The following is a 57,671-nucleotide window of genomic DNA, read 5'->3' as shown; positions in this document are numbered from 1 at the left end:
TATCCTCGGGAACCTCATCCAAGACTATCGAAAATGAGAAGGATATGGTAAAGGTAGGTTATGGCGCTATGGTTCTGGAAAGCCTTCTGGCAGTCCTGGCCCTCTGCGTGGCAGGCGCTGCAGCCTCCGCTGACGGAACCGCCGCAGTGGGTACCCCGTTCCAGATTTTCTCCAACGGCGTAGCCGGATTCCTGGAAATGTTCGGCCTGCCGGTCTATGTGGCTCAGTGCTTCATGACCATGTGCGTATCCGCCCTGGCTCTGACCAGTCTGGATGCTGTAGCCCGTATTGGACGTATGTCCTTCCAGGAGCTGTTCAGTGTAGACGACATGGAGCATGCGGAGGGCTGGAGAAAGCTGCTCTGCAATAAATATTTCTCCACCGTCGTGACCCTGCTGATTGGCTACGTCCTGACCCAGATCGGTTACGCGAATATCTGGCCGCTGTTCGGCAGCGCGAACCAGCTCTTAAGCGCCCTGGTACTGATTACCCTCTGTGTATTCCTGAAGGTAACAGGCCGGGAAAACCGGACCCTGTTTCCGCCCCTTATCGTGATGCTCTGTGTAACCTTCACGGCGCTGGTACAGAGAGCTGTCGCTATGGTTAAGGCATTTTCCGCCGGAACCGGCGTGTTCATGGTGGAGGGACTGCAGCTTGTGCTGGCGATTCTTCTGATGCTGCTGGGCGTGATTATTGTATACACTTCGGGCAAGGAGCTTTTTAAGAAGAAGAAAGGTACCGAGGCAGCTTAAAATAAAAAACTTCTATAATAGAAGTGACAGATGGAATCCTGCGGACGAATGAGATGATCAGTCCGCAGGATTTTTCTGTTATAAAGTGTCTGCAAGGAATTGCCGATGGAGAGTTTTACAGTAAAAAGAGTGATAAAGTTTCGGAGAAAGCCTTTCGCCGATCCAAAATTATTTTCAAAAATAGGATCTTTCCGCTTGTAATCGAGCCAAGCCTGTGTTATAATCTAGAAGCTGTTGTATGTATAGAAATATGTGCGCTCAGCTCAACTGCAGGGACTTGCAGGGATAGCCCGGGATATCTTGCTGCGGAATCAGCGGAACAGCATTGGCCGGGAAACAGCAACCAGAAGTTCACAAAATAAATTTGAAGAGGTGAAAATCATGAAGGAAGGAATCCATCCGGAGTATTATCAGGCAACCGTAACCTGCAACTGCGGCAACACATTCGTAACAGGTTCTACAAAGAAGGACATCCACGTAGAAATCTGCTCCAAGTGCCACTCATTCTACACAGGTCAGCAGAAGGCTGCTGCAGCTCGTGGACGTATTGATAAATTCAATCGTAAGTACGGTATTACAAAATAATATTATGATGTGTAAGCACGGGGTGAGGTTGGAAAATCTCATCCCGTTTTGCATACAGCAGGAAATTCCGATATATATATGGAGGAAAAAGTACGCATGAGTACAACAAGATATTCAGGAATTGGCGGACAGGCGGTTCTGGAGGGCATCATGATGAAAAATCAGGATGTCTATTCCGTGGGCGTGCGAAAGCCGGACGGAGAGATCGAAGTACACTTAAGCACCTACGAGGGCATCGGCAATAAAAAGCTGAAACGGCTTCCCATCGTGCGCGGCGTCATCAGTTTTGTGGATTCCCTGGTGCTGGGTATGAAATGCCTGACCTTTTCTGCAAGCTTTTACGACGAGGAGGAGGCCCAGCCGTCCAAGGCCGACATCATGGTGGATAAGCTGTTCGGCGAGAAGGCGGAGAAAGTCGTGATGGGCCTGACGGTGGCATTTTCCATCGTGATGGCGGTGGCGATCTTCATGATTCTGCCCTATTTCGCGGCGGCGCTGCTCCGAAAGGTCATTGTGTCCGACACGATTCTGGCGCTGATCGAGGGAGCCATTCGTTTGCTGCTCTTCATCGGCTACATTCTGCTGATTTCCCGGATGAAGGATATTCAGCGGGTGTTCCAGTACCACGGCGCGGAGCACAAGTGCATCAACTGTGTGGAGCACGGTCTGGAGCTCAATGTGGAAAATGTGCGGAACAGCTCCAGGGAGCACAAGCGTTGCGGAACCAGCTTTATGCTGATTGTCATGGTAGTCAGCATTATCTTCTTTATCTTTATCCGCGTGGAATCCCCGATTCTCCGTGTGGTATTCCGTATCGCGCTGGTACCGGTGATTGCGGGCGTCTCCTATGAGTTCATCCGCCTGGCCGGAAGAAGCGAGAATAAGCTGGTGCTGGCATTGAGCCGTCCCGGTATGTGGATGCAGGGTCTGACCACCAGGGAGCCGGACGACGGCATGATCGAGGTGGCCATCGCCGCCGTGGAGGCTGTCTTTGACTGGCGCGCATGGCAGGGCAGAGAGCCCCTGGAGACTGAGACCGAGGTCGTAGACGAGGCTGAGGAGGCACAGCTTAATGCCGGAGATCTGGAAGAGATTCTGGAGGAGGACGCAGAAGAAGCTTCTGATGAGTCTACAGAGCCCGCGGCTGAGGAGCCGAAAGACGTGGGAGATATTCTGGAGGGAAAAGAATGACGCTCCGGGAAGCATGGAAGCTTGGTAAGGACAGACTAACCGAGGCACAGGTACCCGACGCGGATCTGGACGCCTGGTACCTGCTGGAGTGGTGTACGGGCGTGAACCGCAGCCACTACCTGGCCTGGCCGGAAGAAGCTATTTCCCCGGAACAGGAAGAACAGTACCGACAGACGCTTAATCAAAGGGAACGGCGGATTCCGCTGCAGCAGATCACCGGCGAACAGGAATTTATGGGACTTTCCTTCTATGTCAATGAGCACGTACTGATCCCGAGACAGGACACCGAAGTGCTGGTGGAGGAGACCGCGAAATTTCTGAAAGACGGAATGAGTTTTTTGGATCTGTGTACCGGCTCTGGCTGTATTCTTTTAAGCCTCCTGCACCTGAGAGCGGGCGCAGAGGGCACAGGCGCGGATTTATCTCCGGAAGCCTTAAAGGTGGCGGCTCAGAACCGGGAGCGGCTTGGCGTGAAAGCGGAGCTGATCGAAAGCGATTTGTTTGATAAGATAGAGGGCGCTTTCGATGTGATCGTGTCCAATCCTCCTTATATTAAGCGGGAGGAAATCGAGACCCTGATGGACGAGGTGCGGCTCCATGAGCCCTATATGGCGCTGGACGGCCACGAGGACGGGCTGTATTTTTACCGGAAGATTGCCGAAGAAGCGCCGAAGCATCTGCGCGCAGGCGGCGGCCTTTTCCTGGAAATCGGCTGGGATCAGGGAGAGAGCGTGTCGGAGCTTCTGCGGGAGCAGGGCTTCTCAGATGTAAAGGTAGTGAAGGACCTGGCGGGACTTGACCGGGTCGTAGAAGGATATTACAGATAAAGAGTTTTAATGGAGGAACAAGCATGTTTGACAAGTTGGACGACCTGCTTCTGCGTTACGAGGATATCATGAACGAGCTGAACGAGCCGAACGTGGTCAGTGACCAGGAGCGTTTCCGGAAGCTGATGAAGGAGCAGAGCGATCTGCAGCCCATCGTCGATGCTTACAAGGAATACAAAAAATGCAAAGAAACCGTGGAAGAGAGTCTCATGATGCTCGAGGAAGAGAACGATGAGGAAATGCGCGAGATGCTCAAAGAAGAGCTGAACGACGCAAAGGCCCGCATCGAGGAGCTGGAGCACACACTGAAGATTCTGCTTCTGCCGAAAGACCCCAACGATGACAAGAACGTTATCGTAGAGATCCGCGCGGGCGCAGGCGGAGACGAGGCTGCCCTGTTCGCGGCTGAGATCTACCGGATGTATGTGCATTACGCGGAGAGCCGCCGCTGGAAGGTGGAGCTGATGGAGGCCGACGAGATCGGCATCGGCGGTATGAAGAGCGTGACCTTTATGATCAACGGCCAGGGCGCGTACTCCGTGATGAAATATGAGTCCGGCGTACATCGTGTACAGCGTGTGCCTGAGACCGAGTCCGGCGGAAGAATTCACACCTCCACCATTACCGTAGCAGTCATGCCGGAGGCAGAGGAAGTGGACGTACAGATCGACGAGAAGGATATCCGTATCGATGTCATGCGTGCGTCCGGTAACGGTGGACAGTGTGTCAATACCACCGACTCCGCGGTGCGTCTGACTCATTACCCCACCGGAATCGTGGTGTACAGCCAGACCGAGAAGTCTCAGCTGCAGAACAAGGCGAAGGCATTCGCATTGCTGCGTGCCAAGCTGTACGATATCGAGTGCCAGAAGGCCCACGACGCCGAGGCCGAGGCCCGAAGAAGCCAGATCGGTACGGGAGACCGTTCCGAGAAGATTCGTACCTATAATTTTCCCCAGGGCCGCGTGACCGACCACCGCATCGGCCTGACCCTGTACAAGCTGGATAAGATCATGAACGGAGATATCCAGGAGATTATCGACGCCTGCATCGCAGCCGACCAGGCAGCAAAGCTGGCAAAGATGAACGAGGAATAGTAACTGTTCAGGTACTGGACAGTTACGAGGAATATAACTATATGAGTCAGAAATCCCGCAGTCTTACCATAGACGCCATCAAGGGCGCCGCCATCCTGCTGGTGATGGCGGGGCACGTCCTGGTGTGGAACCATATGGAAGACGGAATTATCTACGATGTAATAAAAGTCATTCAAATGCCGCTGTTCATTCTGGTCAGCGGCTATTTGTGCGGAATGGGACGGAAAATTTCAACCCTTTCCGAGTACGGCGCGAAGGTGAAAAAACGGGCGCTCAGCTACCTGACGCCGTTCCTTTTCTGGATTATCCTGCAGCATCCCCTACATCCGGTGTCGAATATTGTCGAGACTTTATTCGGGCTGGATAAGGGGCTCTGGTTTTTGATGACGCTGTTTATTTTGACCCTGATGGTCTACACGGCGGAGCTGGCGGGCGCGGCAGCAGGACGCCGATTTGGTGCTTTGTGTGGGAAAATGATGTTCTGGGCAGTTTATCTGGGAATGACGGCGGTGGTCGTGTTGGAGACTCTGCTGGGCGTGGAATTCTTAAGCCCGGGACTGACCCGGCTCTATCTGCCTTTCTATCTGGTGGGCTATCTGGCCGGAGAACAGAAGGAACGTCTGAGAAACTTGCCGGAAATGATGAAAAACGCTGGCGGCGCGCTGGCACTCATCGGACTTCTTGCCATGGCGGTTCTGCTGGATCTGCAGGATGTAAGCACTCTGATACTGCTGGGACGGCAGATTCTTGCGTCGTTCCTGGGCTGCGCGGCAGTCTGCTGGCTGCTGACGAGGTGTGGCCCGAACCGGTTTAAGAAGTTTCTGGCCTGGGTGGGAGGCTATACCCTGGAGATTTATGTGGTGCATTTCCACTTCGCCACGGTGCTGAACCGGGGAGAGGTGTACGCGCAGTATTCCGCGGGCTGGTTCCTGTTCGTGACAGCGTCCTTTATCGCCATGAGCGCCATCACCGCGGCGATTATCGCAGTCACGAAGCGGATTCGTCTGCTGGACTTCCTGCTCTATGGAAAATGGCCTGCGGACGGCCGGTTTTTCGGAAAAGCGAAGGAATAAACGGCGCTTAGAGCAGAATGAACCTGTAATATCAACGGAGGGTACTATGGGATTTACTTCACTGGCCTTTCTGGGCTTCTTTCCAATCGTATGGCTTGTATATCTGCTGCTTCCCGGACGGCTCCGGGCGGTGTGGCTGCTTGTGGCCAGCTATGGATTTTTAGGCACCTTTGGGATAAAGTATCTGGCGGTGCTGATTGGATCCACAGGGGTGACCTGGGCGGCAGGAATGACGCTGGAAAATAATGGGAATATAAAGCGCCTGGATTCAAAACAGGTTTCTGAAACGGGATTAAAAACGAGTGCAGGAGCGAAAAGTCACGGTCCGGCAGCCGCTGTTTTTGTAGCTGTCATCATATTGCATGTGGCGGCCCTCTGCTTCTTCAAATACAACCGAAGCAATATCGCCCTGCCTGTCGGCCTGTCGTTCTATACCTTTCAGGCCATCGGGTATTTAGCTGATGTCTATTGCGGAACCATACAGGCCGAGCACAATCTCCTGAATTTCGCCCTGTTCCAGGCCTTCTTTCCCAAGCTGGTGCAGGGTCCCATTGAGCGCAGCGGCAATCTGCTCCGGCAGATCCAGAACATTGAGACACTTTCGGCGCGGGATCCCGAGCGTATCCGGCGAAGCGCCCTGTTACTGCTCTGGGGCTTATGTGAGAAGCTGTTAATTGCGGACCGCATCGCGATTCCGGTCAATGCGGTGTACAGCCAGTTCGGAGCCTTTGGCGGTGTGGAGATCATTCTGGTGACCGTGCTTTACGCTTTCCAGATCTACTGCGATTTCGCAGGCTACACAGATATGGCCCGGGGTATTGCAGGGATGCTGGGCTTCGACCTGCTGGCGAACTTTAAGCGGCCCTATCAGGCGGATTCGGTGCAGGACTTCTGGCGTAGATGGCATCTTTCTTTAAGCAGCTGGCTTCGGGATTACGTTTACATTCCGCTGGGCGGCAGCCGGAAAGGACGTTTCCGGAGAGCAGTGAATATCCTGATTACTTTCGGAGTCAGCGGTATCTGGCATGGAACCGGCGTTCATTTCCTGCTGTGGGGACTGCTCCATGGCGTGGGACAGATTTTCGATATCAGGAACTGGAAGCTGCCACGGTGGATAAAGCGACTTCTGATGTTTCTGTTCATAGACGCCACCTGGATGGTGTTCCGGGTGAATTCCCTGGGCGATTTAAAGGGAATGCTGCTGGTGATTCTCACGAATTTCCGTTTACAGGATTTTGCAGGCATGCAGCTTGGCAGCTTTGAGTGGATCCTGCTGGTGCTGGGCATTCTGGTAGTGAGCGCGAAGGATGTGCTGAACGAAAAGGGTTTTGCGTTCCGGGGCTGGATTCTGGAACGGAATGCGGTAGTAAGATGTCTGATTTATACGGCATTGATAGGCGCGGTGTTGATTTTCGGAGTCTATGGCGCAGCTTATGACACCAGTGGATTTTTGTATACACAGTTTTAGGCAACAGTTCGGCCATGCTTCTGTGTGGCAGGATTTTATGCTTGCATAAGAATCCTGCTATACAGAAGCATGAGATGAGCGCCGGGTAATGAGCAAAAATGAGCTGCGAAGCAGCGGAGAGCTCCGTAGGAGCGGTTTTGCGAATGGCGCGGCCGAACTCCGTATTTGAACAGTTCAGTTACACAGGGCCATGCGAATTGGCGCGGCTGAATGTCTGTATTGATTATCTGCTCAGAAAGGAGGCTTCAGAGCCCATGAAAACAAAAAAATATTTCCTGCTTAGATGGCTCTTAATGGCAGCAGCAGTTATGTTTCTGCTCCTGGGCCTGGTGAAGCTCTGCAACTACCTCCTGACAGACGACAGCCAGAGTTACACGAGACTCACCATGCACGAACTCTACGAGCGCGCCGACGCAGGCGAAGAGGTGGACACCTTATTTCTGGGCAGTTCCCATTGTTACCGGGCCTATGATCCGGCCCTCTACGAAGAACTGACCGGAGAGACTGCGTATAACCTGGGATCTTCCTCTCAAAACTACGACACCTCCTACTATCTGCTGCGGGAGGCGGCCCGACTGTACGACCTGAAGACGGTCTACCTGGACATGCACTATAAATTCCTGTTCATGGATTCTGAAGACCGGGATTTGGTGCAGGCCAACATCATTTCCGATTATATGCGGCCTTCCCGGAATAAGCTGTCTTTCCTGCTGACCACCACGGAGGCGAAAAATTACACGAACCGCTTCTTTCCCTTCCGGCGCAACTGGCAGCAGCTTGGCGATCTGGCTTATCTGAAGGAAAATCTGGAGAAAAAGCAGACAGAAGGCTACCGCAGCTACGCGCCGGTGACGGTGGAAGCGGATCGGTACGCAGGCCGGGGCTTCGTGTGGTCGGATGCCAAGCTGGATGCGGAGGCCATTACCTGGTGGGACAATTTCGGAAAAGTGGCCGATGACATGAAGCTGGATACGGCGTATCCTGTCTCTTATATAGAAAAAATCGTGGATTTCTGCAGAAAGAAAGGAATCCGTCTGGTGTTTGTGACGGCGCCCAGTCTGGATCAGTATCTGGAGGCCATCGGCCCCTACGATCCGGCCCATGTGTACGTGCAGGAGCTGGCGGATCGGTACGGCGTGGAATATCTGGATTTCAACCTGACAAAAAGGAAATATCTAGATCTGACCGCGGAGAACTACATTGACGTGGATCACCTGAACGGCAGCGGCGCGGAGCAGCTGACCAGACTGCTGGTGAAAGCAGAGGGAAAGCCGATTGACGAATATTTCTCTGCGTGTTATGATGATAAATACGAGTAATGTGTTTTAAATGGAGAACTCTGCAGAAGATAGAAAGTGAGGCGGCTGTAACATGAAGATTATGGCAAACCGTATGGATAGAGGTTTCTTCCGCCATCAGGAAGAATATGAGTCAAAGGCTCTGGAGGTGCTTCGCTCCGGCTGGTATGTGCTGGGCAATGAAGTAAAGAGCTTTGAGGAGGAGTACGCAGCCTACACTGGCGGCAACTACTGCGTGGGTCTGGCCAGCGGCCTGGACGCCCTGTGGATCGCCTTCCGCCTGCTTGGCATCGGCAAGGGCGACGAGGTCATCGTCCAGGGCAATACCTACATTGCCAGCGTCATGGGTATCACCATGAACGGCGCGACTCCGATTTTCGTAGAGCCGAACAAGTATTATAATATCGACGTATCCAGGATCGAGGAGAAGATTACCGAACGCACCAAGGCAATTCTGGTGGTACACCTCTATGGTCAGGCATCCAATATGGCCGAGATTAAGAAGCTGACGGAGAAATACAACCTGAAGCTGGTGGAGGACTGCGCCCAGTCCCATGGAGCCTGCTTCGACGGCCAGATGACAGGAACCTTCGGAGATGTGGGCTGTTTTTCCTTTTATCCCTCCAAGAACATCGGCGCCTTCGGCGACGGCGGCGGAGTGGTCGTAAAAGATGAGGCTTTGGCACAGGATTTCCGCGTATTCCGCAATTACGGAAGTGAGAAGCGCTATTATAATAAAGTAGTCGGAGCAAACTCCCGTCTGGACGAGCTTCAGGCAGGACTCCTGCGTGTGCGTTTGCGCCATGTGGAGGAATGCGAGGAGGAGCGCTGTCAGATCGCAGCCCGGTATCTGAGTGAGATTCAGAACGACAAGCTGATTCTTCCGGAGGTACAGGAGGGAGCCACCGCCGTATGGCATCAGTTCGTAGTCCGCAGCGAGCAGCGGGACGAGCTGAAGAAGTATCTGGAGGAGAAGGAGATCGGAACGATTATCCATTACCCGATTCCGCCCCACCTGTCCGAGGCTTATCAGTATCTGGGTCATAAGAAGGGCGATTTCCCCATCACCGAGCAGTATGCGGCACAGGTACTTTCCCTGCCCATGTACAACGGCATGACCGAGGAAGAGCAGTCTTACGTCATCGACGCAATCAATGCATTTTAAATAGAAATATCTGGGAGAAATAATATGAATATCAAAGATCAGTATAAAATTCTGGAGTTCGGTGATCTGGGCGATGAGCGCGGAAAGCTGGTGGTCGTAGAGGGAGCGCAGGATATTCCCTTTGAAATCAAGCGTGTCTTCTACATCTACGGTTCCGACAGCCAGGTGGTCCGGGGGCAGCACGCCAACCGCAATTCCGAGTTCGTGCTTATCAATGTGAGCGGTTCCAGCAAGGTGCGCGTGGACAATGGTTTCGAGGAGGAGATCATTGAGCTGAACCGTCCCCGTATGGGTCTGTATCTGCCCACCATGGTCTGGAAGGATATGTATGATTTCAGCGAGGATTCCGTGCTGCTGGTACTGGCGAATACCCATTATGACGGCCACGAGTATATCCGTGATTACGATGAATTTATCAAAGAAGTGGGAGGAACCCGCAGACGATGAGCAAACTTTCCATTATAGTTCCGGTATACTGGAACTCCGACACCCTGATGCTCCTCTACGAGGACATGAAAGAGAAAATTCTGCACAAGCTGGAGGACTACGAGATCGTATTCGTGGACGATGGATCCGGAGATAATTCCTGGGAAATCATGAATCAGATCCGCGACATGGACAGCAAGGTGCGTCTGGTGAAGCTGTCCCGGAATTTCGGCGAGCATTCTGCCATTCTGGCAGGACTTTCCGTCTGTACCGGCGACTGCGCCGTGACCAAGCAGGCCGATCTGCAGGAGGATTCCGAGCTGATCCTGGATCTGTATGAGAAATGGAAAGAGGGCAACAAGGTGGTTCTGGCCGTGCGTGCCGACCGGGACGAGGGAGCCATCCAGAAGTTCTTCGCGAACCTGTATTATACCATCACCCGCAAGCTGATTATGAAAAATATGCCGAAGGGCGGTTTCGACTGCTACCTTCTGGATCGCCAGGTCATCGAAGTGTTGCTGATGCTGGATGAGAAGAATTCCGCACTGACCCTGCAGGTGCTCTGGGTGGGCTTTAAGACCGAGAAGGTCTATTTCCACCGGAAGGCCCGGGAGATCGGCGAGTCCCGGTGGACTCTGTCGAAGAAAATCAAGCTGGTTGTGGATTCCATGATGAGCTTCTCTTATTTCCCGGTGCGCTTTATGACGGGACTGGGCGGCGTCTATGCAGTGGGAGCTGTGATTTGGGCCATTTTCCTGATGGTACAACGGCTGACCGGCGTGGAGGACGTGCCCGGCTGGACTTCTATGATGGTGCTGATGCTGTTTTCCTTCGGTGTGACCATGGTGATGCTGGGAATTCTGGGCGAATATATCTGGAGAGCCTTTGACGCGGCGCGGAACCGTCCGCCCTTCCTGATTGACCGGATTCGCGGTTTTGATGACGAGGAGAAAGAAAAAGAGAACTAGCTATGGACAAGATTTCAATTATTGTTCCCTGCTACAACGAGCAGGAAGCGATTCCCATCTTTTATGACGCAATTATGAAGACTGCAGCGGAAATGCCGGAGGCGCGGCTGGAAGTTCTGTTTGTCAATGACGGTTCGAAGGACGCAAGCCTGTCGGAAATGAAGCGGCTGGCGGAACTGGATGATCACGTCAAATATGTGAGCTTTTCCCGGAACTTCGGAAAAGAGGCGGCCATGTACGCAGGCCTGTCCTATGCGGACGGCGATTATGTGGCCATCATGGATGTGGATCTGCAGGATCCGCCGGGTCTTCTGCCGGAAATGTACCGGATTATTACCACAGAGGATTATGACAGCGTGGCGACCCGCCGGGTGACGAGAAAGGGCGAGCCGCCCATCCGTTCCTTCTTTGCGAGACGCTTTTACGCATTGATGCACCGGCTGTCCAAGACTGATATCGTGGATGGAGCCCGGGATTATCGGTTGATGACCAGGCAGTTTGTGGATGAGTTGCTGCGGTTAGGAGAGTATAACCGATTTTCCAAGGGTTTGTTCGGCTGGGTAGGTTTTAATACCAAGTGGTTAGAGTATGAAAATGTGGAGCGGAGCGCCGGGGAGACCAAGTGGTCCTTCTGGAAGCTTCTGATCTACAGCATCGAGGGAATCGTGGGCTTTACGACGGCGCCCCTGGTGATGGCTGCCTTTCTGGGCGTCTTCTTCTGCGTGGTGGCATTCCTGGCCCTGTGCTTTATCATTGTCCGGACTGTCATGTACGGGGATCCCGTATCCGGCTGGCCCTCCATGACTTGTATCATCATCTTCCTGGGAGGAATTCAGCTGTTCTGCATCGGAATTCTAGGCGAGTATCTGGCCAAGACCTATATGGAGACCAAGCACAGACCGATCTTTATCTGTAAGGAGACAAATGTTGAGCGGTATGAAAGGTAAGAAAAAGCTGTTGTTCCTGATTCCGGCAGTTCTGGTTCTGGGACTGCTGATCTGGAATATCGTGCTTCAGGTGGAACTGAAAAAATATAAACCACAGATCGAGGCCTATCTGCCGGAGGACGTGTACGTGGCCGTGGGCAGTACCGTCGAGCTGTACAACGATGAGGTGGTATGGTCGGGCTTAAGGTCTGGCTATGCCTGCAACTGGGACTGCCAGGTGGGCGAAAATCTGGAGGATCGGTTTTCAATCACCGGAAAAGAGGAGCAGGTGGGTGATTATTCCCTGACCCTGACAGTATTTGACTATAATGTAAATGAACTGATGACCCTGAAGAGTACGCTTCATGTAGTGGAGCGTCTGGAGGGCGAATACTCGATTATGAATATGGGAGACAGCCTTTCGGACGGGCGGGAGTGGTATCGCACCATCTACCATCTGTCCGGAGAGCAGATCACATTTACGGGAACAAGAGGCTGGACACGGTACAGTCACGAAGGACGAAGCGGATTCTCGGCCCAGGATTATCTGGAGCCTACGGAATATTCCTCCGATGGCGTGAGCGAGGGCGTTCAGCCTTTTTATGATCCGGTGCAGGAAATGTTCGACTGGAAGTATTATAAGCTGTATACAGGCAAGGATCCGGACGTGATTCAGATTTTCCTGGGAACCAACGGGCTGAAGGACGACCCTTCCGACACGGTGAACGCCATTGCCCAGATGGTGGACAATATCCGCCGCCATGACAAGGAGATTCCCATCTATCTGGTCAATACCATCTACTGGGGCGATCAGGAGACTATCGGAAAAATGGTGAAGCAGGATGGAACTGCGTTTTTGCCCGGCGAATTCAAGAACCGTTCGGACAGGCGTATCATGGATCTGATGAAGGCTATGGCGAAGAAGTTCGGTCACATGAAAGGCGTGACGCTGATCCCGCTGGGACTGATGCACAACAGCGACGCCAATTTCGATCAGGGGGACGCGCTTCACCCGGATGACGCGGGCTATGAGCAGTTTGCCGAGGTCATGTACAGCGTATACTGCGGAACTCTGCCGCAGCAGCTTCCCAGATAGGACGTGACAGGAGGATACTATGGCGATTGCGGGAAAGATCTACAGGGCTTTGCTCCGCTTTTTTGAAAAATATTACGGGTTCTTTTTTGCGGTAGGCGTGCTGGTGCTGGCTTTCTACTGCTTCCGCTGTCTGGATGTGAAATACGTGGATTCCTGGGACGAAGCACGTCACGGGGTCAATGCCTATGAAATGATCCAGAACGGAGATTATATCCGGCACACTTACAATTACCAGGTGGACGACTGGAACCTGAAGCCCTCCATCAGCTACTGGGCCATCGTGCTGGGCTTTCGGCTCTTCGGCTACAGTGTGTGGGGACTGCGGTTCTTCTCGGCGCTGGCCTATCTGCTGGCCGGCGTGCTCTGCGCCCTGTTCGCGAAGCGGTGGAGCAGGGAGGCGTCCCTGCTGGTACTGGGCTTCTTCTGCGCCAATGAGCGGCCCCTGTCGGCACATCTGGCCCGGGCCGGGGATGCGGATAGCTTGTATCTTCTATTCTTTACAGTGGCGGTTCTGGCCATGTTTCTGGTAAAAAAGAATCATAAATACGTCTATGGCTGCGGTCTGGCCTTCTCCCTGGCATTTCTGACCAAGAGCTGGCATGCGGGTATGATCATGGCCGTGGGCGGCATCTATCTTCTGGGTACCGGAGAGCTTCGCAGATTCCGAAAGAAGGAGTGGGCCGGGTTCCTGCTCTCCGTGTTTGCGCCACTGATGCTGTGGTTTGGCTGGCGCTTTACCAGGGACGGCTTTTTCTTCCTGAAGAGTATGATAGAGACTGATTTGCTGGCCCGGACCGGAAGCTCGAATTTTGAGGGACATCAGTTTCCGTTTTCCTTCTACTATGACACGGTATTTGGAGACGGCGGCTTTATCTATCACTGGCAGCTGCTGATCTGCACAGTCGGAATCCTGGGCGGTCTGTTGTGGATGTGGAAGAAAAAGGCGTGGAACCGGGAAGTGCTGGAGCAGGGAGGCGGTCTGCTCCTGTGGTTTCTGCTTCCGTTCCTGGCGTTTTCGGCCATCGGAACGAAGCTTATCTGGTACTGCTATCCCTGCACGGTGCCGCTGGCGCTGGGAACCGCGTGGCTTCTGGGGGGACTGATGCGGCTGCCCCTGACAGGGGAAGAGACGACACAGGAAGTGGATAAAGCAGCGGCGATAGGTGGAAAAAAGAAGAATTTTACCACAGTGGTGGGGATAACTGCCGCAGCGGTCAGCGTCCTGCTTGTGGGCTTCTATATGAAAAACGCGTATTTCCATGTGATCCGTGGGGCCCATGGAGATCCTTTCCTGATGTTCATCGAAGAGAGTGCAGACCGTGATTCTGCCTGGGCCGGAGGGAAAGCCTACATCTATGTCTCGGGCGAAGATCCGGCAGACATCGGCACCTGGGATCAGAATATGCTGTTCGAGGCTGAGATCAGCGGAGATTTCCACTGCGAGGAGGGAGGAATCGAGGCGTTCCTGAGTGAGAATGGCAGAGCGGTTCTTTATGTGGACCGACTGGATTATGAGCAGAATATGGAAAAATTGCAGGATGTGGAAATTTTGCACGAAAATGCAGGATATTTATTGTTAGGTAAGTGAGGCCGGACGGTCGAAAAAGGAGCTTTCCATAGGAAAGTTCCTTTTTTGATCGTCCGTTTTAGACGCCCTTTTTCCAACTAAGCAATGTGATCCCGATAGCCATCGCCATCATCCCGGCGCATAGCACCAGATACTGCTTCAAACTGAAATAAGTCGTCACCCTGTATTCGTACACTGCAAATGCCAGATCCCCCTTGGGCTGCTCCTCACCGGCCACGGTCAGAGTGCCGCCCGGATAGAGGTCGCAGTTGCCGGTATTATAGGAGAGAAACTCCAGACTGTTTTCCCCTTCGATATAGCCGGGCCAGATTTCAAAGGTGTAGGTGGTCGGTCCGTCCGGCAGGATTTCTCCCAGCTGGAACTCATAGAGGGCGCTTCGAGTCACCAGACCGGACAGAAAGCGGTCATTTTCATAAACCACCTGTCCCTGGTCGTCAGTGAGACGCACACAGAAGGCCGACTGGTTGTAGTCACCCACCGTGTTGACAGCCCGGATGGAGATCCGGTTAAAGGGCTTGTCGGTGGTAAAAGTCTGTGTATAAGTCTGGTCGTAGGAAATCACGCAGCCGTCATAGCCGCCCGCGTACTGATACTGGTCGATGGCATAGTCGGAAGCCTCAATGGGCGTATCCACCAGCTCTTTTTTGGCCAGGACCAGAAGCAGCGCCAGCAGAACCGTACCTGCGGCCGGAGCCAGCCAGAGACGGCCGGACAGCGTATACTCAGGAAGCGCTTTCGCAAATTCCGTCAGGCCGTCCGCCAGCAGCATCAGACATAGATACGTAAAGCCGATGCTGTACAGCGGGTTCGTCTCCCAGAGGAGGTGGAAGGCCATACCGCCCAGCAGCGTGAGCTGCACAAGAAAAAGTCCGGGCATCTTTTCACGGCGTCGGAGCTTCCGCCATGCGCTGAAGGAAGCCAGACCGATGACCAGCAGCTGCAGGGCCCGGAAGGCCTGGGCGTAGATGGTCAGGAATCCGCTCTTATAGCCCAGCAGATAATCGTAGAGCTTTCCATAGCGGGCATAGCTGTTCTCGGCCTGGTAGGTGTCAGTGCCGTCCACCCAGGTGTTGAGAAGCTTCCGACCGGCCAGGGTCACGAGGCCGAGAGGGCCGGCTTCCCGGACGCGCTGTTTCAGAACCGCCAGATCGGCGGCTTCCTTTTCCTCTTTCGTCTCGAAGCTTACGGTATAATTTTCATCATTCTGGTCAAAAGCCCCGTCCCAGCGGGCGCTCATCATGATCCAGTGAATCGCCGGGAATCCGGTATTTTTGTAATCAAAGTTTACATAAGTTTTAACTGCTGTGGAGAAGAAGCCGAGGGACAGGGCGGCTGTCAGTGCAAAAGTGAGGCAGGGAATGGCCAGCGTGCGCAAGGCTTCGCCTAGGAGTCCCGCCATCCCCTCCTTCCGTCTGCGCCAGAGCAGCAGTGCGCCGTCGATCAGGGCGGCAATCAGGGCGATGGCCGCGGTAGCCCGGAGCTTAAAGCCAAAGACCGTCACGAAGCCCAGAAGCCCGGCGGGTTCAGGCGCAGTCAGCTTTTTCCGGATTCGGATCCAGAGATACAGGATGCCCATCAGGAAAGGCATAGAGCAGTTGGCGGTGTAGAAATATCCGGCCCACACGTAGGAGAGGGGGCAGAGGGCACAGACGCCAAGGAAAAAGACGGCGTTTTGCCTTCCGCGCAGCTCCTTCATCAGCAGATATCCGATCCACACGGACGCCAGGATGCAGAGAATATTGACCAGCTGAACTGCAGTCATAAAGGCCGTCTCCGGGACGCCCAGTCCGGACAGGATCCGGAGAAACCAGTAGGTCAGGATAGTCAGGGGATAGTTATTGGTATACCGGGCGAAGTAGCCGGTCTCATAAGTGCCGGAGATGGTATGGGTCCGCAGCATTTCCACAGCCATATCGAAGATTTTCAGGGGGTCATAGCGCAGCACCGGCCGGATAGCGGCGAGAAACAGAAGCTGTCCCAGCCCCAGAATCAGGAAAAGAAGGAGTGCAGCCCGCTTCAGATTCCGTTCGGAGAGCCGGTTGAGGAGCCGCCGCAGCAGCAACAGGGCCGCAGCCAGAAGCACCGCGAAGGCCAGAATAAACAGGGCCTGTACCGGCGCGTGATTCATATTTCGCAGGAAAGAAGCGTCCCAGCGGAAAAATGCGAAGACGCCGATATAGAGGCTGAACAGAGTCAGCAGCAATAAGGAAAGTGTATACATAAAAACCTCCGGTTCGAAATCATTTTCATACAATAGGAAATACCTTTTTTCTTTTTTAAAACCATACTTATTTAAATAGAATAGCGCAAAAGCGGAGGCGGGTCAACTGGTTTGGGGGAGTTGGAAAGCGTGCAGAGTAAAAGAAAGGTACAACAGAAGAAATGTTATCAGGTTCACAAAGGTATGTGCATATGGTATGATGTGTAAAGATATGAAAAACGGAACAGACGGCAGCGCCTTCTGATTTCGGAATGAATACGAAAGAACAGGAGTACACGCCATGCCGACACCCCACATCTACCTGGCCCCCATGGAGGGCGTCACCACCTTCCTCTACCGCCGCGCCCATGCCGCTGTCTACGGCCCGCTGGATAAATATTTCACCCCGTTTCTGGAGCCCCGCGAAAAGCGCAGCATGAAAACCAAGGAGCGCAACGAAGTGCTGCCGGAGCACAATGAGAGTCTTAACGTGGTGCCGCAGATCCTGACCAATCACGCAGCAGGCTTCCTGGAGCTGGCCGGGACTCTATGGGAAATGGGCTATCGGGAGATCAACCTGAATCTGGGCTGCCCCTCCAAAACTGTCGTGACCCGGGGCAAGGGCTCCGGCTTCTTGGCTGCCCCGGAGGAGCTGGACCGCTTTTTCGACGCGGTATACAAGGGCCTCCCCGGGGAAATGAAGCTGTCGGTAAAGACCCGTATCGGCGTGGAAGCGGACGAAGAATTCGAACGGCTGCTGGCCATCTATAATCAGTATCCGATATCCGAGCTTATCATCCACCCCAGACTACAGCAGGATTATTACAAAAATCACCCACGAAAAGAGGCGTACCGGTACGCGCTGGAAGAAAGCAAAGTACCTTTATGCTACAACGGCGACTTATTTACGGAAGGGCAGATCCGGGAGTTCGAGGCCGAATTTCCGAAGGAAGATCGCCTGATGCTGGGTCGCGGCATTATCCTGAATCCGGGGCTGCCCTCTGTGCTGCGGGGCGAGGCGGACTGCCGGGATGAAAAAGTACAGAGAAGGAAATTTCTGGAATTCCACCGGCGCGTGGTGGACGGCTACCGCGCCCTGGACATCGGCGACCGGAATGTCCTGTTCAAGGTAAAGGAGCTCTGGTTCTACCAGATCCATCTTTTTGAGCACGCAGAAAAATACGGCAAGAAAATCAAAAAAGCCCAGAATCTGGAAACCTATATGGAGTGCGTCCGGGAGCTGACTGCCTGCTGCCGGATTGCCCCGCCCGGAAGTCCGGCAAAATAAACCTTGTGTATTTCCCAGATTTTGATATAATAAGGGCAAAGCGACCGTCAGTAGGCGCGGTGCGTCCATTGCAGAGCAGGCGGCGGGTTCGTCTGCGGGACTGACAGCAAAAAAGGAGTAGAGTATGGGAAAGTATTTTGGAACCGACGGCTTTCGCGGAGAGGCCAATGTAAAACTGACCGTAGAGCACGCATTTAAAGTGGGAAGATACCTGGGATGGTATTATGGAAGAGAGCACAAGGCAAAGATCGTAATTGGTAAAGATACAAGAAGAAGCAGCTACATGTTTGAGTACGCCCTGGCAGCAGGCATCACAGCTTCCGGCGCGGACGCTTACCTGCTTCATGTGACAACCACCCCCAGCGTATCCTATGTGGTACGGACCGAGGGCTTCGACTGTGGTATTATGATTTCCGCCAGCCATAATCCGTTTTACGATAACGGCATCAAGGTCATCAATGGCCAGGGCCACAAGCTGGAGGCAGAGGTAGAAGAGAAGATCGAGGCGTACATCGACGGCAGGACCGAGGAGCGCCCACTGGCCACCAGAGAAAATATCGGAAGAACCATTGATTTCGCAGCAGGACGGAACCGTTACATCGGTTACCTGATTTCCCTGCCGACCCGTTCTTTCAAGAACATACGGGTGGGCCTGGACTGCTCCAACGGAAGTTCTTCCGCCATCGCCAAGAGCGTATTCGACGCCCTGGGAGCCAAGACCTATGTCATCAACAACGAGCCGGATGGCACGAACATCAATACCAACTGTGGTTCCACTCACATCGAGGTGCTGCAGAAATTCGTCAGGGAGCAGGGTCTGGACGTGGGCTTCGCTTACGACGGAGACGCGGATCGCTGCATCGCTGTGGATGAGAACGGCGAGGTGGTAGACGGCGACCGTATCCTCTATGTGTGCGGTAAGTACATGATGGAGCAGGGCGCGCTGAAGGACAATACCATCGTGACCACGGTTATGTCCAATCTGGGACTTTACAAGGCCTGCGATCAGGTGGGAATGCGCTACGAGAAGACCGCGGTCGGAGATAAATATGTCTATGAGAATATGTCAAAGAACGGCTACCAGCTGGGTGGCGAGCAGTCCGGACATATCATTTTCAGCAAGCATGCGACCACCGGTGACGGTATCCTGACTTCCCTGAAGGTGATGGAGGTCATGCTGGAGAAGAAGGCATCTCTGGGCACCTTGGCAGGCGAGGTGAAGATTTACCCGCAGCTGCTGCAGAACCTGCGCGTACAGGATATGGACGCGACGCTGAATCATCCGGATGTACAGAAGGCCATCAAAGAGGTAGAGGAGCGTCTCGGAACCGAGGGACGCGTTCTGGTGAGAAAGAGTGGAACCGAGCCGCTGCTCCGCGTTATGGTGGAGGCTCTGACCGACGAGCTCTGCGAAGAGAGCGTACTGCATATCATCAATGCGATGAAAAGCGTATAAATAAAGGGAAAAACATACAGGGAGGATACAAAAATGAAGAAAACAGCGCTGGTCGTTATGGCAGCCGGAATCGGAAGCCGCTTCGGCGGAGGAATCAAGCAGCTGGAGCCGGTAGGACCCAATGGAGAGATTATCATGGACTATTCCATCCATGACGCTCTGGAGGCGGGCTTCAACAAGGTCGTATTCATCATCCGTAAGGATCTGGAGAAGGACTTCAGGGAGATCATCGGCAACCGTATCGAGAAGATCACCGAGGTAGCTTATGCGTTCCAGGCTATTGACAACCTGCCGGAAGGCTTTTCCGTACCGGAAGGACGAACCAAGCCCTGGGGAACCGGTCAGGCTGTACTTAGCTGCAAGGGACTTCTGGAGGAGCCATTTGTAGTGATCAACGCAGACGATTACTATGGAAAAGAAGCCTTTGTAAAGGTACACGACTATCTGGTAGCCGATCATGAGGAGACCGGAAAATTTGATTTCTGCATGGCAGGCTTTATCCTGGGCAATACCTTAAGCGATAACGGAGCCGTTACCCGTGGTATTTGCCAGGTAAAAGACGGCTTCCTGACCGATGTAGTGGAGACCGGCGGCATCGTGAAGTATGAGGGCGGCGCAGCCGTTCCGGGCGAGGGCGACAAGCTGGTTCCGGTGGACGCGAACAGCTACGTATCCATGAATATGTGGGGCCTGACGCCGGAATTCCTGGATGTGGTAGAGAGCGGATTCACCGAGTTCCTGAAGGGTGTGAAGCCGGGCGACATCAAGGCCGAGTACCTGCTCCCGGGCATCATCGACGGCCTGCTGAAGAGCGGCAAGGCCACAGTTCGCGTGCTGGAGACTAAGGATAAATGGTTCGGCGTGACCTACAAAGAGGATAAACAGTCAGTGGTAGATTCCTTCAAGAAGCTGATTGCGGACGGCGTATACAACGAGAAATTATTTTCATAAGTAAGGTTAAGGGCGTCCATAGGGCGCCCTTAAATTAGGTAAAGTATGAGTAAGACAAATAAAAAAGTAAGTATTTTTTCCTATTACGGTCCCTATCAGGGACTTTTGGCGTTAGACTTGTTTTTCGCCACCCTGGGCGCCAGCGTGACCCTGGCCATGCCCCTGATTGTCCGGTATATTACCGGTACCGTCATTTATGAGGAGAGCGGCGCGGCCTGGCAGACTATCCTGCGGTTGAGCGCGCTGATGATTGTGCTTCTGCTGGTGGAACTGGGCTGCAATTTTTATATCACGTACTGGGGACATCTGATGGGCGCGCGTATGGAATACGGCATGCGCAATGACATCTTCGAGCATTACCAGAAGCTTTCCTTCACCTTCTACGACAACCAAAAGGTGGGGCAGCTCATGTCCCGGGTCACCAACGACCTGTTTGACATTACGGAGCTTCTGCATCACGGGCCCGAGGACATCATCATTTCCCTGATTAAAATTGTGGGAGCGCTGGTGATTCTGGGCCATATCAATGTGCGTCTGACGGTTCTCACCGCCAGCTTCCTGCCCTTTATCCTGGCCTTCGCCCTGTATCTGAACAAGCGGATGAAGCGGGTCTTCAAGCAGAACCGCGTGAAAATGGCGGATATCAACGGCCAAATCGAGGACAACCTGTCCGGCATCCGGGTAGTGAAGTCCTTTGCAAACGAGGCCATTGAGATGGAGAAATTCAAGGAAGGCAACGACCGTTTCCTGGCCACCAAGCGCCACAGTTATCTCTACATGGGCACTTATCAGTCGGTGCTGAACGCCATGCTGACAGCCGTGACCATCGTGGTGGTGCTGGTGGGCTCCAGATTGATCATCGGTGGAAATATGGCCATTCCCGATTTGATTACCTTCCTTCTGTATATTGCGAACTTTACGGAGCCGGTGAAGAAGCTGATTAACTTCACCGAGCAGTTCCAGAACGGCTATTCCGGCTATACACGTTTCCGGGAAATTATGGATATCCAGCCGGATATCGCGGACAAGGCGGACGCGAAGGAGCTTACGGATGTACTGGGGACCGTGGAGTTCCGGGACGTATCCTTCCGGTATGAGGACGCCACCGAGAAGGTGCTGGATCATGTAAGTCTGAATGTGCCTGCGGGCAGCTACGTGGCTCTGGTGGGCTCCTCGGGTGGCGGCAAAACGACCCTGTGCAGCCTGATTCCCCGGTTCTACGATGTGACCGGCGGAAGCGTCTGCATCGATGGAAATGACGTGCGCGACGTGACTCTGCAAAGTCTTCGGAACAACATCGGCATCGTGCAGCAGGACGTGTACCTCTTTGCCGGTACAGTCATGGACAACATTCTCTACGGCAGGCCGGACGCCACCCGGGAGGAAGTCATCAAGGCGGCGAAAAATGCCAACGCCCACGATTTTATTATGGAGCTGCCGGACGGTTACGACACCGACATCGGCCAGCGGGGCGTGAAGCTCTCCGGCGGCCAGAAGCAGCGGCTGTCCATCGCGAGAGTTTTCCTGAAGAACCCGCGCATCCTCATTTTTGATGAGGCTACCAGTGCCTTGGACAACGAGAGCGAGCGCATCGTGCAGGAATCCCTGGAAACTCTGGCGAAGGATCGGACCACCTTTGTCATCGCTCACCGCCTGTCCACGATTCGCAATGCGGAGCGTATACTGGTACTGACCGAGGATGGCATCGCGGAAGAAGGTACTCATGAGGAGCTGATGGCCATGCACGGGGCCTACGAGAAGCTCTACAATATGTAAAAACTGAGAAAAAGAAAAAAGCGTGGAGTTACTTGAACTTCATGCTTTTTTGCGTTAAAATAAATATTCAGGAAAAATGAGTGGAATACTGAGAGAAAAGAAAATGATATAAAAGGGAAAAATTTATGGAAGTAAAAATGAAACGTCCGGAGATGGAGGACCGGGAATTGTTGAACCGGTATCTGTCCTATGCGGATACCAGAAGCTGTGAGATGGTCTTCGGTAATATTTATCTGTGGTCTCGGTTTTATAATACGGGCTTTGCCATTGTGGAGGACAATCTGGTGCTTGGCGAGGTGGACGGCGTCTATTCTTACACCTTTCCGGTGGGACCGGGAGATAAGAAAAAGACGATTGACGTATTGATGGAGCATTGTAAGGAAAATGGAGAAATTTTTCAACTCCATAACATTACCAGAGAGGATTTCGCAAAACTGGATGAACTGTATCCGGATCGTTTTGAGATTAAGTTTGACCGGGATTATGCGGATTATGTGTACGAGACTGAGAAGCTGGCGAAGCTCTCCGGTAAGAAGTATCACAGCAAGAAGAATCATGTGAATAAATTCATGAGCCTCTACGAGGACTGGGCCTATGAGCCAATTACCAAAGACAATGTGGAAGAGTGCTTCCAGATGGTGCTGGCGTGGCGGCATGAGAACGGCTGCGACGGGGACGAGGAGAAGAACGCAGAGATCTGCGTGGCACAGAACGCCCTGCGGCTCTTCGATGAGCTGGGATTCAAGGGCGGCGCGCTTCGCGTAGGCGGCAAAATCGTGGCCTGCACCATTGGCGAGCCGGGCATCAGGAAGGACACCATGATTGTCCATATTGAGAAGGCCCTGACCGGGATACAGGGAGCTTACACAGTCATTAACCAGCAGTTTGCTCTGCATGAAGGCGCTGCGTATCAGTATCTGAATCGGGAAGAGGATCTGGGCGAGGAAGGCCTGCGCCAAGCAAAAATGTCTTACAAACCTGTATTTTTAATTGAAAAAGGGGTTGTAAGAGAGCGCGGACTACTGTAAGCTATACTATTATCATTCAAAAGAGGAGTCAGATTATGAAAGCATGGGAAGCCAATGTCCGCAAAGTTGTTCCCTATACACCGGGCGAACAGCCGAACCGGCCGGGCATGATCAAACTGAATACCAATGAAAATCCATACCCGCCTGCGCCGGGCGTGCGGAAGGCCCTGGAGGAGCTGGATATCGACCGTCTGCGTCTCTATCCGGATCCGGCAGCGTCGGAGCTTGTGAATGCGCTGGCAGAGTACTATCATAAGGATCCGTCCTGTATCTTCGTGGGCGTGGGTTCCGACGACGTCATTGCCATGGCGTTCCAGACTTTTTTTAATTCGGATAAGCCGATTTTGTTCCCGGATATCAGCTATTCCTTTTACAGCGTCTGGGCGGATCTGTTTGGCATCCGATACGAGCGCCCTGCTCTGGATGAGAACTTCCGGATTGTAAAGAAAGACTATTTTAAGGAAAACGGCGGAATCATTTTCCCGAACCCCAATGCTCCCACAGGTATCTACATGGAGCTTTCGGAGGTGGAGGAAATCATCGCGAAGAATCCGGAGAGTATTGTGATTGTGGACGAGGCCTATGTGGATTTCGCAGGTCCTTCCGCGCTGGAACTGGTGGATAAGTATGACAACCTGCTGGTGGTACAGACCTTCTCCAAGTCCCGTTCTATGGCCGGTATGCGGATCGGCTTCGCCATAGGACAGCCGGAGCTTATCAAATACCTGAATGATGTAAAATATTCCTTTAATTCCTACACCATGAATCTGCCGAGCCTGAAGCTTGGGGCGGCTGCGGTGAAGGATGAGGCTTATTTTAGAGAAACGGTTGGAAAAATTGTGGCAACGAGAGAGCGCGTGAAGAAGGAGCTTGCCGAGCTTGGCTTTACGTTCCCGGACTCCCGATCCAACTTTATTTTCGCCACACATAAAGAGTGGCCCGCAAAGGAGCTCTTTGAGGAACTAAAGAAAGAAGACATCTATGTGCGTTATTTCGCGTCTCCGCGAATCGATAATTATCTGCGGATTACCGTGGGCACAGATGAAGAAATGGATGCATTACTTGCATTCCTGCGAAAGAAAGGAAATTAATTTATTATGACAGAGACACTGGTACAATGGTTTGTGCAGAATCTGGGAGGATCTGCGGCAAAGGAACTGATTATTTTCATCATTTCGATGATCCCGATTCTGGAGCTCCGCGGCGGCCTTCTGGCAGCCGGGCCGGCCTTTCTGAACGTGCCCATGTGGCGCGCGATCCCCATCTGCATCATCGGCAATCTGATTCCGGTGCCGTTTATTCTGCTTTTTATTACGAAGATTTTTACTTGGCTGAAGGGTACGAAGCATCTGAAGCCCTTTGTGGAAAAGATGGAAAACCGGGCCATGAACAAGAAGGAACAGATCGAGAAATACGAGTTCTGGGGCCTGCTGCTGTTCGTAGGTATCCCACTTCCGGGCACCGGTGCCTGGACCGGTTCCCTGATTGCGGCGCTGCTTGGCATCAAGTTTAAGAAGGCATTTCCGGCGGTATGCTTAGGTATTCTGCTGGCGTCCTTCATTATGACGGTGCTGTCCTATACCGTCATCGGCGGTATCTTTGCTTAACATTTGTGGTGTGATTGCTTTTAATGAGGTGAGTTTTTATGCTGCATTTAGAGAAGAAACTGTTTTTTATCTATAATCCCCATGCGGGAAAAGAGAATATCAAAGGAAAGCTGTACGGTATCATCCAGGCCATGTCCGACGCTGGTTACGCGATTACCATTTACCCGACCCGGGCGCCCCAGGACGCCATCGAGCAGATCCGGAATCTGCCGGATGATTACGACCTGGTGGTCTGCAGCGGCGGCGACGGAACTCTCGATGAGGTTATGACCGGTATGATGTACAGGAAGCATAAGATTCCGGTGGGCTATATCCCGGCGGGTTCCTGTAATGATTTTGCCAGATCCTTACAGATTCCCAATAATATGGATCGAGCGGCGGAGATCGCCGTGCGGGGCGTCAATTATGCCATCGACGTGGGCTCCTTAAACGAACGCAATTTTATCTATGTGGCGGCCTTTGGTATCTTCACCGACGTATCCTATACCACCAAGCAGGAAGTGAAGAACGTGCTGGGCCACATGGCTTACGTGCTGGAGGGCATGAAGCAGCTCATGAACGTAAAGTCCTATCAGCTTAAGGTCACCAGCGACGAGGCAAGCTTCGAGGGGGATTTCCTCTTTGGCATGATTACCAATTCCAAGTCGGTGGGCGGCTTTAAGAGTATCGTCGGGAAAAATGTGATTTTCGACGACGGCGTCTTTGAAATGACGTTCATCACGCGTCCGAAGAACCCCATGGAGCTGCAGGAGATTCTGGCGGCGCTTCTGATCGAGCAGATTGATACCAAGTATATGTACTCCTTCCGGAGCTCACGGGTGGTCATCGAATCCGAGGAGCCGGTGCCCTGGACGCTGGACGGCGAGTTTGGCGGAGAGCATACCCACGTGGAGATCACGAATAACCAGAGGGCGGTGGAGATCCGCATGCCCGAGGAAGTGCGGGATACTCTGGTGGAGGAAGAGGAAGAAGGTTATTAGGATTTAAATAGTGAACTGCAAGAATAGCCTGGGTCCCCCTTGGGAACAACGCGGATTTTGCTACTCCTCGCAGGCGGCTTATACGCATCTGACCGGCAAACTCGGGCCTAAAGGCCCTCAGACAGTGCCTCCTTCAGATGCTGCCAGCCTGCTCGTCCCTACGCAAAATTCGCTAACGTTCCCAAGGGGGACCCAGGCTATTCTTGCAGGGATTTACTTCATAGAGTGATAAACGGATAGTAGCAGAAATAATAAAAAACGAGGGTATTTTATATCGACAGCAGAAAAAAATCGTGTTAAAGTAATAGGCAAAGAAATTTTTGTGAAATATAGTAACAGATGACAAAAAGAATACAGGGAGAGGACTATGGAAGGGAAGACGAATATTTCCGAGATTTTCGGCGAAAATGTGTTTAATGATACGGTGATGCAGGAGCGTCTGCCGAAGAAGATCTATAAGGAGCTGAAGCAGACTATCCGGGAGGGCAAGGAGCTGGACCTGGCTGTGGCTGATGTGGTGGCTCATGAGATGAAGGAGTGGGCTCTGGAGCAGGGCGCGACCCATTATACCCACTGGTTCCAGCCTCTGACCGGCGCGACGGCGGAGAAGCACGACGCGTTTCTGTCCGCTCCGAAGGCGGACGGCAAGGTGCTGATGGAGTTTTCCGGTAAGGAACTGGTAAAGGGCGAGCCGGATGCGTCTTCCTTCCCATCGGGAGGCTTACGCGCCACCTTCGAGGCGAGAGGCTATACGGCCTGGGACTGCACGTCTCCGGCATTTGTAAAGAAGGACGAGGATGGATCCAGAGCGATTCTGTATATTCCGACGGCATTTTGCTCTTATAAGGGCGAGGCGCTCGACCAGAAGACACCGCTCCTTCGTTCCATGGAGGCCATTAACAGGCAGTCCTTACGGCTTCTCCGGCTGTTTGGAAATACCACCTCCCATCGGGTGACACCGTCTGTCGGTGTGGAGCAGGAGTATTTCCTGGTGGATCGTGAAAAATATCTGAAACGCAAGGACCTGATTTTTACGGGCCGGACCCTCTTTGGCGCCATGCCGCCGAAGGGACAGGAGCTGGACGATCACTACTTCGGCGTGATCCGGGAGCGGATCGCGGATTTCATGGAGGATGTGAATAAGGAGCTGTGGAAGTTGGGCGTGTCGGCCAAGACCCAGCACAACGAGGTGGCTCCGGGACAGCATGAGCTGGCTCCCATTTACGCCGAGTGCAATGTGGCCGTAGATCACAACCAGTTGATTATGGAGACGCTGAAGAAGGTGGCTTATCTTCACGGCTTGCAGTGCCTGCTCCATGAGAAGCCCTTCGCCGGGGTCAATGGTTCCGGTAAGCACAATAACTGGTCCCTGACCACCGACGACGGCATCAACCTGCTGGAGCCGGGCAAGACGCCCCATGAGAACATTCAGTTCCTGCTGGTGCTGACCTGTATCCTGAAGGCTGTGGACGAGCATGCGGCCCTGCTTCGGGAGTCGGCTTCCGATGTGGGCAATGATCACCGTTTGGGCGCCAACGAGGCGCCGCCCGCGATCATTTCTGTTTATCTGGGCGACCAGCTGGAGGATGTGTTGTATCAGCTCATCAGCACCGGCGAGGCGACCCATAGCCTGAAGGGCGGCCATCTGCACACCGGTGTGCGGACCCTGCCGGATTTCGCCAAGGACGCCACCGACCGGAACCGTACATCTCCCTTCGCCTTTACCGGAAATAAATTTGAGTTCCGTATGGTGGGCTCCCGGGATTCTGTGGCAGAGCCCAACGTGGTGCTGAATACCATTGCCGCTGAAGCATTTTCTGACGCCTGCGACGTGCTGGAGAAGGCGGAAGACTTTGACCTGGCTGTTCACGACCTGATTAAGCAGTATGCTTCCGAGCATCAGCGCATCGTCTTCAATGGAAATGGTTACTCGGACGAGTGGGTAGCAGAGGCAGAGCGCCGTGGCCTTCCGAATATCAAGACCATGGTGGACTCCATTCCGGTGCTGACGGAAGAGAAGACCGTAGCGCTCTTTGAGAAGTTTGGCGTCTTCACCCGTGCGGAACTGGAATCCCGTGCGGAGATCCAGTACGAGGCTTATTCCAAGGCGATCAACATTGAAGCACGTTCCATGATTGATATTGCCAGCAAGCATATCATTCCGTCTGTGCTCCAGTACACCACCGCCCTGGCGACCTCCATCAACCAGATCCGTTCTGCCTGTGCCGAGGCCAACATCAGCGTGCAGATCGAGCTCTTAAAGGATTGCTCATCCCTGCTGGCCGCCACGAAGGCAGCCCTGAAGGCTTTAACGGAAGTGACCGAGCAGGCTGCAGCCACGGCAGAAGGCCGGGAGAGAGCTGTTTATATTCTGGAAAATGTAGTTCCCGCCATGGCAGCCCTCCGACAGCCTGTAGACAAGCTGGAGATGCTGGTAGCCAAGGATATGTGGCCGATGCCGTCTTATGGGGATCTGCTGTTTGAAGTATAGAATTATGCAATTTTACAGAAAATAATAAAATAAATTGAAAAAAACCTGTAACATTGCAAAAAAATGAAAGTTTTATGATTTTACACTTGATTTTTGAAAAAAAGCGGTGTAAGGTATTAGCATATTTGAAAGCGATGTGAACGAGGGCGTTCCGGTTATAGCCGGAACGCCCTTTTTTGATCGGATTCTATTACAAGCAGAAAGGTGGAGTCTATTATGAGTGAATTTACGAATGTAGCTGAAATCTTTGGTTCCAACGTATTCAACGACGCAGTGATGCAGGAGCGTCTGCCGAAGAAGGTGTATAAGGAGCTGAAAAAGACCATCGAGGAGGGCAAGGAGCTTGACCTGGCCACAGCCGACGTCATTGCCCATGAGATGAAGGAATGGGCCATCGAGAAGGGCGCTACCCATTACACCCACTGGTTCCAGCCGCTGACCGGCGTGACCGCTGAGAAGCATGATTCCTTTATCAGCGCTCCGGATAAGAACGGCAAGGTGCTGATGAGTTTTTCCGGCAAAGAGCTGATCAAGGGCGAGCCGGACGCATCTTCCTTCCCGTCAGGCGGACTTCGCGCAACCTTCGAGGCGAGAGGCTATACTGCATGGGACTGCACCTCTCCCGCATTTGTAAGACAGGATGCAGCAGGCGCAACCCTTTGTATTCCGACCGCGTTCTGTTCCTATACAGGCGAAGCGCTTGACCAGAAGACGCCGCTCTTACGTTCCATGGAAGCCATCAATACAGAAGCGCTGAGACTGCTGCGTCTCTTCGGAAATACCACATCCAGGAGAGTGACCCCGTCTGTAGGACCGGAGCAGGAGTACTTCCTGGTAGACAAGGCAAAATATCTGCAGAGAAAAGACCTGATTTACACTGGCCGTACCCTGTTCGGAGCCATGCCTCCCAAGGGACAGGAGCTTGATGACCATTACTTCGGAAATATCCGTCAGCGTATCGCAGCCTTCATGAAGGAGGTCAACGAGGAGCTGTGGAAGCTGGGTGTCACAGCCAAGACCCAGCACAATGAGGTAGCTCCGGCGCAGCATGAGCTGGCACCAATTTACGCCGAGTGCAATGTGGCCGTAGACCACAACCAGATCGTTATGAAGACCCTGAAAATGGTGGCCTGCCGTCACGGACTGCAGTGCCTGCTTCATGAGAAGCCCTTCGCAGGCGTGAATGGTTCCGGTAAGCATAACAACTGGTCTATCACCACAGACGACGGCATCAACCTGCTGGATCCGGGCACCACACCCCATGAGAATATTCAGTTCCTGCTGGTGCTGGCCTGCATCCTGAAAGCCGTCGATACACACGTAGACCTGCTCCGTGAGTCCGCGGCAGATGTCGGAAACGATCACCGTCTGGGCGCAAACGAGGCGCCGCCTGCTATCATCTCCGTATTCCTGGGCGAGCAGCTGGAGGACGTGGTAGAGCAGCTCATCAGCACCGGCGAGGCGACACACAGCCTGAAGGGCGGAAAGCTGGAGACCGGCGTGAAGACCCTGCCGGATCTGACCAAGGACGCCACCGACCGTAATCGTACTTCACCGTTTGCCTTCACCGGCAACAAGTTCGAGTTCCGTATGGTAGGATCCAAGGATTCCATCGCGGCTCCGAACATCGTGCTGAACACCATCGTGGCAGAGGCGTTCGCGGAAGCATCCGACGTACTGGAGAAGGCGGAAGACTTTGATCTGGCGGTTCATGACCTGATTAAGAAATATCTGACCGAGCACCAGAGAATCGTATTCAATGGAAACGGTTACTCCGACGCATGGGTAGAGGAGGCAGAGCGCCGCGGACTTCCGAACATCAAGTCTATGGTAGACGCTATCCCGGCCCTGACCACCGACAAGGCCATCGGTCTGTTTGAGAAGTTCCACGTATTCACCAAGGCTGAGCTGGAATCCCGTGCGGAGATTCAGTATGAGACCTACGCCAAGGCGATTAACATCGAGGCCAAGGCCATGATCGATATCGCAAGCAAGCAGATCATCCCGGCAGTTATCAAGTACACCAAGTCTCTGGCAGACACCGTGAACTCCGTAACTGCGGCAGGCGCGGAGGCAAGCGTACAGAGCGAGCTTCTGGCTGAGACGAGCGGCCTGCTTTCTGATACCAAGGTAGCCCTGCAGAAGCTGATGGACCTTGACAAGAAGTCCGAGGAGGTTCCGGAGGGAACCGAACTGGCACACTATTTCCACGAGGAAATCGTACCGGCTATGGCCGAGCTTCGTGCCCCGGTTGACGCTCTGGAGATGATCGTTGACAAAGAGATGTGGCCGATGCCGTCCTACGGCGACCTGATGTTTGAGGTATAAGAAGTACATAATATAGGAAAGAAAGGGAGCTTTGCCGTCCGGCGGGGCTCCTTTTTCGGGCTATTTTCGGGCTGTTTCGCACATTTCCCTTGCGTCCGTGTACGCCCTTTGCTATACTTAAAAATAGCGCACAGACGCGAATTGTATAAAGAAAGAGGTGGGAAAATGGTAGAATTAGATCAGTTTAAATATACACTGAACGGCTATCAGGGACCATTAGTAGAATTGAGGGATTCACTTTGACCTGGCTAACAAGGCAAAGCGAATCGAAGAATTAGAGAGAGAGATGGAGGCTCCCGGCTACTGGGACGATCCCGAAAAGTCCCAGGAGGGCATGAAGGAGCTGAAGAACTTAAAGGATGAGGCAGAGGATTATCACGCCTTAGAGCAGCAGTATGAGGATATCGAGACCCTGATCGAGATGGGCAATGAGGAAAATGACCCGGATCTGGTGCCGGAGGTCCAGGCGGAGCTGGAGGCTTTCGCGGCGAAGCTGGATTCCATGACCATCAAGACCCTGCTGTCCGGCGAATATGACCGCAACAACGCGATTCTGAAGCTGAACGCCGGCGCGGGTGGCACCGAGAGCTGCGATTGGGCGGGTATGCTGTACCGCATGTATACACGCTGGGCGGAACGCCATGGCTTTACCGTAGAGGTACTGGACTATCTGGACGGCGATGAGGCCGGTATCAAGTCGGTCACCTTCCAGGTCAACGGCGAGAATGCCTACGGCTATTTGAAGTCTGAGAAGGGCGTCCACCGTCTGGTGCGTATCTCACCGTTTAACGCCCAGGGCAAGCGGCAGACCTCCTTTGTATCCCTGGACGTCATGCCGGATATCGAGGGCGATATCAATGTGGAGATTCGGGATGAGGACTTACGTATCGACACGTATCGTTCCAGCGGCGCGGGCGGCCAGCACATCAATAAGACCTCTTCGGCCATCCGTATCACCCATCTGCCCACGGGCATCGTGGTACAGTGCCAGAATGAGCGTTCCCAGTTCCAGAACAAGGATAAGGCCATGCAGATGCTGAAGGCCAAGCTGTACTTGCTGGAACAGCAGAAGAATCAGGAGATGCTCTCCGGTATCCGGGGCGAGGTCAAGGACATCGGCTGGGGCAACCAGATCCGTTCTTATGTAATGCAGCCCTATACCCTGGTGAAGGATCACCGCACCGGGCAGGAAATCAGCAATGTGAACGCGGTGCTGGACGGCAATATTGATCCGTTTATCAATGCGTATCTGAAATGGATTACGGTGAAACCGGAAGAAGAATAGAATATGCGCATTTTCAGATGTAGGAAATTCGTAAGAATTTTCTACATCCTTTTACTTGCAATCTTTTGTATTGTGTGATACGATTCTAACAGTTTAATCCACGACAGACATACAAGTGTTTCTGGATAACGAACATGGAGGGAAAAGATGTCAGAAAAAAGCAAGTATTTTGTAGTCACACAGAAGGCAGTCCCCGAGGTGCTTCTGAAGGTGGTGGAGGCTAAGCGTCTTCTGGACTCTTCCAAGGCCATTACCGTGCAGGAGGCCACAGACCGGGTGGGTATCAGTCGGAGCTCCTTCTATAAATATAAGGATGATATTTTTCCCTTCCATGACAATTCCAAGGGAAAAAGCATCACCTTTGTATTGCAGATGGACGACGAGCCGGGACTTCTGTCCCTGGTCTTAAAAACCATTGCGGATTATAAGGGCAATGTGCTGACGATTCATCAGACCATTCCGATCAACGGCGTGGCCTCCCTGACCCTGACGGTGGATATTCTGCCGACCACGGGGGATGTATCGTCCATGATCGATCAGATAGAGAGCCAGCCCGGCATCCATTATCTGAAGATCTTAGCAAGTGAATAGAGGTTCACAAATAAGATTAACAAAAGGAGCAAAAGACAAATGATTCAGATAGCAGTTATGGGCTACGGAACCGTAGGCTCAGGCGTGGTAGAGGTCCTGAACACCAACCAGGCATCCATCGACAAGCGTGTAGGCGAAGAGGTTCGCGTCAAATATGTACTGGATCTGCGTGATTTCCCGGGCGATCCGGTAGAATCCGTTCTGGTTCACGATTTCGAGACCATTGTAAATGATCCCGAGGTAAAAGTAGTGGTCGAGGTTATGGGAGGCGTGGAACCTGCGTATACCTTTACCAAGCGGTGTCTGCTGGCAGGAAAGAGCGTATGCACCTCCAATAAGGCTCTGGTGGCGGCCCACGGCGCGGAGCTTCTGCAGATCGCGAAGGATAAGAATCTGAACTATCTCTTTGAGGCCAGCGTAGGCGGTGGCATCCCGATTATCCGTCCCCTTCAGACCTGTCTCACCGCAGACGAGATCGTGGAAATCAGCGGTATCCTGAACGGAACCACCAACTATATCCTGACCAATATGACCTACGGCGGAGCAAATTTTGATGACGCCCTGAAGGACGCCCAGGAGAAGGGCTATGCGGAGCGCAATCCGGAAGCGGATGTGGAAGGCCACGACGCCTGCCGGAAAATCGCGATCCTGACTTCCCTGGTAAGTGGTCAGAGAGTGGATTTTGAAGATATCTATACCGAGGGCATCACGAAAGTAACCGCTGAGGATATCAAGTATGCCGATAAGCTTGGACGCGTGATCAAGCTTCTGGCTATGAGTAAAAAAGAGGCGGACGGCAAATATTACGCTATGGTAGCGCCGTTCCTCATCGACGCAGCGAACCCGCTTTACAATGTAAACGGCGTATTCAATGTCATTTTCGTGGAAGGCAATATGCTGGGCGATTCCATGTTCTATGGAAGCGGAGCCGGAAAGCTTCCGACTGCCAGCGCTGTGGCAGCCGATGTGGTAGACGCATGCAAGAACCTGAACGAGAATCTGGGCTTTTACTGGAGCGATGAGAAGCTGGTTCTGGGCGATACCAAAGATGACAAGAGACGCTTTCTGGTTCGCGTGAAGGGCGACGCCCAGGCGGATGCAGCGGCCATGAAGGCCCTGTTCGGACCGGTGGATCTGGTAGATGCAGGGGTTGAGGGCGAGTTTGGATTTGTGACGGTCAGCTTAAGCGAAGCAGAGTATGCGGAGCGCGCCGCGAAGACCGACGCCATCCTGAACCGCATTCGTGTGGAGGGATAAGAAGCAATGAAGTATGTGATTGTATTGGGCGATGGTATGGCCGACGAGCCCATCGAGGCCCTGGGAGGCAAGACGCCGCTTGAATACGCCGCGACGCCGACCATGGATGAGATGGCGCAGAAGTCCGAGATCGGACTGGCGCATACCATTCCCGAAGGTATGAAGCCGGGCAGCGACACGGCGAACCTGTCGGTACTGGGATATGACCCGAAGAAATATTATACCGGACGCTCCCCGCTGGAGGCCTTAAGCATCGGCGTGGATATGAAGCCCGACGATATCGCCCTTCGGACCAACCTGATTACCGTATCCGACGGCGATGAGCCTTATGAAGAAAAGACGATTATCGATCACAGCTCCAGCGAAATCAGTACCGAGGACGCGGCGATTCTGCTGGACGCAGTTCGGAAGGAACTGGAAAATGATACCTATCATTTCTATGTGGGAACCAGCTACCGCCATCTGCTCATCTGGAATCAGGGCAGCGTGGTAGAGCTGACTCCGCCCCACGATGTGTTGGGACAGAAGGCGGGCGATCATCTGCCGTCGGATCCGGTTCTCCGGGAGATGCAGAAGAAAAGCTATGAGATTCTCTCAAAACATCCCATCAACCTGGAGAGGAAGGCCAGAGGCCTGAATCCGGCCAACTCCTGCTGGTTCTGGGGCGCGGGCACCCGTCCGGCTTTAAGCTCTTTTGAAGAGAAGAATCACAAAAAAGGCGCCATGATTTCCGCGGTAGACCTTCTGAAGGGCATCGCCGTGGGAGCAGGCATGAAAAATATCGAGGTGGAGGGGGCCAATGGTCAGCTTCACACCAATTATGAGGGCAAGGCCCAGGCGGCCGCAGACGTGCTTTTGAAAGAGGGCTATGACTTCGTCTATGTCCATGTGGAGGCTCCCGATGAGATGGGCCACCAGGGCAGCGTGGAGCGGAAAGTCCAGGCCATCGAATATCTGGATCAGCGTCTGATCGTCCATTTGAAAGAAGCTCTGGACGCCTCCGGCGAGGATTACCGGATGATGATTCTGCCGGATCACCCGACCCCGATTTGTGTGCGGACCCATACCAGCGATCCGATTCCCTATCTGCTCTATGACAGCAGAAAGGCTTTCGCAGGAAGCGCGGGTGTCTATAATGAAAAGGCAGCGCAGGCGAGCGGCATCGAAGTGATGCACGGCTACGAGCTGATTGACAAACTGTTTGAGGAGAAATAGCAATGCTGATAGTGAAAAAATTTGGCGGAACCTCTGTAGGCGATAAGGAGCGCATCATGAATGTGGCGCGAAGATGCGCAGAGGATTTCAAGAAGGGTAACGACATCGTGCTGGTTCTTTCCGCAATGGGCAAGACCACAGACGAGCTGATTGCCAAGGCAAAGGACATCAATCCGAACCCGCCCAAGCGGGAGCTGGATATGCTGCTGACCACCGGAGAACAGATTTCCGTAGCTATGATGGCCATGGCTTTCGATACCATGGATATCCCGGCGATATCCCTGAATGCGTTCCAGGTCCGGATGCACACCACCCGGGTACATGGCAACGCGCGTCTGAAGCGCATCGATACCGACCGTATCATGCACGAGCTGGAGCACCGCCGTATCGTCATCGTGACCGGCTTCCAGGGCGTGAATAAATACGACAACTATACCACACTGGGCCGCGGTGGCTCCGACACCACAGCCGTAGCGCTGGCGGCAGCCCTGCATGCGGACGCCTGCGAGATCTATACCGATGTGGACGGCGTATACACCGCCGATCCGCGTATCGTGCCGAAGGCCCGCAAGCTGGATGAGATTACCTATGATGAAATGCTGGATCTGGCGACGCTTGGCGCAGGCGTTCTGCACAACCGTTCCGTGGAGATGGCGAAGAAATACGGCGTGCAGCTTGTGGTACGCTCCAGCTTAAATGATCATGAAGGAACCATTGTGAAGGAGGAAACGAGTGTGGAAAGAATGTTAATCAGCGGCGTAGCGCTGGATCGAAATACAGCCAGAATTTCAGTCATCGGTCTGAAGGATGAGCCGGGCATGGCCTTCCGTCTCTTCAATATGCTGGCAAAAGAGGGCATTAACGTAGACGTGATTCTGCAGTCCATCGGACGTGAGAACAGCAAGGATATTTCTTTTACCGTATCCCGGGACGAGGCGGATCAGGCTGTGAAGATCATCGAGGCCAATAAGGCCCGCATTGGCTGCAACAGCATCTCCTGCAACAAGGAAGTGGTCAAGGTCTCCATCGTAGGCGCAGGCATGATGTCCAATCCGGGTGTGGCTGCGAAGATGTTCGAGGCGCTGTTCAATGAGAATATCAATATCAATATGATTTCCACATCGGAGATTCGTATCACTGTGCTGATCAACGAAAAAGATGCAGAGAGAGCAGTGAATGCGGTACATGACGCATTCGGTCTGGAAGAGTAAAAAAAAACACTTGCCAAACGGGCCAAAGTGTGGTAGCATATCTAATGTTCAGGACATTTCTGTTCTGCCACACGATGGCCCCCAGGGGCAGCGTTAGATATAAGATGAGGCTCCTTGGTCAAGCGGTTAAGACATCGCCCTTTCACGGCGGTAACACGGGTTCGATTCCCGTAGGAGTCATTTACGGACCCATAGCTCAGTTGGTTAGAGCAACCGGCTCATAACCGGTCGGTCCTGGGTTCGAGTCCCCGTGGGTCCACTTTTAAAAAGTAAACCTTATAATTTCATATGGCCCGATGGCTCAGTTGGTTAGAGCGCCGCCCTGTCACGGCGGAGGTCGTGGGTTCGAGTCCCATTCGGGTCGCTTGCACTGTTAGTGCATATGCCGGCATGGCGGAACTGGCAGACGCACAGGACTTAAAATCCTGCGGGACTAACCTCCCGTACCGGTTCGATTCCGGTTGCCGGCATGAAAGAGAATCGCTGAATTCCTTATAAAATAAGGGGTTCAGTGATTTTTTTATGGCGAAAACCAGAGGTGCATCACAGGTGCATACAATTTTTGGAAAAAACCGAGTTGACTTTTTGCAGTACCGAATCATTGGTACTGATTTTTTTTATGTAATGAGTAGTCATTGCAAGCGTAGTATGACCTAACATATTCTGCAGCTCTGGGAGCGTAACTCCTTCATGGTAAAGAATAGAGGCAGTTGAAAATCGGACCTTATGCGAAGAGCGGTATGGTATGTTAAGCTCTGTGCAGCATTTTTTCAGGTGATCATTGTAGGTACCCGTGGTCAGGGTCACGGAGTCTTTTATAAACATATAAGGACTGTTGGGATTACGATCCTTGATTTTCTGGATAATACGAAGCGCTTCATCAGGAAGTGGAAGCCAGCGTATACCCTCGGATGCGTGTCCCTTTATGTCTTCTTCAATTTCATTCTTATAATTCATCAAACGACATATGTGAATGTAATTCCCATAAACATCATCAAATCGAAGTCCTTTAAGTTCCCCGATTCGTAGTGTTAAATGAAACTGCAGACGAATGGCCAAGGAATACAAGTCTTCTTCATCTTTGAGATGATCCAGAATCATAAGACGTTCTTCTTCGGTATAAGGCATGATAGAATTGTTTTCTGGCTTATATGTGAATTTCCGGTAATCAATCTCGCTTAATGGGTTGTGAATTATAATGCCTTTCTCAATGGCATAGTAAATAATGCCATTCATGATACTTTTCATATTATTAAATCGCTTACGGGTCAGAGTACGATTTTTAGTAATAGAGCGGAAGAAAACAATGTAGTTTGGTGCCTCCAAACTCCGGAGAGGAAGCAAGGTGATTTCTTTTCCCTTCAGAAGAGAATTCCACACATACTGATCCTCTTTGATAGTTTTTTCTTTTGCAGGGGACTCGTTTAAGCGGTATTCAATCCATTCTGGATACAAAGATGCAAGTGAAGCATTTTGGGAGCCAAAATAGAATTCATATAATTTGTCAATAAGGTTCTTGTACGTCCCCCCTGTCATTTGGCTTCCATTTGCCATTTTGGTGACAAATCTGCCGTCAGCACGTTGATTAAAAGCATAGTGGTGAACATTCTTTACAGCTTTTTCTTTTAACATATGTAATTGTTTTTTACCCTCTGATGTATCAATCATATCAGCGGATAGTATCATTTGCAAACACTTAATTTGTTCATTTAATACTGTAAGCATAGTTTCACCAATGAAAAATATAGTAGTAACGCAAAAATAAGGGGAATTTTGTGTATAGGAAAAATACCTTTAGGGTGTAAGATGCTTTACCATAAAGGTTTACTTAGAATAAATTAGAATAGAGCAAATTGTTTATATAGCTATAATTAAGCGCCTTTTTCATCAGGCATATCATTTTCGATTTTCAAGAGGCGGTATACACAGTCCTGTGTTACCGGATCCGAATTACGCATAGTAAGAATTAGTGTCTGTTCAGAAGAGGACAGAAGTGTTTTTTTGTAAGGACCGCTGGTATACTCCAACTCATCTACATCTGACCGGGCAAAGCTATCAAGGGTCACATGGAAGTGATCACAAAGTTTGATCAGAGTAGAAATCCGTAGATCTGATGAGCTGCGAACAAAGATGTTCTGAATTGTGGTGTAGGGGATACCAGTTGCCTCTGAGACAGCGGTTCGTGTTTCGCCTGTCTGTTCCATAAGATACACTAATTTTTCAATAATGGTCATATCAATAACTCCCTTATTTTTAATTTAGGATTATTATACATCAAAAAATACCCAAAGTAAAGTATAATAATACGAATAGTTAATACTGATTTGAGGCACAAAACCACAAAATATTTACAAAAAAGCACCATTATGATAGAATTGTGCATACAAAAATGGAGTGCAAAATGCTTGACAAGCAAAATAGACGATCATACAATTACTCTATTGAGTAAAAACGAATAAAACACACAGTTAAGATAATGAGAGGGAAAGCGTATGAAGTCTATTTATCCAAATCTGGTAAAAATACTCAATCGAGAAAAGATTACTGTGATGGATGTAGCGATGGAGTTGTGTGTGCCGACAGATGAAGTAATAGAAAGATTGTCCGGTGCAAAGGAATTCTCATATGATGATTGCCAGATCATCATGCAGCGCATATTTAAGGGGAGATATACCTGGGATTACATTTGGTGGTGTGACCGGAATGAGCTGCAATGATAGCTATGGCAAAGTACAGGAGATACGAAGTTGAAGAAAAAATTATGTCCAAGAGAATTTCGCAGCTTAACATATGCTGATAAAGCAATGATCCAATATCTGAGCCATCAGGGGCAGACACTAGAGTATATAAGTGAAGTCCTGGATATAGATATGGATTTATTGGCTGCAGAATACAATCAATATAATCATAATGGCAAATATTACGCAAAATGGGCTTGGGAGCATAGGGACTTATGAGGAGGCAGACATATGAAAAATCCGGAGAAAGATTTTGAAGCGATAAAACAGAGAGAGTATAAAGTGGTAAAACATAATGCTCTTATAGAATCGGTAGTCCCTTACATGGATAAAGTGACTAAACAAAAACATATATTAAAGGCAGTCGAACAAAGAGCTGTGAATTTTATTTTAAGCTTAATTTCGCCGAATTGTGAACTTCAAAGGAATCTTAGATTTACATCTGAAGGTGCTCTGGAAGTGGAATTTCCAATTTCTCAATATTGTAATACATGTGGCCTTTCTATTTGTGGAAAAAATTATAAGGACATTAAGGCTACTTTACAAAATATAGCTACACGCGGATTTTGGTTGGATGACAAAAAAGGTAATAGCTTTCTATTTACGTGGATTACAACACCTAAAATCAATAGTGATGATGGAACAATTATAGTGACCATTCCTGAGCCGGTGGTGCCACTTCTGATTAAGCTTACAGATAATTTTACTGTGTTCTCATTAAAGGAAACGTTGGGGCTTAGAGGTAATTATAGTAGCCCCTTTTATGAATTATTTGCAGCGAAGGCATTTCAGAAAAGTCGTACAATGACAATCGAGGAGATAAGAGAAAGATTCGCATTAGAGGATAAGTATCTCAAAATAGAAGATCTGAGAAAATGGGTAATAGATCCTTCTATAAAAGAAATTAACGAATTAACAAGCTTGAGTATTAAATATAAAGCAATACGTTCAAATCGAAAAATTATAGGTTACACTTTCATGATAGAAAAGAAGTTTGGTGTAGATAAAGAGTTAGCTGAATTGGAAACCACAAAAAAGATAAAAGGTGTATCGGAAAGCAGATACAATCTTATGAAGGATTATTACCAAATGGAACTAGCAGATTATGTAAAAGGGTAAATGCTGATATATGAATGGAACAGTGCAGTGGGTATTTATTATTTAATAAAGGATATTTTATATTTACTAAGTATTTTATATTTAGGGAATGAAAAAAGCTGTAAAATAACAGCTTTTTTTTTACAAAACAGGAGAGCTGGTACATGAAAACAGGAGAGTTGGTACATGAAGAGAAATTGAAAACAGGAGAGCTGGTACATGAAAACAGGAGAACCGGTACATGAAGAGAAATTGAAAGCAGGAGAAGTGGTACATGAAAACAGGAGGGCTGGTACATTGTGAAATGAGCCAGTGGGGGACTATAAGTTTTAAAATATATGGCTATATGAAGTATTTCGTATATAAAAACAGGAGAAAAAGTACATTAAAGAGCTGAAAACAGGAGAGCTGGTACATGAAAACAGGAGAAATAGTACATCAATAACTGAAAACAGGAGAAAAAGTACATCAGAGAGCCGAAAACAGGAGAAGTGGTACATGAAAACAGGAGAAATGGTACATCAGAGAGCTGAGAACTGACACATAAAAACGGGAGAAAAAGTACATCAAAAAGCCGAAAACAGGAGAGCTAGTACATGAAAACGGGAGAAAAAGTACATCAAAAAACCGAAAACAGGAGAGCTGGTACATGAAAACAGGAGAAAAAGTACATCAAAAAGTCGAAAACAGGAGAGCTGGTACATGAAAACAGGAGGAATAGTACATAAATGAGCATAGTAAATTTATGGAGTAAATTTAAAAGACGGCGTTACTTTGATGAAATTCTTTGTCAAGAGCTAATGATTCACGAATCTATGTGTGCGTATATACAAGAGTGCAGGCCAGAAGAAAAAATGACAATAGAAAAGCTGCTTGCAGAAATAGATAGCCAGGGAGTAACCTGGGATAGATTTGAGCTTCAGGAGATGCGCAAGAAATATAGTATGGAGGAAGTGGATCAGAACATAAAGAGGCTGGCAGAAAAAGTAGAGGTAGCAGTTCTGATGGGGGATCAGGTTATGTGCGATTTGTTCAGAATCTTTTACCCAGCGTTACATTGTTGGAATTACAACAGATGGAGAAAACGGGATGATATCTCCTTCATGCTGAATGGAGCTGATGTAATCTTTGTCGTAAGAAGTTGTTCAGGTAAAATGATGAAAAAGATAAACAATTATGCAGTACCTAAAAAAGTACCTGTGATTCCAATACGACCGGTTTATATTGAAGATGCATGTGATCGGGTTGAAGCCCAGAGAAGAGTATTTGCAATGACGATATTAAGAAGACATGTTGGAGAATTGAAAGATGAAAAAGAAATTGTATCAAATGAGCAGAATCAATATGGAATTGATTAAATTGGCCGGAGGAAAGTTTCAGCCTGAAGAATTGATAGGCTGTAGGTACTATGGAAAAGTATATGAGGGGATACTGCAGCTCAATGGTAATACTTGCAGAGCTGTGGTATGTAATTACCGGTTTGGAGGCGCACAGTTGATTGGATTAGTCCAAGACGAGAATATCACAGATAAAGAAATGGATGGCACAATAGATTCATTGATTCATTTTTTTGCAATGAATGGAAAATGTATAAAAGATGAATTGGGAATAAAGCGAAATATATATAGTGTAATATTACAGGCCGCAAAGATACTGGCGATAATATTGGCAGGTATTATGTGCAAGCGCTGGTTTCAGGGAGGATACCAAAGCGGGGCGGCTATCATCTATTTGCTGGGATGCGTTGGGCTTTACCTTTTAGCAAAAGCAAGTGAGATATTTCTGCCGGCAATGATAGATGTCCATATTGAAAAATGAGAAAAAATTGCGTTGCTTGCAATTCATGATCTGACCGATATAATAATTTGTAAATATTGAGAAAACAGGAGGAGGTCTACGTGAAAGATTTTTTTAAGTTTCCATTTGATTTAAAAGCAGAAAGGAATTTAACATTTTCAAGGAAAAGTACAAGCTTTGCATATTCAATGAGTGCGGATGCTATCAACTATGGAAATGCATTGTACGAGACATTGCAGATTATGGGAAGTATTCCTATATCTGAAATTGAAGAGATGGGATATGTGGAATCAGATCTCAAATATTGGAATGATTGTATCTATGCGGATGAGGATTACAAAGATCAGGAGTTTGAGGTTACATATAGTACCAGCAGTGAGTATTTTGTATTTCCTCTGCTGAATTTGACATTTTCATCATATCAGTTGAGCGCATTGGAAGAAGCTGCATTTAGTGAGATTGAAGATGCACATATAAGTACATTGATATCAGAAATTTACCGCAGGAAAAAAGATGAAGGATGCGCCGTTATTGTTACAGATATCAGAAGATCCCCATTTATCAAGAAAAATGATGCAGATACCCTTATAGGAGCTAATCTGAGCGACATTATGATTTTTGCATTGCAGCAGCTGGTGGATATTATGGCTGTAATTGTCCCAGAGGATAATACATTGTTGCGTGGTAGCTTGAAAGCGTATGGATATAAACCGTTAAAAGCAGATACGCAGATTTGGTTGAGAGAGCCGCTGAATGAAACGCAGCAGTAAGAAAGTAGGACTATTCTGTATTACGGAGCTGGTGTTGGTATTTCTTATAACACATTTTTTGATACTGCCTGGGACATATATACCATCAGCATCCATGGAGCCAACGATCAATAGTGGGAGCATTGGAATTATGGTGAAAGGGATACTGGCTGGAGAATATGAACGAAGGGACATTGTGGTGTTCATAGAGCCAGATACACGTTCGAGATTGTTTTGCAAGCGTGTAATAGGATTACCGGGAGATACGGTTGCAATCATTTCTGGAAAGGTTTATATCAACGGTGTTGAATTATCAGAACCATATATAGGAGAAGCAGGAACAGACGTATATGGCCCCTATGAGGTACCGGAAGATTGTTACTTCATGCTGGGTGACAATCGTGAAAATTCTTATGATGCAAGATTTTGGGAAAATACTTTTGTAAGTAAAAAAGATATAAAGGGAAAAGTAGCTGTGATCTGGTATGATAAGAAATTCTGTTGGAAAGAACTATGAGTATAATCCCTGTTGATTTTGAAAATTCAGAATTGATGGGGATTTTGACTTGTGTACACCGTGTACACAAGTTGCAGTGAAGGTCTCTTGAGTACAAAATGAGATAAAATATAAATAAATGATGCAAATATTGACAAAAGTGTAATGATAAGATAAGATTAAATAAAGTAAATTGATATCAACAAGGAGGAAAAGTTGATGGCTGGTAAACCTATGTTAATTGCGGTAGATACGGGAAATCATTCTATCAAAACACCGAACACAGTATTTCGCGCATGTTACACAGAGTATGATGGCGCTCTTGGAGGAGATTGCCTGGTTTATGAAGGGAAGAGTTACAGTATATGTGACAAGAAATTCCCACATGAGGATAATAAAGCAAATTTTGATTACATGCTTTTGGTAATGATCGCAATGGCGAAAGAGATTATGCTGAAGAAAGAAAAACGTGATCTGAGATTACCGGAAGTAATTGAGCAGAACGTGGTTCTGTGTCTGGGGCTGCCGCCGCTGCATGTTAAGAAATATAGAGATCAGTACATTGAGTTTTACAAACGGGATTATGATTTTAGTTATGCAGGCCAGAAGTTTAAAATTCATGTGGATGATGTGATGATATTTTCACAGTGCCTCGCTGCAGCCAATAGCCAACTCGGAAATATTGTGAGCAAGGGAAGTAACATCTATCTGATTGATATTGGAGGCTATACGACAGATATTTTGAACCTGGTCAAAGAGAGCGGAAGCGGCCGAGTAGAATTGAACAAGGACTGTATCCGGACCATGAATAAAGGTGTCCTGCGTATGTATAGCTCTATTGTAAACCGGATAGAGGAAGAAAAGGATTATGAGATTCCGTTTGTGGATCTGGATCGCTACTTCTTGGAGACAAAGCGTTCGGTGCAGTTAGAGGATCAGCTGCATGAAATCTATGATAGCGTATCTAAGGATTATGTATTTAATCTTTTGAACGGTTTCCTGGAGGAAGGTGTTAAATTAACATCTGCAGTGCCGGTATTCCTCGGAGGAGGCTCCCAGATCTTTATGTCTCATATAAAAGATTATTTTGCAGGGAAGAGCCATAGATATGAGCCGATCTTCATAACGGATGTAAAAGCAAATGCTCAAGGGTATCTGGATATGGGGAGAAATCTCCGGAAGGAGTAAGGAATGTCAGAGTATATAAGAGTAAATATCAATTTTTTACCTGAGAATCAGACACATATGAGTGTTTACAATGAAATAATGGAGGCCAAGAAAAATAAAATCCAGCCGACGGAATTTCTGATAAATACAGTGTTGGAACTCCGAAAATATAAGGCTGAGAAGCAGCAACTGGAGGAACGGCAGAAAAGATATGCAGAGTATATGGAATATCGGAATGCACAGACTGGTGGAGCGATAGAGCAGCTATTGGATCCGATCCCATATAACATACCGGCGCCAAAGGTGGAAACGGAAAAAGAGCTTCCAGAGCAGAAAGTCCAAGAAGAGCAAAAGGCCACAGTGAATTATGCGGAAGCGGAAGATACGCTCGAAGCAGAAGAGACAGAGGATGCAAATTCAGCTCTGGGTAACGAATTGATGAAAAGTATGTTCTTCTGATGGTTGACAATATAATCCAGGAGATTATAATAAAACCATAGACTTAGCATTCAACATAAAAACAGCGAAATAATATAGAGGATCAATATGTATCATTGCATATTGGTCCTTTTTGTTTTTATAAAATGGGAGTCTAAATACTTTCAGGAGGAAAAAAATATGTTAAAAACATAATGGATCCAGAGTAAAAAGGATTGTTGCAAAGAAAAAAAACAGTTATACTATAACTAGAAAAGGAGAGCCTTATGGGTAAGGTAGGCAATCATGGAATCTCACAAGACGAACAGAACCAGAGGTACTTGGAGGAGAGGAAGAACCATTATGAGAGTGTAGTAAAGAAACTCACCATTATGGATGATGTATTTATGCGGAATGTATTGAAAAAAAAGAGCTGTACAGAGTATATTCTGCAGATAATCATGGGTGAGAAAAATTTGCGGGTAATAGATCAGGTTTTACAGAAGGATTATAAGAACCTGCAAGGAAAATCTGCAATTTTGGATTGTGTGGCTGTGAATGCAGAAGGAAAAGAAATAAATGTAGAGTTTCAGCATGAAGATCAAGGGGCATCACCTAAGAGAGCAAGATATCATAGTGGGTTGCTGGACATGAATACGCTGGAACCAGGGCAGGACTTTAGCAAACTGCCAGAAAGCTATGTTATTTTCATTACCAGAGGTGATGTGTTGGGCTACGGACTTCCGATTTATCATGTGGAAAGGAAGATAGAGGAAGTCGAGAAGAATTTCAAGGATGAGGCGCATATTATCTATGTGACGGGAAGCAACAGAGCGGATACGGAACTGGGAAGGTTAATGCACGATCTGAATTGTAAAAATCCGAGTGAGATGCACAGTGCGATTCTGGCAGAACGTGTATACGAGTTAAAAGAAACACCGGAAGGAGTTGAGATTATGTGTAACGAAATGCAGAAAATTTTGGATGAGGGAATTGAAATTGGAACGGAAAGAGGAATAGAGAAAGGAATAAAGAAAGGAATAGAACAAGGAATAGAACAAGGAATAGAAAAGGGAATAAAACTATGCCAGGGTTTCGGCAGTTCCAGGGAGCTTGCGAAACATAAAATTATGGAGGAGTTTTCACTATCTGCAGAACAAGCTGAAGAAAAATTGAATTTGTACTGGTAAACTTGCAGTGTAAAGGGTTGTTGTAATATCAAAAATGATATTACAACAACTCTATTTTTTTTATAAAAATTCCGTTGCTTGCCTTTTGCGAAATTTCCCGTATAATTGATGTGTCAGAAATGAGGTGAGCAAGTGGAATTATACGAAAGCGGACAGTTGGAAAAAAGTGATATACTGGATAAGATCATAAATGAGCAGGAAATATTGAATATATTTTTCCGGCGCTCTATTTCAAATGCAACACGGGCAAATACAGCAATGAAATTGCTGAATGCGGAGATTCAGCGGGATCCGTCCATCCGCTCTACGGCACTTGCATTATCTACTTATCTTACTCAAAAATGGGCGCTGGAGCATAATATAACAACGGGCCTGTCAGACAAAGAGTGTCCGGAGGGAATTGCTGAAATGATAGATCTGAATCGGATCCTGTCTGAGATCTTGGATGAAAAGGACGTATTGATGAATTTGAAGTATCGGAGGCTTCAATTTGCCAATACGAGAAAAATTACGGATCTGGTAGAGAAAGCGGTAAATCATCTGCAGTATATTCCGGAGAATGGGTACCGCTACCATCACATTATATCCGGATTGCATATATATCCGGGAAAGTATGGGGAAAATGGACCGTCATTTTATGAAGTGAAGACGCATTACATAGCAGCGGTAAAAATGCTGAGTATTCAGTATGGAGAGCGGTTTGATTATTTGTTTTCGCGGATCCTGTATTCGAGGCGTTCCTTAGATGAGGAGACCGAAGAGCTTTTTCACAATACGGAAGCTCTGATGAAATGTTACTGTACAATATTGTGGAGATACGGAGAGGATGGCACTTTATTCAAGGCAATTAGAAACTGCAGGACTACGGAGGAACTTTTGGAATTTGGACATAGATTTGCAGATCTGGATTGCGAGAGGAGCATATTGGAGTATATGATTCTGATCCGCAATGCAATCGAGCAGGTAAAGTATTTTCCAAAGAACGGGGAATTATATTATGAATTATTGAATATACAGACTGAATTGATATTGAACCAGATTACTTTAGATACAGTCCTGAAGAAACGCCTGCATTTGTCCAGGGCCTCATACTTTAAGCAGCGGAGAAAGGCTTACGATGTATTGAGCATTGTTTTATGGGGATATTCAACAAGGACAATGATTTCTTACCTGACAACAAAAGATTGAAAATTTTGATATCCCGGCTCTGACCGGGATATTTTTATGAGCTTAATTGACAAAATTATTTGGAAATTATCGGTGATTTGAATTTTGATAAGACTGACATTTGAATGTTATCTAAACTTGGATTTGAAGAAATAAAAGATGCTATTTGAATTCCATGTTGCACGGGTGCGAGTTAAGATAAGGAAAAAGAAAAAGAGGGGGATAATCCTGTGGAAAAAAAGAAGATAGTAAAAGTAGTAATAACGCAGGTTCTTGTAATTGGAATGTGCTGTGCCCTGGCATTTGCAGGCGAAGATATATTTACAAGAGCAGAATCTGCAGTTGGTGGTTACGAAGAAAGTGTTTGGAGCCTGATTCAGAAATTAGTAGTAGTTATTGGATTGATTGCTGGAGGCGTATATATTTTAGCGCCGGACGATAAAATGTGCCAGACGGGAAAGAAATGGTTTTTTAGGTGTATAGGAGGCTTTGCATTAGCGTCAGCATTAAAATATGGTTGGCTAACAGATATGATCACGAATATCTTTAGCAAATAGAAGCACAAATTACATACGAATACATGGAAGGAAGCTGATGAAGCTTCCTTTTGTGTTGGATAAAAAGGAGATGAACAGAAATTGGATTCGTTAATTACAACAATCGTGAACTTTTTTTCAGAAGGTCTGGCAGATGGTGTGAAAGAGATGCTAAGGGCCTTTGCCAGTTTAATAACAGAAACATTACTGGCACCGTTTAAATTTGCAACGCCACAGGATCTGACAAAATGGTTTGCAGGTCTGTCTACTTACATGGATACCATGATTGTGATAGGGATCGCATTAGTCATTATTATCTGTGGATGGGCGGCATTGATGCAAATAATGTCACCAAGAGGAACAGAGGACACATCTTTATCCATAGCAGCACGGACAATTATAGCAGGATGGCTGGTATTATCCAGCAATACAGTAATTGCCACAGTCCTCAAATATGGAGATGCATTATATCAGCTGATTTTTACATCGGAGGATATGATTAACTTCTCTGATGTGATAGGAGGTTTGCTTGATCAGACACCAGAGGAAATCGCTGATCAGATAACGGTAGCGCAAAGTGCATTCTTTTCAACAATTTTGATTTGTATAACTAAAATCTCAACTTTCCTTATTTTATGCGACTTGGCGGTATGCCTTGCCACTCTATATGTATCCTTTTCCCTTGTTTTTGCCCTTATGAGGTATCTACAAGGGAAAGTTTTTCTTATTCGATTTTATTCTCCAACCACCTTATCAAGTAGTCGGGCTGAGTTTCGCTTACCTTCTCGGTTAGCGTGTGCATAGACATTCATAGTGGTACTTACATCCGAGTGTCCAAGTAATTCCTGTACATCCTTTGGTGCTGCTCCATTTGAGAGCAGGTTTGTGGTATAAGTGTGTCGCAGGGTGTGGAAGTGGAAATTATCATCAAGCTCCGACAATCGTTTCCTTGCTGTCCTTAAAGCTGTCTCAACCGTTGCAGGGGCTTCGTATGCTCCGTCCGGTCTGATACATACAAGGTTAATCTCGTTGTAATCAAGCGGAATGTCCTCTGTGCCATCCAAATGATAAAGCTCATAGTAGATACGATTCTTTTCCTTAACTTCCCTGTAGTAGTTCCTCTGATAGAGTTCTCCGTAACTGAATACCTGCTTTCTCTGTTCCTTTTTCGCTTTCTTTAAGATGTCAGCGAGCGTATCACAGAAATCCACGATACGGACTTTCTTTCGCTTTGTCGGACCAATCTCGGTCTTGTGCCTTGCTCCGTTGTAACGGACACTTCTTCGTACTGTCAGATACTGTTCCTCAAAGTTAATGTCACTCCAAGACAGTCCGCATACCTCTCCAAGTCTAAGACCTGTGTAGTACGCTATCTGTACCGGCAGGACAGCAGGCTTGTTTCTTTCTTCCAGATACTCCATAAGCGTTTGATACTGCTCTGGTGTAATCGGGTTGATAACCTCTGCATCCTCATCATTATCAGAAAACAAATCCACATCTTCCTCGGCTTTCCTACGCATTACCACATACTGCATTGGATTGAATGTGATGTACTGCTTTGGAAAGACTGCAAATCGGAAGGACTGTTGCAGGACTGCGTGGAAAGAACGGATATAGTCGATGGTGTAACCCTTTGACTTAAAATTTCCTTCCTCACCGCCAAATGCAAGTAAATCCATAAACTTCTGCAAATGCTCCGAAGTGACTGTCTTTAGTTTTCTGTTTCCGATTGGGTGTTGTTTAATCCTGTTTACTGCCTGTAAATAGTTACCGACTGTACCGTTGCTAAGTGAACCCGTTTTCAAATCTTCCTCTGCCCATACATCTAGCATCTGTCCGAGTGTGAGGTTGTCCGCTTTGGCTAGAAATTTCTTTGCGTCATAATCCTCCATAGCCTTGCGTAACATTTTCTCTGTCTCTGATTTGCTCTCCGTACCTGCAAATTCTTTCTGAACCAAGTTACCACTTGCATCCTCCACATAAAAGCGGTAGTACCATTTCTTGCCTTTCTTCCTTACAGAACCTTTTGCCATAATCGTTTCTCCTTTCGATATCGGCAATCGGAACTGGTGAAATGCTTCTTGCGTGTAAGTATATCATAGCTCCGTCTGCCTATCTATACCGAATCGGGATCTTTTTCTGATAAAAGATTGGCTAGTCGATTTTTCGCTGTCTCAGGATTCTTAGAATACAGTCTTACAATATCGCCCATATCGTTCAATGCGTTGACGGTGTGGGTGATTTCTCTAAGGAACATAATCTCATTGTATTCCTTATTGGATTCAAACCCCATTGTCTGGGCGAGCATTTTGTTATCTGTATTTCCTTTGAAATTCTTACAAGCGAACTGGAACGAATCCACGAACAGCTCGTATTCCCGTAACATCAGTAGTAGCAGGTCTTTGGAAAAATCACTTTCGGACTGTTCCATATCATAAGGGAGCTTATTCAGAATGGAAGTCATCACATCACGAATCTGTAATTCTCTTTTATCCGTAATGTCTGTTTCGTATTCGTCCGTCTCACCTTTCAGCCATTCCACAGATACATGAAGTGCATCTGCCAGACCTTCTAAGGTCATTTTCTTGGTGTTATCAATCGTTCCTGCTTCGTATCTCTGAATGGTTGAGGCTGTCACGCCCATTTTTTCAGCGACATAAGGCTGGTTCAATCCTAACTCCTGTCTACGGCTTTTTGCTCTGCTACCGATTGTCTTTCGCAATTCTTTATCTTTTAACATACTTGCGAACCTCCTTTTTCGGTATGTCATTACTATACCACATAACACGATATATTGCAATACGCAATTCTATAAAAGATGATAGAATTTCGTAAGGCTTGACATAGCGTTATAAAAGATATATACTTTAATCAGAATTGCGTAACGCAAGTTTTAAAAAAGGCTAATCCTTTCTTCAAAAAGGAACATCCTCTGATATACAAGACTTGTAATCCTACGCAGGAATGAGGTGATCGAATGACAGAATTAAAGTTTGCTCTCTCCATTGAAGAAGCTGCCGACTATACAGGTATCGGAAGAAACACTCTTAGAAATCTTGTGGAATGGGAAAAGCTGCCTATCCTTAGAGTGGGAAGAAAAATCTTAATCCGCAGGGAACGATTAGACGAGTTTCTGATTCTCAATGAGGGGAAGGATTTACGAGACAGACACGCAGTAAAAGCGGTCAAGGGAACAATGAAAAATGAATAAGGGACAGTCCTAAGACCATCCCTCTGGTATGTATCTGACTAAAAGCCATGATATACCTACACGCAAATAGATTATATCACGGACAAGTCCTCAGATACAACCAGAACTTTTGGAAAATGAGGACAAGATGGATGTGAATGGGTGCAATCGTCCACCCAGTTATAGCTTGTTGGTAGGACAAGTCCACCCAAGATGCAAAAGGTGTTATGAATAGTCCACCCAAGCCAGAAAATGAAGTGGGTGCAACCATCCACCCAAGTGAAGCCGACTGGTAGGACAAGTCCACCCAACTTACAAAAAGTGCTGTGAGAAGTCATACCAAGTGTAGCTATGAAAAAAGCTGTCCGACCTATGACAAAAAGTGTACGCTACTATGATTTTGAGTGTCCAATCTATGGGGTACATTTTCAAAGAGTTAATAGTAAAAAGCTCTATTAAAATCAAAATGTAATAAAACAATGCACTATTAAAAATGAAATTTAATAGGAACTTTTACTACCACTTCCTTGCCAGACACAGTTTAAAAGTAAGCGAAGTAACACAATGCTATTGTCAGGGCAAAAATGCTAACGAATCGTGCTATTGTTTTTTCGATTTTAATAGCAGACTTCTACTGTTTCTACGGTTTTTGCTAAAAAGTCTGAATAATAGAACAATGCTATTGTTAAGGCAAAAGTGCTAACGGATTCGTCTATTGTTTCGCTGATTTTCATAGCAATCTTCTAGCATTTCTGTTAAGAAAAGGGAGTGCCGGATACGGCACATAAAAAGTGTGCCATTAAAGGCACAAAATTAGGTGCTGAGGGAACAGTTACAGCTAAAAGTGAACTTCATAAGCAAGCCCTCGGCGTTTGAGAGCGAAATACACCCATCGCACAAAACTTCGTTTTGTACTCTGTGTATTTCGCTCTGCGAGGCTTAGCCGCCACAAGGCGGATGTGTTCGCAAGACGAGTGCCTATGCACTCGCTCACAGGGAAAGTTTACTACTCACATCTCATCTATCTTATCTGTCCTCTTTTCCAAAATCAAAACTGGGAAAGGAGGAAATCGCTATGCCAAGAAATTCATTTGTGCAGATGTCAAAGCTCCATAATGTTCGTGGAAGAATCTATTATATCTCCAGTGACAAAAAACAGGAAAATCTCTATGCGGTATATGAAACCACAGACCGAAAATTTTGGACAGAACTTGCCAAGTGCAATCAGGCAGAATTTAAGAAAAGCGGTACAGAGGGAAAATGTATCGAAGCAAGAGAATTTATCATTGCCCTGCCGGAATCCTTTGTGGATTATCCGCCAGACGGACTATTAAAATATATGACGGATAAATTCAAAAGTCGGTATGGTGTTGATTGTATTGCAGCACTCCATCATAACAAACGAAAGACGAATTATCATATCCATCTTATCTTTGCAGAACGAAATTATCTTGACGAACCGATAGAAAAGATTGCCACCAGAAATATGTTCTATGATGAGAAAGGTAATCATGTTCGTACCAAGAAAGAAATCCTAGACGAGAATGGAACTATCCGTAAAAGGTGTAAGGTGATCAAGAAAGGTGAGGTCTACGAAAGACAGATGTTTACCATCAAGGACGCTCGCTTTAAGCAGGAACATTTCTTAGATGAGGTCAAGGTATTTTATACCGATGTCATCAACGGACTTGTCAAAGATGAGAAAGAAAAGCTGTCTGCATTCAAGCGTGGGGATGTCTATCTTGCCACTAAGAAAATCGGTAAGAACAATCCAAAGGCAGATAAGATTACACTCAATAATAAGGTCATACAGGACTGGAATCGTACTGTGGATCACGCTTTGGTATCGGGGATGGAGCGAAAGGAAATCTTAAAGGTAAAGCAGGAACAGATTTCAACTCCGATTAAGGAATCCATTCACAAGTATGGCAATCATCCGGAGCTTTTGTTTATGATTATCTTTCGGGCAATCGAGCTGTTAAAAGAACTCATAAAGTTGCTGATACAGAAACAGGAACAACAGAAAGCCAGAATCTCCGACCTTATGGAGCGAAGAAATGAAAAACAAGAGAAACAACCAGCTCCATCCGTTACACAGACAGACAATCAGACAATTCCTGCTGTGACCCAACCATTCAAAGCACCTGCTACTACTACCGCAGAAAAGACCGTTATTCCGCCAAGACCAAGAATGTCTGAGCTGGCACACGATTATGAGATGCGACTTGAAGAGATTATGGAGAAACTTAAACGACAAAACAGAGCCATTCATACGCAGGAAGTGAAAAAAGACCTTATTGACGAGGATTTGAAGAACTGTACAGGATTATTCCAAGGAAAGAAACGAAAGGAATTGCAGGCACAGTCTAACAAATACGCAGAAACGATTAAGATTATGAAGCAGGGATTATCCCATATCGTGCAGGATTACAAATATCCAACGGTAGATGCGTTCCTGCAAGTCTATAAACAAGGCAAGTCCGAGTATGAATCCTATGTCAAAGCAAACAAGGAATGGAACTCCAAGTATGGAGAAAACTCAATCCATCGAAAGCTGGCAGAAAAACAGGCAGAAGTTCAGAAACGGGAACAGGACAGAGATTTTAACTATCGTTCGCCATCAGACAGAGGAGCTAGATAATCTAATTAAATTCAAAAAAGATAAAGACCATCAAATTCTTTATCTTTTTTGAATATTTATGAAAAGTCATCCTGCTATTTAAAGTGTCTCATTAGATTTTTAATTGTTTCGACTATCATAAGAATGATTACGCAGAAAAAGGAATAAAACAATGTGGTATTCATCTTCGTGTTTCCAATTTTATAAAACAGCAGAAATCCAATGCTAACAATTATCACAGAAATAAGTTTATGTATCCATTTTTGTTTGGTGGTTAAACATATTTTATGGTTACTTATAGGTGCAAATAATATACACATAAGGACAAGTATCAAATATCCTAGTACAGTTGGCTTTAAATAGATTATAGCCCACTTATCAAGACAACCGAGAAAAAAGCTGCCTAAGATACATGTTAACTGCGTTGGAGCATGGGCACCTCCGGTATAATGTCGTAACAATGAAAAGGTAATTACCCAAATTAGGGTATAGCCGAGTGTATGTGATAAAACTCCCCATACGAACAATAACACTATGGTTATAAAAGTATTCAAAAAACATTCTAAGCCATATATGTATATTTCTAATTGATCCGCAGAAACATCCTCCCCGGATAGTTCTGCTAACTTATTAGCAATAGATGTAGCCCACTTCGTAATCATTCAAAATCCCCGCTTGTATCAAATCTTGTTGTATATTTGGCAAAAGCACTTATCACGTCTTTGGAATAAGAACGTGCGATTTGTGTAGTTAGATGATTTGACAATTCAATCGTTCCTGATGTAATACGATAGATATGTGCCATATTTACAATATAAAAACGATGGGTTCGGATAAATTCACTTGGCAAATGGACAATAATCTTATTTAGGGTAGACATTTGTTCATAGCATTTGCCGTCTACGGTCAATATATCCACATAATGTAATCTGCTCGAAAATGTCAATATATCTGCATAGGGAATACTTACAATTTCCTGCTTGTTTCGGTATATGTAGGTATTATTAGATAACTCCTTCGCGATTTCATCCAAACACAGAAAAAGAGTATTTTCCTTGACGGGTTTTAGCAAGTAGTTTAAAGCTCTGACTTCATATCCTCGGAATACATATTCTCTAAAAGCTGTTAAAAATACAATAATACCTTGATAACCAGATTCACGAAGGCGTTTAGCAACCTCAATTCCATTCATTTGCCCCATTTGTATGTCAAGGAAAAATGCTGAAGCCTGTATAGTTGTGCCTTCAGAATTTTTTGAAAAATATTCTTCGCCCGATTCGTATTCGTCAATTTCAATATCCCAATCATATTGCTGCCCGTATTTTCTTATTCCATTTTTCAGCCGTTCTGATTCGATCACAGAATCTTCAAGTATGGTTATTTTCATTTTCATAGTAGTTTGTTATTCTCCTTATCCGGTATCATAATATGTACGGAAAAAATTTTGTTATCAGATGTAATCTGCAATACGCCATCTGCCTTTTCTACAAGCTCTTTTACTCGTCTTATCCCAAGTCCATGTTCTTTTCCTTGTTTAACACTCAAAATGTCTCCATCAATGCTACCTTTTATCACACCATCATAATTATTTTCAATGTGAATCAGTATCATATTCTGGTAAGGTTTAATATAAAAATAAATGTATGGATGCTCGGTTGGATCAGAGATTATAAGTCTTTCTCCTGCTTCAATGGAATTATTCCATATATTTCCAAGTATGGATGAAAGCTCAACAGAATCAAGCGGAAAATTTTCAGGAGCCATAATAGAATATTCTGTCTTAATTCCGTGTTTTTCAGCATAATCAAGTTTTGCGGTAAGTATGCAGTCAATAGCAATATTTCCCGTTGCTATGGCACTTTGCGTAGTTGCAAGAGTGTTATGGTATTGCTCTGTATATGCTATAAGTTCATCCCATTTCTTGTCTTTTGCTAATACGTTGATTGCATCCACATAAATCTGCATATCATGTTTCATTTTTCGTAATCGTTCAGTTGTCTCAGATAAGCTATTGAACTCAGTCCTTTCCAGCTCATAAATCTTTTGTTCTTCCAGTAATCGTATGTTTTCTTCTTTTGAATAACCTAGCTGGTATATGTATAGCATCAATACTAAAAATAAAATAATAAAAAACAAGTCAACCAATGATAGCCTAGCTGAAAAGGATGAATCACCAAATTTATCAACAGATTCCAAAGTCAGCCTTAATATGTAGTGCCCGATTGCAAGTCCAGAAATTGCGATGAAAATATATGCAACTTTTTGGAACGGTGAAAGAGATATGTCTTTGTTTCCAATAGAATGAAATAACAAGACAAAAACAGCTATCATTGCCAAATATAACATGGTATATGGCTTCCGTAATGTTCCACCTAATAATAGCTCCAGAGACGCTCCTTTATAAAGAGTAACGGGAATAAAGAACGAAATCTGTTCTGCAACTAAGCAAATGATGGAATACGAAAAGCCCCAAAAGATACGGCGAATTATACTATCACGATAGAACAATACTGCATATCCAATGTCCAAAACACAAGATGACATCAAAGTGCTGTAGGATGATATTCCCATTTTATTCAGCGTGCATAACACAGCAAACTGAAATGATACGAAAAGAAACATCAAAACTGCTTGATGTTTATAATTTGCTCGAATACGCAATTTTTTATGGATAAATATTATAAACAATGCCAGTTCTAAGAAATTAACAATATATTCCCATATTGAGTCAATATATAGCATAGCTACCACTTCCTTTAATCATTCTCCGTCATATTTTATCATCAATAAAGTAGGTACACAACATAATATGCTACCGTTTGTGCATAGTGAGCTACCATTCATGCATAGAGGTATTGAAAAGTATAAAGATTTTGTTATATTCAAGGTATACTACTACATCTTAAGTATTCTGAGAATCTATAATATGGAGTGGAGATGATAAGATGTCGTACTTTAGGAATATTAACAGGATATATAATGTGTACTAGTATGTGTTGCGTTTCAATTTTCATAAAGATAACCTTTAAGAATAATTGAAGATAACCGTTGTTACATGATTGAAAAGGAGTGAAGGAGTATGCATTTTAAAAAATCTGTTTTAAAAAATCATTTATTGTATAGCATTATAACTTTAATGGCTATAGCAATGCTATTTCCTATTACGGCATTTGCACAAGCTTATGTACAAACATGGGATCTTGTTGATTCTGGCAAACATCTAGACTATGACGGAAACAGCACTTACATGAGTTATATTAACACTGGGGCTGCCACATGGAATGCATATAAATCTGGAGTAATCAGAAAAGACAGTGCTTTTGTTGTAGAAGATGTATACGTAAGCGATGTCAATGCTTCGAATGGATGGGCAGGCATGACATATTCTAGTGGTAAAATTGAACTCAATACCTATTATATGAGCGGTTATAGTAATAGTAAAAAACAGAATGTAGCGACACATGAATTGGGACATGCATTAGGGTTGGATCACAGTACTTCAACAGATGTTATGGATGCAGCAATTACGGGACATACTAGTACGCAGGCATTATCTCAAAATGATAAAGATTCATATGATGCCGCATATAATAATTATTAGGGGAGGGAGAACGCTATGAAAAAATCAAGTATCTATGGTATTTTGTCTATTGTTCTTATCGTAGGAATGTTTTTTACAGGATGTGCATCCAAAAATAATGCAAGTCAACTGAATACAAATGTATCTAACTTGCCAATCCACCAGATGCACGCATCTTTTGTATATGATACTGATAACATTCGCGAAGCTGTTGGTATCTGTGATTACGTATTTGTAGCAAAGGTTGTCAGTTGCGATGGAACCGAGTATCGAAATGTTATAACGACTGAAGATGAAAAAGGAAATCCTAAGGAGGTCGGTTCGCCTTACACTAATTATACTATTCAGGTTCTCGAAAATATAAAAGGTGAACTTATTACAGATAAACCTATTCCTATTGTTAAACAAGGCGGAATTTCAGAAAAACAAGATGCTATTTATCTGTTTGAGAATGATTCACTGCCTTCCGAAAATTCCATTTATATCTTTTTGGCATATGCACAAGAGGATGGTTCGTTACTAATTTCTGGTCCAAATTCAAATGTAATGTGTAACGATTCGAATATGTATTCTATTAATTCTGTCTCAGAGGAAAAATCAGTTACAGAATACGATGAGTTTATTACATATAAAGATGCTAATGATAATGAGATTATTCCAGTTGATCGAGAGCGTTATAAATCTATATATGAGACTGACAATAATTAATCATTATTTCTGAAATATATAGATTAAAGATGGCAGGTAGGTGCTTAACCTATCTGCCATCTTTTCGGTTTTATACCTATATGTAGAACAGTTC

The 57,671-nt window shown here is 47.6% G+C and carries 54 protein-coding genes and 4 tRNA genes (1 of these 58 running past the window's edge); 50 read left to right on the top strand and 8 right to left on the bottom strand.

The window, feature by feature from the left end:
• The 14 genes from OCV63_RS02295 to OCV63_RS02230 all read left to right on the top strand — a co-directional run.
• Positions 1 to 752, top strand: the end of a protein-coding gene (locus OCV63_RS02295) for a carbon starvation CstA family protein (RefSeq protein ID WP_158361806.1). It extends 949 nt beyond the left edge of the window; only the last 752 of its 1,701 coding nucleotides appear in the window; its start codon lies beyond the left edge, outside the window; its stop codon occupies positions 750 to 752.
• A gap of 381 nt (positions 753 to 1,133) precedes the next feature.
• Positions 1,134 to 1,337 (top strand): 50S ribosomal protein L31, encoded by a 204-nt coding sequence (gene rpmE / locus OCV63_RS02290; protein ID WP_178038777.1) that lies wholly within the window; start codon positions 1,134 to 1,136, stop codon positions 1,335 to 1,337.
• Between the two features lie 78 nt (positions 1,338 to 1,415).
• Positions 1,416 to 2,528, top strand: a complete 1,113-nt coding sequence (locus OCV63_RS02285; protein WP_262670601.1) for a DUF1385 domain-containing protein — start codon at positions 1,416 to 1,418, stop codon at positions 2,526 to 2,528.
• Positions 2,525 to 3,355 (top strand): peptide chain release factor N(5)-glutamine methyltransferase, encoded by an 831-nt coding sequence (gene prmC / locus OCV63_RS02280; protein ID WP_158361804.1) that lies wholly within the window; start codon positions 2,525 to 2,527, stop codon positions 3,353 to 3,355. Before OCV63_RS02285 ends, prmC begins: the two co-directional genes overlap by 4 nt.
• A gap of 23 nt (positions 3,356 to 3,378) precedes the next feature.
• A complete protein-coding gene (prfA, locus tag OCV63_RS02275; protein WP_158361803.1) occupies positions 3,379 to 4,452 on the top strand; it encodes a peptide chain release factor 1 in 1,074 nt (357 codons plus the stop codon).
• A 41-nt stretch (positions 4,453 to 4,493) separates the two neighbouring features.
• A complete protein-coding gene (locus tag OCV63_RS02270; RefSeq protein ID WP_158361802.1) occupies positions 4,494 to 5,525 on the top strand; it encodes an acyltransferase family protein in 1,032 nt (343 codons plus the stop codon).
• 46 nt (positions 5,526 to 5,571) lie between these two features.
• Complete coding sequence (locus OCV63_RS02265) at positions 5,572 to 6,993, top strand: MBOAT family O-acyltransferase (RefSeq protein ID WP_262670600.1); 1,422 nt, start codon at positions 5,572 to 5,574, stop codon at positions 6,991 to 6,993.
• A gap of 254 nt (positions 6,994 to 7,247) precedes the next feature.
• A complete protein-coding gene (locus OCV63_RS02260) occupies positions 7,248 to 8,312 on the top strand; it encodes a hypothetical protein (RefSeq protein WP_158361800.1) in 1,065 nt (354 codons plus the stop codon).
• Positions 8,313 to 8,364: 52 nt separating this feature from the next.
• Positions 8,365 to 9,456, top strand: a complete 1,092-nt coding sequence (locus OCV63_RS02255) for a DegT/DnrJ/EryC1/StrS family aminotransferase (protein WP_158361799.1) — start codon at positions 8,365 to 8,367, stop codon at positions 9,454 to 9,456.
• Positions 9,457 to 9,480: 24 nt separating this feature from the next.
• Positions 9,481 to 9,903, top strand: coding sequence for a sugar 3,4-ketoisomerase (locus OCV63_RS02250; protein ID WP_158361798.1), 423 nt, complete (start codon positions 9,481 to 9,483; stop codon positions 9,901 to 9,903).
• A complete protein-coding gene (locus tag OCV63_RS02245) occupies positions 9,900 to 10,850 on the top strand; it encodes a glycosyltransferase family 2 protein (protein ID WP_158361797.1) in 951 nt (316 codons plus the stop codon). Before OCV63_RS02250 ends, OCV63_RS02245 begins: the two co-directional genes overlap by 4 nt.
• A 2-nt stretch (positions 10,851 to 10,852) precedes the next feature.
• Positions 10,853 to 11,797, top strand: coding sequence for a glycosyltransferase family 2 protein (locus tag OCV63_RS02240; RefSeq protein ID WP_158361796.1), 945 nt, complete (start codon positions 10,853 to 10,855; stop codon positions 11,795 to 11,797).
• Entirely contained in the window at positions 11,787 to 12,872 is a 1,086-nt protein-coding gene (locus OCV63_RS02235; protein ID WP_262670608.1) for an SGNH/GDSL hydrolase family protein, read from the top strand. The genes OCV63_RS02240 and OCV63_RS02235 overlap by 11 nt, the downstream gene beginning before the upstream one ends.
• A 19-nt stretch (positions 12,873 to 12,891) precedes the next feature.
• Entirely contained in the window at positions 12,892 to 14,460 is a 1,569-nt protein-coding gene (locus tag OCV63_RS02230; protein ID WP_158361794.1) for an ArnT family glycosyltransferase, read from the top strand.
• 58 nt (positions 14,461 to 14,518) lie between these two features.
• Here the strand turns inward: OCV63_RS02230 and OCV63_RS02225 are convergent, their stop codons facing one another.
• The gene (locus tag OCV63_RS02225) at positions 14,519 to 16,681 is read right to left on the bottom strand and encodes a glycosyltransferase family 39 protein (protein WP_158361793.1); all 2,163 of its coding nucleotides are present in this window, start codon (positions 16,679 to 16,681) and stop codon (positions 14,519 to 14,521) included.
• A gap of 280 nt (positions 16,682 to 16,961) precedes the next feature.
• On the opposite strand from OCV63_RS02225, the gene OCV63_RS02220 reads away from it, so the two are divergent.
• From OCV63_RS02220 to OCV63_RS02130, 19 genes are all read left to right on the top strand, one after another.
• Positions 16,962 to 17,948: a tRNA dihydrouridine synthase gene (locus OCV63_RS02220; protein WP_158361792.1), complete on the top strand. Its 987-nt coding sequence runs from the start codon at positions 16,962 to 16,964 to the stop codon at positions 17,946 to 17,948.
• 124 nt (positions 17,949 to 18,072) lie between these two features.
• Complete coding sequence (gene glmM / locus OCV63_RS02215; RefSeq protein ID WP_158361791.1) at positions 18,073 to 19,404, top strand: phosphoglucosamine mutase; 1,332 nt, start codon at positions 18,073 to 18,075, stop codon at positions 19,402 to 19,404.
• Positions 19,405 to 19,437: 33 nt separating this feature from the next.
• Entirely contained in the window at positions 19,438 to 20,355 is a 918-nt protein-coding gene (locus tag OCV63_RS02210) for a nucleotidyltransferase family protein (protein WP_158361790.1), read from the top strand.
• A 45-nt stretch (positions 20,356 to 20,400) separates the two neighbouring features.
• Entirely contained in the window at positions 20,401 to 22,131 is a 1,731-nt protein-coding gene (locus OCV63_RS02205; protein ID WP_158361789.1) for an ABC transporter ATP-binding protein, read from the top strand.
• Positions 22,132 to 22,256: 125 nt separating this feature from the next.
• Complete coding sequence (locus OCV63_RS02200) at positions 22,257 to 23,159, top strand: DUF2156 domain-containing protein (RefSeq protein ID WP_158361788.1); 903 nt, start codon at positions 22,257 to 22,259, stop codon at positions 23,157 to 23,159.
• A gap of 35 nt (positions 23,160 to 23,194) precedes the next feature.
• Positions 23,195 to 24,250 (top strand): histidinol-phosphate transaminase, encoded by a 1,056-nt coding sequence (gene hisC, locus OCV63_RS02195; RefSeq protein WP_158361787.1) that lies wholly within the window; start codon positions 23,195 to 23,197, stop codon positions 24,248 to 24,250.
• A gap of 6 nt (positions 24,251 to 24,256) precedes the next feature.
• Positions 24,257 to 24,766: a COG2426 family protein gene (locus OCV63_RS02190; RefSeq protein WP_158361786.1), complete on the top strand. Its 510-nt coding sequence runs from the start codon at positions 24,257 to 24,259 to the stop codon at positions 24,764 to 24,766.
• A gap of 38 nt (positions 24,767 to 24,804) precedes the next feature.
• A complete protein-coding gene (locus OCV63_RS02185; RefSeq protein WP_158361785.1) occupies positions 24,805 to 25,746 on the top strand; it encodes a diacylglycerol/lipid kinase family protein in 942 nt (313 codons plus the stop codon).
• A gap of 367 nt (positions 25,747 to 26,113) precedes the next feature.
• A complete protein-coding gene (locus OCV63_RS02180) occupies positions 26,114 to 28,237 on the top strand; it encodes a glutamine synthetase III family protein (RefSeq protein ID WP_158361784.1) in 2,124 nt (707 codons plus the stop codon).
• Positions 28,238 to 28,453: 216 nt separating this feature from the next.
• A complete protein-coding gene (locus OCV63_RS02175; RefSeq protein WP_158361783.1) occupies positions 28,454 to 30,565 on the top strand; it encodes a glutamine synthetase III family protein in 2,112 nt (703 codons plus the stop codon).
• Positions 30,566 to 30,730: 165 nt separating this feature from the next.
• Positions 30,731 to 31,850, top strand: a protein-coding gene (gene prfB / locus OCV63_RS02170; protein ID WP_158361782.1) for a peptide chain release factor 2 whose coding sequence is annotated in 2 segments (ribosomal slippage) — positions 30,731 to 30,805 and positions 30,807 to 31,850 — 1,119 coding nt in all. Because the reading frame shifts where the segments join, the coding sequence is not laid out codon by codon here.
• 147 nt (positions 31,851 to 31,997) lie between these two features.
• Entirely contained in the window at positions 31,998 to 32,441 is a 444-nt protein-coding gene (locus OCV63_RS02165; protein ID WP_158361781.1) for an ACT domain-containing protein, read from the top strand.
• A gap of 39 nt (positions 32,442 to 32,480) precedes the next feature.
• Positions 32,481 to 33,698 (top strand): homoserine dehydrogenase, encoded by a 1,218-nt coding sequence (locus OCV63_RS02160; protein ID WP_158361780.1) that lies wholly within the window; start codon positions 32,481 to 32,483, stop codon positions 33,696 to 33,698.
• 6 nt (positions 33,699 to 33,704) lie between these two features.
• Positions 33,705 to 34,913, top strand: a complete 1,209-nt coding sequence (locus OCV63_RS02155) for a cofactor-independent phosphoglycerate mutase (protein ID WP_158361779.1) — start codon at positions 33,705 to 33,707, stop codon at positions 34,911 to 34,913.
• Positions 34,914 to 34,915: 2 nt separating this feature from the next.
• Positions 34,916 to 36,124: an aspartate kinase gene (locus OCV63_RS02150; RefSeq protein WP_158361778.1), complete on the top strand. Its 1,209-nt coding sequence runs from the start codon at positions 34,916 to 34,918 to the stop codon at positions 36,122 to 36,124.
• Positions 36,125 to 36,232: 108 nt separating this feature from the next.
• Positions 36,233 to 36,304: transfer RNA gene (locus OCV63_RS02145), tRNA-Glu, on the top strand.
• Between the two features lie 5 nt (positions 36,305 to 36,309).
• Positions 36,310 to 36,383: transfer RNA gene (locus tag OCV63_RS02140), tRNA-Ile, on the top strand.
• A gap of 31 nt (positions 36,384 to 36,414) precedes the next feature.
• Positions 36,415 to 36,488, top strand: a tRNA-Asp gene (locus tag OCV63_RS02135).
• Between the two features lie 20 nt (positions 36,489 to 36,508).
• Positions 36,509 to 36,594: transfer RNA gene (locus OCV63_RS02130), tRNA-Leu, on the top strand.
• Positions 36,595 to 36,667: 73 nt separating this feature from the next.
• Here OCV63_RS02130 and OCV63_RS02125 read toward each other — a convergent pair.
• A complete protein-coding gene (locus OCV63_RS02125) occupies positions 36,668 to 37,849 on the bottom strand; it encodes a tyrosine-type recombinase/integrase (protein WP_158361777.1) in 1,182 nt (393 codons plus the stop codon).
• Between the two features lie 146 nt (positions 37,850 to 37,995).
• The gene (locus OCV63_RS02120; RefSeq protein WP_158361776.1) at positions 37,996 to 38,358 is read right to left on the bottom strand and encodes a helix-turn-helix domain-containing protein; all 363 of its coding nucleotides are present in this window, start codon (positions 38,356 to 38,358) and stop codon (positions 37,996 to 37,998) included.
• 258 nt (positions 38,359 to 38,616) lie between these two features.
• Here OCV63_RS02120 and OCV63_RS02115 point away from each other — a divergent pair, with 258 nt between their 5' ends.
• The 13 genes from OCV63_RS02115 to OCV63_RS02055 all read left to right on the top strand — a co-directional run bounded on the left by OCV63_RS02115 (position 38,617) and on the right by OCV63_RS02055 (position 48,283).
• Positions 38,617 to 38,841 carry a hypothetical protein gene (locus OCV63_RS02115; RefSeq protein WP_158361775.1) on the top strand — a complete coding sequence of 75 codons (225 nt, stop codon included), beginning with the start codon at positions 38,617 to 38,619 and terminating at the stop codon, positions 38,839 to 38,841.
• Positions 38,842 to 38,871: 30 nt separating this feature from the next.
• Positions 38,872 to 39,081, top strand: coding sequence for a hypothetical protein (locus OCV63_RS02110; RefSeq protein WP_158361774.1), 210 nt, complete (start codon positions 38,872 to 38,874; stop codon positions 39,079 to 39,081).
• A 12-nt stretch (positions 39,082 to 39,093) separates the two neighbouring features.
• Positions 39,094 to 39,981: a replication initiation protein gene (locus tag OCV63_RS02105; RefSeq protein ID WP_158361773.1), complete on the top strand. Its 888-nt coding sequence runs from the start codon at positions 39,094 to 39,096 to the stop codon at positions 39,979 to 39,981.
• A gap of 707 nt (positions 39,982 to 40,688) precedes the next feature.
• The gene (locus tag OCV63_RS02100; RefSeq protein ID WP_158361772.1) at positions 40,689 to 41,318 is read left to right on the top strand and encodes a hypothetical protein; all 630 of its coding nucleotides are present in this window, start codon (positions 40,689 to 40,691) and stop codon (positions 41,316 to 41,318) included.
• Positions 41,305 to 41,778 (top strand): hypothetical protein, encoded by a 474-nt coding sequence (locus tag OCV63_RS02095; RefSeq protein ID WP_262670598.1) that lies wholly within the window; start codon positions 41,305 to 41,307, stop codon positions 41,776 to 41,778. The genes OCV63_RS02100 and OCV63_RS02095 overlap by 14 nt, the downstream gene beginning before the upstream one ends.
• 80 nt (positions 41,779 to 41,858) lie before the next feature.
• Positions 41,859 to 42,527, top strand: coding sequence for a hypothetical protein (locus OCV63_RS02090; RefSeq protein ID WP_158361770.1), 669 nt, complete (start codon positions 41,859 to 41,861; stop codon positions 42,525 to 42,527).
• Positions 42,511 to 43,023 (top strand): signal peptidase I, encoded by a 513-nt coding sequence (lepB, locus tag OCV63_RS02085; RefSeq protein ID WP_158361769.1) that lies wholly within the window; start codon positions 42,511 to 42,513, stop codon positions 43,021 to 43,023. The genes OCV63_RS02090 and lepB overlap by 17 nt, the downstream gene beginning before the upstream one ends.
• A 198-nt stretch (positions 43,024 to 43,221) precedes the next feature.
• Positions 43,222 to 44,190: a ParM/StbA family protein gene (locus tag OCV63_RS02080; protein WP_158361768.1), complete on the top strand. Its 969-nt coding sequence runs from the start codon at positions 43,222 to 43,224 to the stop codon at positions 44,188 to 44,190.
• Positions 44,191 to 44,193: 3 nt separating this feature from the next.
• A complete protein-coding gene (locus OCV63_RS02075) occupies positions 44,194 to 44,628 on the top strand; it encodes a hypothetical protein (RefSeq protein WP_158361767.1) in 435 nt (144 codons plus the stop codon).
• A 245-nt stretch (positions 44,629 to 44,873) separates the two neighbouring features.
• A complete protein-coding gene (locus tag OCV63_RS02070; protein WP_262670597.1) occupies positions 44,874 to 45,776 on the top strand; it encodes an Rpn family recombination-promoting nuclease/putative transposase in 903 nt (300 codons plus the stop codon).
• A 258-nt stretch (positions 45,777 to 46,034) separates the two neighbouring features.
• The gene (locus tag OCV63_RS02065) at positions 46,035 to 46,964 is read left to right on the top strand and encodes a hypothetical protein (RefSeq protein WP_158361766.1); all 930 of its coding nucleotides are present in this window, start codon (positions 46,035 to 46,037) and stop codon (positions 46,962 to 46,964) included.
• 209 nt (positions 46,965 to 47,173) lie between these two features.
• Positions 47,174 to 47,500 (top strand): hypothetical protein, encoded by a 327-nt coding sequence (locus OCV63_RS02060; protein ID WP_158361765.1) that lies wholly within the window; start codon positions 47,174 to 47,176, stop codon positions 47,498 to 47,500.
• A gap of 81 nt (positions 47,501 to 47,581) precedes the next feature.
• Entirely contained in the window at positions 47,582 to 48,283 is a 702-nt protein-coding gene (locus OCV63_RS02055; RefSeq protein ID WP_158361764.1) for a hypothetical protein, read from the top strand.
• On the opposite strand, the gene OCV63_RS02050 is transcribed toward OCV63_RS02055, so the two are convergent.
• Both OCV63_RS02050 and OCV63_RS02045 read right to left on the bottom strand, forming a co-directional pair.
• Positions 48,214 to 49,512 (bottom strand): tyrosine-type recombinase/integrase, encoded by a 1,299-nt coding sequence (locus OCV63_RS02050; RefSeq protein ID WP_055164152.1) that lies wholly within the window; start codon positions 49,510 to 49,512, stop codon positions 48,214 to 48,216. The genes OCV63_RS02055 and OCV63_RS02050 overlap by 70 nt on opposite strands.
• Positions 49,513 to 49,595: 83 nt before the next feature.
• The gene (locus OCV63_RS02045; protein WP_008396996.1) at positions 49,596 to 50,219 is read right to left on the bottom strand and encodes a helix-turn-helix domain-containing protein; all 624 of its coding nucleotides are present in this window, start codon (positions 50,217 to 50,219) and stop codon (positions 49,596 to 49,598) included.
• Positions 50,220 to 50,456: 237 nt separating this feature from the next.
• Here OCV63_RS02045 and OCV63_RS02040 point away from each other — a divergent pair, with 237 nt between their 5' ends.
• Both OCV63_RS02040 and OCV63_RS02035 read left to right on the top strand, forming a co-directional pair.
• Positions 50,457 to 50,690: a helix-turn-helix domain-containing protein gene (locus OCV63_RS02040; RefSeq protein ID WP_008396997.1), complete on the top strand. Its 234-nt coding sequence runs from the start codon at positions 50,457 to 50,459 to the stop codon at positions 50,688 to 50,690.
• 1,054 nt (positions 50,691 to 51,744) lie between these two features.
• The gene (locus OCV63_RS02035; RefSeq protein ID WP_015559481.1) at positions 51,745 to 53,310 is read left to right on the top strand and encodes a MobA/MobL family protein; all 1,566 of its coding nucleotides are present in this window, start codon (positions 51,745 to 51,747) and stop codon (positions 53,308 to 53,310) included.
• 74 nt (positions 53,311 to 53,384) lie between these two features.
• Here the strand turns inward: OCV63_RS02035 and OCV63_RS17605 are convergent, their stop codons facing one another.
• From OCV63_RS17605 to OCV63_RS02020, 3 genes are read right to left on the bottom strand one after another with little or no spacing between them, the layout of a single operon-like run.
• Positions 53,385 to 53,951 (bottom strand): accessory gene regulator B family protein, encoded by a 567-nt coding sequence (locus tag OCV63_RS17605; protein ID WP_008397001.1) that lies wholly within the window; start codon positions 53,949 to 53,951, stop codon positions 53,385 to 53,387.
• A complete protein-coding gene (locus OCV63_RS02025) occupies positions 53,948 to 54,682 on the bottom strand; it encodes a LytR/AlgR family response regulator transcription factor (RefSeq protein ID WP_158361763.1) in 735 nt (244 codons plus the stop codon). The genes OCV63_RS17605 and OCV63_RS02025 overlap by 4 nt, the downstream gene beginning before the upstream one ends.
• A complete protein-coding gene (locus tag OCV63_RS02020) occupies positions 54,679 to 56,031 on the bottom strand; it encodes an ATP-binding protein (protein ID WP_008397004.1) in 1,353 nt (450 codons plus the stop codon). Before OCV63_RS02020 ends, OCV63_RS02025 begins: the two co-directional genes overlap by 4 nt.
• 337 nt (positions 56,032 to 56,368) lie before the next feature.
• Here OCV63_RS02020 and OCV63_RS02015 point away from each other — a divergent pair, with 337 nt between their 5' ends.
• Both OCV63_RS02015 and OCV63_RS02010 read left to right on the top strand, forming a co-directional pair.
• Positions 56,369 to 56,890, top strand: a complete 522-nt coding sequence (locus OCV63_RS02015) for a matrixin family metalloprotease (RefSeq protein WP_008397006.1) — start codon at positions 56,369 to 56,371, stop codon at positions 56,888 to 56,890.
• A gap of 15 nt (positions 56,891 to 56,905) precedes the next feature.
• Complete coding sequence (locus tag OCV63_RS02010; RefSeq protein ID WP_008397007.1) at positions 56,906 to 57,577, top strand: hypothetical protein; 672 nt, start codon at positions 56,906 to 56,908, stop codon at positions 57,575 to 57,577.
• Positions 57,578 to 57,671: the final 94 nt, after the last annotated feature.

The sequence above is a fragment of the Laedolimicola ammoniilytica genome, assembly GCF_025567165.1.
Taxonomy (GTDB): Bacteria; Bacillota; Clostridia; order Lachnospirales; family Lachnospiraceae; genus Laedolimicola; species Laedolimicola ammoniilytica.
This window is presented reverse-complemented; position numbering and strand designations above follow the sequence as displayed.

What these genes read in the sequence shown, in the direction of transcription:
- OCV63_RS02175 (WP_158361783.1), top strand. Translation starts at nt 28,454, where the DNA reads ATGAGTGAATTTACGAATGTAGCTGAAATCTTTGGTTCCAACGTATTC.
- OCV63_RS02150 (WP_158361778.1), top strand. Translation starts at nt 34,916, where the DNA reads ATGCTGATAGTGAAAAAATTTGGCGGAACCTCTGTAGGCGATAAGGAG.
- OCV63_RS02200 (WP_158361788.1), top strand. Translation starts at nt 22,257, where the DNA reads ATGGAAGTAAAAATGAAACGTCCGGAGATGGAGGACCGGGAATTGTTG.
- OCV63_RS02260 (WP_158361800.1), top strand. Translation starts at nt 7,248, where the DNA reads ATGAAAACAAAAAAATATTTCCTGCTTAGATGGCTCTTAATGGCAGCA.
- OCV63_RS02250 (WP_158361798.1), top strand. Translation starts at nt 9,481, where the DNA reads ATGAATATCAAAGATCAGTATAAAATTCTGGAGTTCGGTGATCTGGGC.
- OCV63_RS02165 (WP_158361781.1), top strand. Translation starts at nt 31,998, where the DNA reads ATGTCAGAAAAAAGCAAGTATTTTGTAGTCACACAGAAGGCAGTCCCC.
- OCV63_RS17605 (WP_008397001.1), bottom strand. Translation starts at nt 53,951, where the DNA reads ATGATTACGAAGTGGGCTACATCTATTGCTAATAAGTTAGCAGAACTA.
- OCV63_RS02240 (WP_158361796.1), top strand. Translation starts at nt 10,853, where the DNA reads ATGGACAAGATTTCAATTATTGTTCCCTGCTACAACGAGCAGGAAGCG.
- OCV63_RS02255 (WP_158361799.1), top strand. Translation starts at nt 8,365, where the DNA reads ATGAAGATTATGGCAAACCGTATGGATAGAGGTTTCTTCCGCCATCAG.
- OCV63_RS02020 (WP_008397004.1), bottom strand. Translation starts at nt 56,031, where the DNA reads ATGCTATATATTGACTCAATATGGGAATATATTGTTAATTTCTTAGAA.
- OCV63_RS02155 (WP_158361779.1), top strand. Translation starts at nt 33,705, where the DNA reads ATGAAGTATGTGATTGTATTGGGCGATGGTATGGCCGACGAGCCCATC.
- OCV63_RS02235 (WP_262670608.1), top strand. Translation starts at nt 11,787, where the DNA reads ATGAAAGGTAAGAAAAAGCTGTTGTTCCTGATTCCGGCAGTTCTGGTT.
- OCV63_RS02180 (WP_158361784.1), top strand. Translation starts at nt 26,114, where the DNA reads ATGGAAGGGAAGACGAATATTTCCGAGATTTTCGGCGAAAATGTGTTT.
- OCV63_RS02075 (WP_158361767.1), top strand. Translation starts at nt 44,194, where the DNA reads ATGTCAGAGTATATAAGAGTAAATATCAATTTTTTACCTGAGAATCAG.
- OCV63_RS02115 (WP_158361775.1), top strand. Translation starts at nt 38,617, where the DNA reads ATGAAGTCTATTTATCCAAATCTGGTAAAAATACTCAATCGAGAAAAG.
- rpmE (WP_178038777.1), top strand. Translation starts at nt 1,134, where the DNA reads ATGAAGGAAGGAATCCATCCGGAGTATTATCAGGCAACCGTAACCTGC.
- OCV63_RS02270 (WP_158361802.1), top strand. Translation starts at nt 4,494, where the DNA reads ATGAGTCAGAAATCCCGCAGTCTTACCATAGACGCCATCAAGGGCGCC.
- OCV63_RS02045 (WP_008396996.1), bottom strand. Translation starts at nt 50,219, where the DNA reads ATGTTAAAAGATAAAGAATTGCGAAAGACAATCGGTAGCAGAGCAAAA.
- OCV63_RS02205 (WP_158361789.1), top strand. Translation starts at nt 20,401, where the DNA reads ATGAGTAAGACAAATAAAAAAGTAAGTATTTTTTCCTATTACGGTCCC.
- OCV63_RS02080 (WP_158361768.1), top strand. Translation starts at nt 43,222, where the DNA reads ATGGCTGGTAAACCTATGTTAATTGCGGTAGATACGGGAAATCATTCT.
- OCV63_RS02245 (WP_158361797.1), top strand. Translation starts at nt 9,900, where the DNA reads ATGAGCAAACTTTCCATTATAGTTCCGGTATACTGGAACTCCGACACC.
- OCV63_RS02185 (WP_158361785.1), top strand. Translation starts at nt 24,805, where the DNA reads ATGCTGCATTTAGAGAAGAAACTGTTTTTTATCTATAATCCCCATGCG.
- OCV63_RS02125 (WP_158361777.1), bottom strand. Translation starts at nt 37,849, where the DNA reads ATGCTTACAGTATTAAATGAACAAATTAAGTGTTTGCAAATGATACTA.
- OCV63_RS02230 (WP_158361794.1), top strand. Translation starts at nt 12,892, where the DNA reads ATGGCGATTGCGGGAAAGATCTACAGGGCTTTGCTCCGCTTTTTTGAA.
- OCV63_RS02265 (WP_262670600.1), top strand. Translation starts at nt 5,572, where the DNA reads ATGGGATTTACTTCACTGGCCTTTCTGGGCTTCTTTCCAATCGTATGG.
- OCV63_RS02105 (WP_158361773.1), top strand. Translation starts at nt 39,094, where the DNA reads ATGAAAAATCCGGAGAAAGATTTTGAAGCGATAAAACAGAGAGAGTAT.
- OCV63_RS02050 (WP_055164152.1), bottom strand. Translation starts at nt 49,512, where the DNA reads ATGGCAAAAGGTTCTGTAAGGAAGAAAGGCAAGAAATGGTACTACCGC.
- OCV63_RS02025 (WP_158361763.1), bottom strand. Translation starts at nt 54,682, where the DNA reads ATGAAAATGAAAATAACCATACTTGAAGATTCTGTGATCGAATCAGAA.
- OCV63_RS02210 (WP_158361790.1), top strand. Translation starts at nt 19,438, where the DNA reads ATGAAGAAAACAGCGCTGGTCGTTATGGCAGCCGGAATCGGAAGCCGC.
- OCV63_RS02220 (WP_158361792.1), top strand. Translation starts at nt 16,962, where the DNA reads ATGCCGACACCCCACATCTACCTGGCCCCCATGGAGGGCGTCACCACC.
- OCV63_RS02035 (WP_015559481.1), top strand. Translation starts at nt 51,745, where the DNA reads ATGCCAAGAAATTCATTTGTGCAGATGTCAAAGCTCCATAATGTTCGT.
- OCV63_RS02285 (WP_262670601.1), top strand. Translation starts at nt 1,416, where the DNA reads ATGGAGGAAAAAGTACGCATGAGTACAACAAGATATTCAGGAATTGGC.
- OCV63_RS02095 (WP_262670598.1), top strand. Translation starts at nt 41,305, where the DNA reads ATGGAATTGATTAAATTGGCCGGAGGAAAGTTTCAGCCTGAAGAATTG.
- lepB (WP_158361769.1), top strand. Translation starts at nt 42,511, where the DNA reads ATGAAACGCAGCAGTAAGAAAGTAGGACTATTCTGTATTACGGAGCTG.
- OCV63_RS02015 (WP_008397006.1), top strand. Translation starts at nt 56,369, where the DNA reads ATGCATTTTAAAAAATCTGTTTTAAAAAATCATTTATTGTATAGCATT.
- OCV63_RS02065 (WP_158361766.1), top strand. Translation starts at nt 46,035, where the DNA reads ATGAAATTGCTGAATGCGGAGATTCAGCGGGATCCGTCCATCCGCTCT.
- OCV63_RS02120 (WP_158361776.1), bottom strand. Translation starts at nt 38,358, where the DNA reads ATGACCATTATTGAAAAATTAGTGTATCTTATGGAACAGACAGGCGAA.
- OCV63_RS02160 (WP_158361780.1), top strand. Translation starts at nt 32,481, where the DNA reads ATGATTCAGATAGCAGTTATGGGCTACGGAACCGTAGGCTCAGGCGTG.
- hisC (WP_158361787.1), top strand. Translation starts at nt 23,195, where the DNA reads ATGAAAGCATGGGAAGCCAATGTCCGCAAAGTTGTTCCCTATACACCG.
- glmM (WP_158361791.1), top strand. Translation starts at nt 18,073, where the DNA reads ATGGGAAAGTATTTTGGAACCGACGGCTTTCGCGGAGAGGCCAATGTA.
- OCV63_RS02070 (WP_262670597.1), top strand. Translation starts at nt 44,874, where the DNA reads ATGGGTAAGGTAGGCAATCATGGAATCTCACAAGACGAACAGAACCAG.
- prmC (WP_158361804.1), top strand. Translation starts at nt 2,525, where the DNA reads ATGACGCTCCGGGAAGCATGGAAGCTTGGTAAGGACAGACTAACCGAG.
- OCV63_RS02100 (WP_158361772.1), top strand. Translation starts at nt 40,689, where the DNA reads ATGAGCATAGTAAATTTATGGAGTAAATTTAAAAGACGGCGTTACTTT.
- OCV63_RS02010 (WP_008397007.1), top strand. Translation starts at nt 56,906, where the DNA reads ATGAAAAAATCAAGTATCTATGGTATTTTGTCTATTGTTCTTATCGTA.
- OCV63_RS02040 (WP_008396997.1), top strand. Translation starts at nt 50,457, where the DNA reads ATGACAGAATTAAAGTTTGCTCTCTCCATTGAAGAAGCTGCCGACTAT.
- OCV63_RS02190 (WP_158361786.1), top strand. Translation starts at nt 24,257, where the DNA reads ATGACAGAGACACTGGTACAATGGTTTGTGCAGAATCTGGGAGGATCT.
- prfA (WP_158361803.1), top strand. Translation starts at nt 3,379, where the DNA reads ATGTTTGACAAGTTGGACGACCTGCTTCTGCGTTACGAGGATATCATG.
- OCV63_RS02225 (WP_158361793.1), bottom strand. Translation starts at nt 16,681, where the DNA reads ATGTATACACTTTCCTTATTGCTGCTGACTCTGTTCAGCCTCTATATC.